Source organism: Vibrio sp. FF266, assembly GCF_041439695.1.
In the GTDB taxonomy this organism is placed as follows: Bacteria; Pseudomonadota; Gammaproteobacteria; order Enterobacterales; family Vibrionaceae; genus Vibrio; species Vibrio tasmaniensis_A.
Genome location: NZ_JBGOOO010000015.1, coordinates 57,672 through 110,829 on the forward strand (window position 1 = coordinate 57,672; position 53,158 = coordinate 110,829).

Sequence of the window (53,158 nt, forward strand, 5' to 3'; positions counted from 1 at the left end):
ATACACAGTTTCTTTCAGATACAAAAACGCCAGCTTTAGCAGCTGGCGTTTTTTAAATTCTATATTTTTACATGTTAACGCAGAGATTAACGGTTGATACCGATATCGCGTTGCATGTGACCAGATAGGTCGCTTGAGTAGTAACTACGTGGAGAGTTGTCTACAAAAAGAATATCGAAAATGTGTGCAATCAATCCTTTGAAGTTAACCGAGTAGGTCTTCTTATCCATAGAGTTAGGAACAGCGATAGTATTCATTTGCATTGCTTGAGCCATGATTGCCTCTCTATAAATTTGTTTAAGTGGTTCGTTCTGATGACAAGAATAATAGGTGATTTTTTACACGTTAAAAAATGACTAAATTTGGACTTTCAGATTAGTTTTTCTAATAAAACAAACCATTAACAAGGTGTGAAAATACATATTCACAAATGGTGACTATAAATTCACAATGGCGTTAAAAACATGCATTTAGTACAAATACCCTTCAAATTACAGTGGCCAATGTCACAGGAATTTTACATGAATAAATTTTCCACTTCATCGACCACGTACCGATTATAAACTTTTCGATAAGTTATATTTGTTTCTAATTCACTTGTTCAATGTCTGGCTTCTTCGCATAAATCGACGCTATAACCGCAATCGTCATGGTAGAAATCAGCACCGCCAACGACCAATACGTCGGGATGGCCCATTCGCTATCAACCAGTAGCATTTTTACACCAATGAAGACCATGATGAATGCCAGTGCAGGCTTCAAATAAATGAACTTATCCATCATGCCTTGCAGTACAAAGTACAAAGAACGGAGACCAAGTAACGCAAATACGTTTGCAGCAAGTACTAAGAAAGGTTCTTGTGTTACCGCAAAGATCGCAGGAATAGAATCCAATGCAAACATCACATCCATAACTGCAATCGCACCGATCACCAACATCATTGGAGTGAATGCCCATTTAGCACCCTGTTTAACCATTAATGCAGGGCCATGGAAATCTTCGGTTACCGGCATCACTTTACGAAGTAGCTTTTCAGGCAGTGTATTCACACTCTCCTCTTCGCCCTTGTCTAATGCCAGCTTAATACCTGTACCAATCAAGAACGCAGCGAACACGTAAAGTACCCAGTGGTATTCCGCCAATAGCTGTGCGCCTAGTGCGATCATAATTGCACGAAGTACCAATGCACCAATTACGCCCCAAAGAAGCGCACGTGGTCTTAGATGCTCAGGAACTTGGTATTGAGCAAAGATCATCGCGAAAACAAATAGGTTGTCTACACTGAGTGATTTTTCTAGCAAGTAACCCGTAATGAATGACACGGTTGCTTTTTGCGCTGTGTAGTCACTATTTGGTGCATAAATGTCCCAGAATAAGTAAATAGAACCAGCAAACAAAAATGCAAGTACAAACCAAAAAACGCTCCAGATTGCCGCTTTTTTAATTGTGACGTTCCCACCACGAGTCTGATAGATATCAATAGAGACGAGAATCACTGTTAGCAGGAAAAAACCCGCATAAGTCGTCATGGTTGGCGATGAAAAAAAGGATTCACTATTTGTAGATAATAGAGATTGAGTTGAGTTCATTATTCCTCCGGGCGGAAGAACTTAACAAAGACCTTCCGCAAACAAAACATATCAAGTTCCACGACGGATCTTGATTGTGATTGCGTTGGTCTCGTTGAAGTGAAATATGGGATTTCACCTTTACATACCGGATAGGCTCTTAGCCTAACGAGATGACGACATGTAAACTTGCGCTAACTACTCCCCAAACGCGTGGATAATATTCCCCTATTTGTGTTTCGTCTATTAAAATTTGCACTAGAAATACAAAAAAGGAGCAAATGCTCCTTTCTTATTGATGCCACCCTGTCAAATAGACACTCGAATTGATTCTAAGAATAAATCCGCTAACCAAATTCACGATGGCACTGCGTAGTTACACTGCAAAACGATCAAGTAATAATTCTGCGCAAATTACTATCTTGCGTAAATTACAATCCTGCAGTCGGTATCAAATACACTAACGCGGACCAAACCGATACCCAACCAACCACCGCTACTGCATCTAACCAATCTTTCTTATCCATGCTTATCTCCACAAGAAGTGTGACCTGCAGGAATAAAGCATAAACAATGCCAAATTTATAAACAGCTATAACTAATATTATTAAGTGCAAGCATTGACGCTGGCTATCTAAAACACTCCATGCAATTCAGCGGTTCATTGTGTTTAAGAGATTCTGGGTATTCTTGCAAGAACTCAATAAAACAGTCTGCCATAGAATCGGTCGTCACCACGCCATCACCTATCATATCTAAGACGGCGTTATAGCCCTCTTTTCCTTTCATGGTGTAGGCTGACGACGCGCCTCGGTAAATTCGGTCGCGAGACACAGGCTGCCAACCGGATGTTTCAGAGTGTATTTCTAGATGATGAATCCTATGTCCTAAGGGTGCTTCTTTGTGATAACAAAATCTCAAGTTATGAGTATAAGGAAAGCTACCTGAACCCGTGCCCACAACACCATTATCGAGCGCGTTGTTAATTGCCCCTTCGAGCATGCCTGCGATCGTTTCACCTTTTACTTCATACACACCAATGGGTACGGCAAACGGTAGTAGTTTTCCGGCAATATCGGCAACAGAGACATCGCCGCTATTCAGTGAATTTCTAACACCACCTGCGTTGTGAATGGCAAATTCAACCTGATGCCCTTTTTTGTTCATTAGGTAGTGAAATGATTGAGCAACCAAGGGCGCGAGTTGGCTCGGGCCTTTCTCGTCCGGGATGCGTATGTGGCGCAGTTTTGTATCGGCATGAGCAATAACTTGTTGCTGAAGCTTTCGTACTCGCGGCTGGTATTTATCCGTCAGAATGCTCTGCAGCTCAGGATCTTTCTTACACACTGCAATATTGGGGTGGTTGTTCAAAAACTCACACGCCATATCATGAGCGTCGTCTTGCCCTACTTCACTTAGCTTTGCATCTATAAACAGTCGACGGCCTAACAGCAGTTCGTTTTTACCGTTAAAGTGAGTCACTTTGCCTTCAGCATCGAACTCGATTTCGCAGTGTCCTAGGCTCATGGCGTGGAAACCCGCTTGCACAACATAGGTGTCATCGACTTTCACTCCGTAATCATCATCTTTAACTAAGCCAATATCAGAGAAATCACCTTGTAAGCGATGACTATGACCACCAACAATGACGCCAATACCTGTTACGTTGGCTGCTAATTCTAAATCAGCTTCGTAACCAAGATGGCTAAGTAAGACAATCTTGTTGATACCAGCTTTATGAATCTGCTCAATGGTCGCTTTTGCTGTTTCTAAAGCATTTTCAAATGGTGTATCGATATCTGGATTGGCAATGCCTGCCATCTTGTCGATGCTTAAGCCGAATATTGCAACCTTCTCGCTATCAAACTCTTTCGTTATAAAACAAGCACTTCGCGTTTCAGTCAGATAAGGCTTAACAATTTCGTTGTCCGCTAAGGTATGAGTTTTATTGATATCCTCATTCGATAGATTCCAGTTACCGGCCAACAGTGGGAATTTGATTCTTTTAGCGAAAATCGCAACGGGCTCATTACCCATGTCTAGCTCGTGATTGCCGAGCGTCATGGCATCTATATTAAGGGCGTTCAACAAATCGGCGTTGGCTTTTCCCTTGAATAAAGAAAAGTACAAAGTGCCCTGGAAGCAGTCACCAGCATGCAGGAACAGGGTTCCAACCTTCTGACGCTGGGCATCTTGTTCTATTTGTTTGAAGCGTGTTGAAATTCGAGCAAAGCCACCAGTACTGACATAAGGTTCAATGATGTGGTTGTTCATTTTAAGTGATAGCTGTAACGAGGTTGGTTCAAAGTATGAGTGGGTGTCGTTGATGTGTGCCAACACTATTTTTGTCGGCTTATTCTTTTTAGTCATATTTTCTTCTCTCTTTGTCCCTTCATACTAGGTCGAGAATCATGACAGAATCGTGAATTTTATGAAACTGCACTGCAAAAAAATACTCGAGATAGATCGAAAATCTCATTTTGCACCGTATAAATAAACAACGGGTTTTGTGACAGGTGAGCATACCAGATTTGTGTTTTTCGATTATGATTAAAGATATCTGTTAGCTTTCAAACAATTAGCAGAGCCTTCCGTTAGGAGTAAGCCTATGCAACTAGAAAGAATCGAGATTTCTGGCTTTCGAGGTATTAAGCGCATGTCTCTTGCGTTTGATGAGCTAACCACGCTTATTGGTGAAAATACTTGGGGTAAGTCTTCATTATTGGATGCCCTTTCCGTCGTTCTCCCTTCAGACGGAGTTCCATATCACTTCGAAATGACCGATTTCCATGTCGATTACTCAGTTTCACATCCGCAGTCTCAACACCTTCAAATTGTTCTCGCGTTAAAAGCCAACGATAAAAGTGAGCTAAATGCAGGACGTTATCGCAAACTCAAGCCGGTGTGGGTTCAAGACGAGTTTGGTGTTTTTCGTATCTATTATCGAATCAGTGCCACGTTAGAACAGTATGAAACGACAACACACTATGCATTTTTGGGGTTGGACGGAAACCCTCTCAAGCTTCATCACTCAGAAAAGCTCGCTCAAGAATTAATGACGTTACACCCTGTAATTCGTTTAAGAGATGCAAGACACTTCGATCGCCCTTTCAACGGCAACTCACTTAACCACAATGCTCATCTACCGGGTAATGTTCACACTAACACCGTTCATGCTAGTAACGGGCACGCTAATAATGTGAGTGGAAATGGTAACGGCCAGAGTCAAACAACCAATGGTAATGGCAGCAATGGAAACGGAAATGGGCGTCAGGCAAGGATAGAAAAACGCATCGACAACACCTGCCGTCGCCTTATGGCGATACCCGGACATGTTAATAAAGGTGAAATGCGCAGTAGTCTTGAGTCGATGCAAAGCTTAATAGAACACTACTTCTCATTTAAGAGTGTCTCACGTAAAAATCCGAGAAAACCGCGTGATGGGTTACTTTACTCAGCTGGTGCGAACGACAAGAGCATTCATCAATTGGTCGAAGAGACCAAAAACAAACAAACTCGCTTATTATTCATGGGGTTACTTAATGCCTATTTGCAAGCAAAAGGGCCAAATGACTTAAGAAGATGTGCTCGCCCTCTTTTGATCCTTGAAGATCCAGAAGGTCGATTGCACCCAACGCACTTGGCAAGGGCTTGGAGCTTGATGCAAAAGCTGCCCATGCAAAAAATCCTGACCACCAACAGTGGCGATCTACTTGCTGCTGTGCCGCTTCAATCGATTCGTCGTTTGGTACGTCAGTCAGATAAAACCATAGCCAACCAGCTCAATGTGAACCACTTCAGCAAAGATGAACTTCGTCGAATTGGTTTTCATATTCGTTTTCACCGGTCCGGCGCTCTGTACGCTCGCTGCTGGTTGTTGGTAGAAGGTGAAACCGAAGTCTGGTTGTTTAACGAGTTAGCCAACCAATGTGGGTATAACCTTGCTGCGGAAGGCGTTCAAATTATTGAGTTCGCGCAGTCTGGTCTTAAAGCGCTCATTAAAGTAGCGCAAGAGTTTGGCATCGATTGGCACGTGGTGACTGACGGAGACGCTGCTGGTAAGAAGTATGCGGCGACTGTGCTATCTAAACTCGGTAATGATCAAGAACGACATCGCCTCACAGAACTGCCTGATAGAGACATAGAGCACTACTTGTACATGAATGGGTTTGAGAACTTTTTCAGAGACATGGTTAAGATTCCTTATGATCACCCTATTCCAGCGAAAAAAGTTGTGGCGAAAGTTCTAAAGAAACACGCAAAACCAGACCTGGCTTTAGCGATCGTGTCTCATTGTGAGAATCAAGGACAAGACTGTATTCCATTGTTGTTGAGATGGACTTTGAAACGCGTGATCACCATGGCAAACGGAAATACCTAGCTTCTTGCTTATCTGATAAGTGCTATTAGTTCTTCTGTTGATAATTTCTTGAATTGATTAAGAAACCAAAAAAGGCACACCAAGTGGTGTGCCTGTATAAATCGATATACAAATTAATTGGGGGTTATCTTGCAAGAGTTCACAGTGACTAAACTAAGGTTAGGTTAACGAATTAAGGCTAGGTTAACGAATTAAGCCTTCGCTTGCTTAGCGTGTGGTTCAACCGCTTCCGAAGATTGAGTCGATTTTTCGTGAAGCCAAAGCCCCGTTGCTTTCATCAAGTATCCAAAGACACCACCAAGCAGTAAAGATGGCACGACAAGTTGCCAATCGCCGCCTGCTGCAAACGTCGCGCAGCAACCAATAAAGGTCCCTGGGATATAACCTAGCCACGCTTGTTTGGCTTGAATACACATAAAGAAAGCGACAATAGCGGTAATCATATAGCCTAAAATCTCTAACCCTGCGAAGGTCGAGCTTTCGATAATCACCATTGCCCAGAATACGCCAGTCATGTTGGTCAATAAGCTACCTGCTAGTCCTTTAACGCCGCCTGTTGGCGAAGCAAAATAACTGGTGCAACCTAAGAAACCGGCCCATGACAGCAAGCCGAAAGAGATAGCTATCCATCCCCATAGACCTGACAAAATACCTGTTGTTAATGAAATCGCGACTAATGTACTCATACTATTTCTAAAGCCTAATTACGAAATTCATCGCACCGGATTTAGCCTCACTTAAAATCAAGTAAGCATATTATGGGAAGAACGCCTTCTTTTAGCCGATCATGATCACATTAATAATGTACGTTAATGTGCATTTATCACCAGATAGAGACCGGAATCGCTTATTCAACACATTAGGTTATAAGGGGCTGTTAACCTTTCGAGCTTTATTTTGCAGCTCTTGTGGGAAATTTATACAAGGCAGAGGCTTTGATGTGTAGTTAGCCTACATGAAAAGGCGATAACGCAGTAGAAATGAACCACAAGGACTGCCCGAAGGGTTCGGTTAAAATCGCTTTATGCTTTGTTGAAGAATATTTGCTTAAAATGACTAGGCTACATACTCTTCGCCGCGCCTAAAACGATTTTACCTCGAACAAAACTTAACCACGAAAGGTCAACAGCCCCTAGCCTTTATCAAATTACCGTTATAGAACTGACGGTTTGCCTTTCATCATGCGCTTGCCTTCTCGCTTAATACATTCAGCAAGTGGGTTTTCTGCCATATCCGCACGCCAAATAAACGAAAGCGTACGTTCCATTTCAAGCTCAGGAACATTCAAAGTAACGAGCTGGCCAGATTCAACAAACTGCTCGACATCGAGATAAGGTAAACACGTTAAATATGGGCCGTTTGCTACCAAACTTCTTAAAACAGGAACGTGTTCATATTCTCGCCAAACATCAAGATCACCAATTAAATGATGAATAGAGCTATCAAAAACTTTGCGAGTACCTGAACCATGTTCACGCAATACCCACTTCGCTTGTTCTAGTTGCGCCAAACTGACACGTTCACGCTTTGCAAATGGGTGATGAGCCGATGCAACCACCGTTAAATGGTCGGTACACCACACTTCTTGATGAACTCGGTTATCGTCACAGCGACCTTCGATAACGCCAAGGTCATATTGGTAATCTAATACGCCATCTATAACCGCATCGGTACTTTGTACACCAAGCGAGATTCGCATCTCAGGAAAGTCGTTATCAATAATACTGATGAGGTCTGGAACCAGGTGTTCTGCCGGGGTTTGGCTCGCACCGAGTTTGAGCTCTCCACTCAATAAATGCTGCTCGTAAAAGCCCATTTCAATTTGCTGTGCATCTTGCAGTAAACGCTTCGCTTTTGGCCTAAGCCACATGCCCCAATGAGTGAGCGCCATTTGCTTGCCCTGCCTTTCAAACAAAGGCCTGCCGAGCATTTTTTCCAACTGTGCAAGAGACATACTTGTCGCCGACTGAGTCAATGCAAGCCTATCAGCTGCCTGACTTACGCTTCCCGAATCTGCTACCGCGTCAAAGACGGCGAGTTGCTTTAATGAATAACGCAAAATCTATCCTTAATTCTTTTAATAACTTATGTCCTGCTGCTCGTTTTTTGTTAAGCCGATGAGCAATCAATTTCATTCTACGCCTAACCAAATCTATATCAATATTTTTGATGTGGTTTCTAAAAATTATCAATTTTACCTCTACCCCCCAACACCCTAATCTGGAATGGCAGGACACAACGAGCCCTGCAAAACATTACTGATTAACCATTACGGATTAACCAAGTCATTAACACTAGGAATTACACATGACGGATTGTTCAAGGGGGGGATATGGCAACCAGCACTTCTGAAAATCAGCAACTGTTCTCGCCAACAGAAATGATGGCGGAAGCCGAGAAATTTGCATTAAGCAAAGCAAATAAAACCAGCAGCATGACATTGAGTTTGGCAATCATGGCTGGCGCATTCATCGGGCTTGCTTTTTTATTCTACATCACGGTGACCACAGGTAGCGCTGATGCAGGATGGGGATTAAGTCGCTTAGCCGGTGGGCTTGCATTCAGCATGGGGTTAATCCTGATTGTGATTTGTGGTGGCGAGCTGTTTACCAGTTCGGTGTTATCAAGCATTTCATGGGCTAATAAGCAGATAACCTTCACCAAGATGCTGTCTATCTGGGGCAAGGTATATGTAGGCAACTTTATCGGTGCCATGTTCCTACTGGCTTTGGTAAGTGCAGCAGGCTTATATCAACTGGATGGCGGGCAATGGGGCTTAAACGCTCTAAACATTGCTCAACACAAGCTACACCACAGCCCTGTTCAAGCTTTCGCTTTGGGTGTGCTTTGTAACTTACTAGTGTGTTTAGCAATTTGGTTAACGTTCAGCTCAGCTAACGCCATGACTAAAGCAATGATGACCGTATTACCCGTTGCAATGTTTGTTAGCTCAGGCTTTGAACACTGTGTGGCGAATATGTTCATGGTTCCATTAGGCATCACAATTCAAGCATTCGCACCAGAGAGTTTTTGGATGCAAATTGGCGCAACATCAGCCCAGTATGCAGACCTGAACATCATGAAATTTGTCACTGCAAACTTAATACCAGTGACATTCGGCAACATTGTAGGTGGTGCGGTATTGGTCGGCTTAGCCAATTGGAGTATCTACCGTCGCCCGCAGCTTAAAGCGGCAAAAATTACAGCAATAACTCAAACAACAGAAATTACGTCAGTTAAGGAAACCACTATGAGCACTACAACTACTATCAAGCAAATCATGAACACTCAACCAATTACACTGAGCGTAGAAATGCCTACTTCAGTGGCGATTGATTCACTTTTAGATGCTCAACTTGTTAGCGCTCCTGTTTGCGATGTTGAAGGCCGCCTAGTAGGTATCCTCTCTGTTCACGACGTAATGGTTGACCTTTGGTGCCAAGACTACATTCCGACTAAAGGTCAGAAAGTGGTAGACCTAATGAGCCGTGACGTAGTGGCTATTGATGCAAACGACAAACTGGTCGATGTTGCTGAGTTCCTATGTATCGATAAAGAGCAACTGTACCCGACAACAAGCATGGGCTATGCCACTCGCCTGACCTCTCTTTCTTTAGAAGAGCGTGCAAAAGCGATGAAAGTAAGCCAACCACATATGCTTCCAGTGCTAGAAAATGGCGTAATGGTCGGTGTGATGACTCGTACTGAAGTTATGCAAGCACTACGTCCAATCTATGGCGACCGCCTAAACGTGGTTCCAAAGGCTGAACTAGAAACGGCTTAACTAGCGACTGTTTACAAAGCAAGCGTTTCATTAGAAACAAAGTAACGAATCGTAGGCTGAACTATTAGGGATTAGTCGTTCAGCTAGATAACTCAGTCATTGCAACGTTGACTGGCAGAGGTAAATGGTGGCTTAAGACGCAGTAAAAGGTTTGACACAAAACAGACCTAAACGCGTGGCCATTTACCTCAATAAAAAAGGCGCAAAGTGAAAACTTTGCGCCTTTCTCTATATTCTAGCTGCTTTGCTACTTTCCATATTACTATATAACTGGCTAACAGCCGCCCTATCTCGTATCGACTAGGTTTTTGATCTTTCTAAATATGTTGATAGCGATTATTGATAGCTAGATTACTTCTTTACACCTTCAACATGCAGATCCATGTCTACATAGCTTGAAGCGCCCATTACTGGGATATTGAAGTCAGCAAGCTCTAGACGAGTTGTACCAACGAAACCAGCACGCTCACCACCCCATGGGTCTTGACCAGCACCGATGAATTCAGCTTCGATAACGATAGGCTTAGTTACACCGTGAAGTTTAAGGTCACCCATAACTTCAAGTTTGCCGTCGCCTTTATCAACCACTTTTGTGCTGTTGAATGTCGCATCAGAAAACTTACCAGCATTGATGAAATCACCGCTACGGATGTGCTTATCACGCTCTGCGTGGTTTGAGTCAAGGCTAGTTGTATCAACCGTTACGTTGATTTTAGACGCTTCAACGTTGCTCTCATCAAATGAGAAGTCACCTGAGAATGTGTTAAAACGACCTTGGATAAAGCTGTAACCTAGGTGGCTAACTTTGAAGTTAACTGAAGCATGCGCACCTTTTGTATCAATCACGTAATCAGCGGCGTTCGCAGCGAAAGGCATTGCCATAGCAAATGCTAATCCTGTAGCGATAATTGACTTTTTCATTTTGAAGCTCCTATCATTTTTCGTAGCGTATCGTCTTTGTCGATAACGTGGTGTTTTATCGCTGCTAAGGCGTGCACTGATGCCATAATGATCAGTACCCATGCAGCATAGTAGTGAACCGTTCCTGCGAGATCAGATTGGTTTGCAAATAGTTCACCCATACTTGGTACAGTGAACCAATTGAATACCTCGATCCCACGGCCATCTGATGTCGAAATCAAATAACCTGAAATAAATAAAACCGCTAAGTTAATGTACATAAATCCATGAGCGCTCTTCGCCGCTACAACTTCATAGCTTTTACCTTCCACATTAGGTGACGCGGTAACCAGCTTCCAAAGCAAGCGGATAATGGTAACGGCAGCCAAAAGAATGCCTACCGAACGGTGGTAGTCTGGTGCTGTTTTGTACCACTCACTGTAGTAAGAAAGATCAACCATCCATAGGCCTACATCAAATAGGCCAAATATTGCGAGTGCTGAGATCCAATGCATTGCTCTTGCTAAAGGATTGTAATTTTTGACGTTGTTGTTCATGCATCTCTTCCGAATGTTACGTGTCGTGTAGTTTTGAAAAGCGTACCCTACACCAAGTTTGCGTAACATATTATTTACCAAGTTTTACATTAGTTACATCATTTCAAATTAAACGAGTTATTCAAAAATTTTGAACAAGTTGCTTTATGGACAAATTTCTTTGTCGAACAATCGCTTGCTGAGTTATATCTCAACGATTTGTTCAATTTCATAGAGCTCATCTGATATGTCTAACATCTTACGTTCCATCACTTTTTGAGCGTCTTCTATCCCCTTGTTGTAATACACGGCTCCAAACTTTTTACTGATGAAGTCGACTAAGAATTCAGTGTCGAACTGACCAAGCTCTACATCGAGCTCATCTTGTAGATACTTTTGAAGTGTATGAGTGAGTTCGGATTTTTGCTTTGAATCTAATTGAATGGTCATGGGTGTTTCCAAATAAAGAGTATGTAGAACAATTGTGATTAGCCGACTAAGCTATAATTTCGTTAGCTCACTGCAACTCTGCCAATCAGTTCAAGTTTTCTAACTAGCTATAATTCCTCATAATTTAGTTTACAGACCAGTAGAGTGCCAGTGCTATCCATAAAATCGCTCAGTAATGGTTAATTTTGATAGAGGGATCAAGAACTCGCACTTTGACAATAGGTAATGGCGCCGAAATTACCGTACTATTGCCCATCAATAAGATAGCAACCGTGTATAAGAGGCTTCATTGTTATTAGATCTGGTGATTAAAAGCGTCAATCAGTTTCAAGACGATTGCTTGAAACTTTGTGAGCGTCATTACCCTACCGTACACAATCAAGGGATCAGTGAACATCACATAGGCAAAGCGTTTGCGAGACGAATGGAGCACACTTTCGTTAGCTTCAATCATGCAAGCAACGTAAGCCCACTAGAAATGCTCTCTTCTGGTGAAACGCCACGACACTTCCGAATCTCTTCTGAAATTGGTACCGTTTGGATGATTAGCCACCATATGGTGAGCGCAGGAAAGACTTGTCGTAAAAAGTTGATGCTGGACATTCATAACTGGCAGCAAGAGTACGGATTTGCCATTCAACCCAATGACCTATTGATTATTGTCTCCGACCATTGGATAAGTCGAAGCAAAAACAGTGGTGAACTCTTGCATTGGTGGATGGGGGAACTCCCAGACCAGATTAGCGACTACAGCCTACAAGGTATCACGCTAAGAGAGAGTGATACTCAATTCGCAGATGATTTAAATAGTAACTTCAAAATCAGTCCGTGTTTTATCCGATTCGCTCACCCGCTAAAACGCTCTGGAAATCAACAACTAGTTCGTAAATACCTGCAACTTTATGCGGTAATACAATGGCAGTAAAATACAAGCCAATTTTCAATTTGATATATAATGTAAATAATTATACCTACACTATTATTTTATAAAATAACGCCTATATTCCACTCATTTATTATCCGGATTCTCCAGTTTACTAATTAATAACTTAACAACCTCAATATTAATTTTGAGAGACAGACATCATTTTTATGTAACCACAAAGATCTATTTATTTTATTATTTTGATACTCCCCCAGAATGCAAGCCTTTAACCATATTTATTTCAGGTGTATACGTGTTAAGGCTTTATATTGATAGGGTTGATATGATATAGGTTACTCAGACATCAAATTCACTGAACCTATTAAACAAGCTAAGCAATATATACCCTTAATACATAATGACCTTTATCATCCTGATTTTTCGCTGACTTTAATTATTTAGATGTTACCGTGACAAATTAATTTTTATTAATTGACAATTTATCAACACCTGTCAATATTATGACAACTGTGACGTATATTCTCGTCACTGAATAAACACCTTTTATTAGCGATTATGATTTTATCAGACAGAAGTGAATTTATTAGTTGTATATCTGTGGATGCCGATATGCAGTTTATTGCGAAATACCAAGACTTAACACTTACAAGTGTCTACCAACCTATATTTGATTCTTCTTTGACTCAGATAGGTGTAGAGGCTTTGGTTCGTATTTCCAATTGTAAAGGTGATGTCGTTCGCCCAGATCACTTCTTCCATTCAGACGAAACCTCATACACAGACAAAATCAACGTAGAGAGGCTGAGCCGAGCAATTCACATCCGTAACTTCGCACAATCGACGGTCCGTCACTTAAACCTTTTTTTGAACGTTCTTCCAAACGTTGGTGAGTTGTTTGCATCAGAAAAAGTAAAAGACACTCTGTTAGCTAAACGTCTTCACGAGCTTAACTTATCGTGCGAACAAATCGTCATGGAGTTGGTCGAACTTAATGTAGAAAGTGAAGAGCGTTTAAAAAACGCGGCCCACTCACTTGCAGATAATGGTTTTCAAATCGCGGTTGATGACTTTGGAGCACAGGCGTCAACAGAGCAACGTGTTCGTCATATCACTCCTCATATCATCAAAATCGATCGCTCTGTGATGTTGGATTTTGAAAACGGTGATACTCAAAAAATGGAGTTAGTAGTTAAGCTTGCCAATCAAATCAGTGCAAAGACGGTCATCGAAGGGATAGAAACCCAACAGCAACTGACTGCGATGCAAAGTTTAGGCTTCGATATGTATCAAGGCTATCACTTAGCCATGCCAAAGCCGATTGAGTTGGATATCCGCCTAGCAATCTAGAATCTAGCCCCTATTCTCTATTATACCGGAAGCCGCTTTACCATTGGCTAACCACTTTTGTAATACCTATCTTTTAAAACGATCCTTGTTAAGGCACGCATTGCTATCGCAACGTCCTCTTAGTTCGGACCTATCTTCGTCTTGTTTTATTAAATCATATCCGTAAAAAAGCCCAATCAAAATTGACTGGGCTGGCTTAAAAGAATCTGTTTTATATCAATCCCTAATAACCCGCAGTGGACGGTTTGATTCTATATAGAATGGCGAACATCACTGGTACTACTATTAGCGTTAGTACTGTAGCAAAGCCTAAGCCTGCCATGATGGTAATCGCCATCGAGCCGAAAAATGCATCGAATACCAAGGGAATCATGCCCAAGATAGTCGTTAGTGCTGCCATAGATACCGGTCGTACACGACTGATCGCGCTGTCGACAACCGCTAAATATGGGTCTTTGCCTGTTTGTAGCTCACTGTTGATCTGGTCAAGCAGTACGATACCGTTCTTCAAAATCATGCCACTTAAGCTCAGTAAGCCTAGGAAAGCCGTGAAACTGAATGGCATATTGGTACCTAACAGACCAATCGAAACACCAATGATAGAGAGTGGCACCGTAAACCAAATTACAAGTGGCTTACGAACCGAGTTGAACAGAAGCATAGTGATGATAAACATCAACAAATAACCCATTGGCAGTGAACCAAATAGAGATTCTTGTGCATCTTTTGAACTCTCGTACTCACCGCCCCAACTGATGCTGTAACCTTCTGGTAGAGCCAATGCTTCTACTTGTGGTTTTACGCGAGCAAACAAGCTAGCTGGTGTTTCATCACCCAATACATCGTGATCAGCCAGAACCGTTAACGTACGCTTTCTGTCACGACGTTGAATCAGTGGCTCAGACCATTGAAGCTCAACCCCATCGATCACTTGTTCTACAGGAATGTAGGTTTGCAGTGATGGGCTCCAGATCTTCACATTGTTCAGTGATTCAAAGTCAAAACGCTCTTCTTCAGGCAGGCGTGCCACGATAGGTAACATGTGCGTACCATCGCGCAGTAAACCGATGTTGTAGCCACCAAACGCCATCTGTAGTGTCTCAGACAGATCCGTCTTTGAAATGCCAAGGCGACGTGCCTTTGATTCGTTAAACAGTGGCACGAGCTCTTTGGTGCGTTCACGCCAGTCGTGACGCACATTTCGAGAACCAGGATCCGCCAACAAGATATCTTCTACCTCAACAGCTATGCTGCGAAGGATCTGCGGGTCTGCACCGCTAATGCGAGCTTCGATTTTTGACGCTGGCGACGGGCCAAACTCAATCAATTTAAATTGGAACGTAGGTTGTTCAAATTTATTGGCCAAGTCCTTGTCTAGCCCTTCTAGGACTTTAAACATGGTGTCTCGGTCAGTCGTTCGTACCTGCAGTTGACTGTACGCTTCGTAATTTTTCTCGGGTTGGTATGTCAGCGCAAAACGTTGCATGCCTTGGCCAACTGTTGTAGTTACAAACTCAACGTCATCTTGCTGGCGAATGTAGCTTTCAACTTTTTCTGTCTGCTTAATCGTTTCACGTACATCGGTACCTTCCGGCATCCACATATCGACGTAAAACATGGGCGTATTTGATGGCGGGAAGAACTGCTGCTTCACCATACCAAAACCAACCACAGAAACTGCTAATAGCGCGACCATACTTACTACGGTAAGCCACCTAAATCGAAGTGCTACTTTCAGACACGCGCCGAATACAACGAACAGAATACCTTTGTATGGGTCTTCGTTCTCATCGACCTTGTCTTCTTCTTTCAGCATCATTTCTGCAAGGAACGGAGTCAGCGTTAGCGCTGTAACCCAGCTCAAGAACAATGAAAAACACAAAACCCAGAACAGTGAGCCCATGAATTCACCTGTCGCGTCTTTCGACAAACCGATTGGTGCAAAGGCCGTGATAGCAATAATGGTCGCACCCAATAGTGGCCATTGTGTTTGTGTCACGATGTCTTTCGCTGCTTGAAGCTTGGTTTTGCCTTTCTTCAAGCCAACCAAAATACCTTCAACGACAACAATCGCATTATCCACCAGCATACCGAGAGCGATGATAAGTGCACCCAGTGAGATACGGTGCAGTTCGACATCGTTGTAATCCATCAGGATGAAGGTTCCAAATACCGTCAATAGAAGCACTAGACCGATGATCAAACCACTGCGTAAACCCATTGCAAAAAGCAGTACGATGATAACAATAGCAACGGCTTCTACTAGGCTGATTAAAAAGTCAGCCACTGATTTGTCTACTTCTTGCGCTTGGTTGTAGAAGTAGTTCAGCTCTACACCGGCAGGCTTAATGCTTTCTAAACGATCCAGTTCGGCATCTAACGCGTTACCAATTTCGACGACGTTTACGCCTGAAGAGAACGCAATACCTAGGTTGATCGCTGGTTTGCCATTGTAAGTTAATACGTTACCTGGCTTTTCTTGGATACCGCGAGTCACGTCAGCGACATCTTTCAAGCGAATGAGGTTGCCCGTATCACGACCATGAATGATCAGGTTTTCTAACTCTTCAACCGTGCTCAAAGTGCCGTTAGGCTTGATCGTTAGGCTTTGACCATTCAGCATCACCTCTCCAGCCGAAACCACACTGTTTTGTTGTGATAGCAGTGAAGTAACCATCGACATATCTAGATTCAGCGCGGCTAAACGCTCAAGTGACATCTCAACAAACAATTGCTCTTGTTGGTCACCCGCAATACTCACTTTGCCAACACCGTCAACCAATTCGATTTCACGCGTTAGGTAATCTGCGTACTGTTTTAGCTCGACATAATCGTAACCATCACCGGTCAGCATGATCATCACACCAAATACGTCACCAAAATCATCAATAATCTGAACTGAATTAACACCAATGGGCAGTGTTGGCTGTAGATCGTTGATTTTACGACGCATTTCATCCCAAATTTGGGGCAACTCGTCTGGACCGTAGTCCATCTTCATGCTGACCATAATTTGAGACATACCATTCGACGACGTTGAAGTGATCTTGTCGATATAAGGCAGTTGTCGTATCTCTTTTTCAAGTGGATACGTTAACTCTTCTTCAACTTCCATAGACGTAGCGCCAGGGTAAGTTGAAATAATCATTGCATCTTTAATGGTAAAAGCTGGGTCTTCTAAACGGGATAGGTTGCCAAAAGACGACACACCGCCAATGGCCAAAATGACTAGAAACAGCCAGCTGATTACTTTGTTTTTAATTGAATATTCTGCGATGTTCATTCTGCTTTTCCTGACAATTCGATTCCGTCACGGAGTTTTCTTAGATTCGAGTTTACGAGTCGATCACCTTGCTCAACACCATGAGCGATTAATGCGCCTTGGCCACTGATTTTGTCGACTTCTACTTCGCTTTTGAATGCTTGTCCGTCTTCCATTTTCCACACATAGAACTGATTAGCTTCAGAGCCCGCTTCTAGCGTTGTCATTGGTAACTGGTAACCTTGAACATCACTCAGACCCGCTTTCGCCATATCCACATTGACCGTAACGCTCGTGCCCGGCAGAATTTCACTTTCAGGCTGCTGCATCTGCATCCAAAACTCGTAGGTACGTGATTGTGGGTGCAATTCGCTAGTGTGCTCTAGATACGTCAGAGGATATTCCCCCGAGTGACCTCCAAAAGTTGCTTGTGGGCGGTAACTGCTCGAACGCATGTCTGGGCTGATCGACGCCAAAATAGAATCTGACACTTGAATTCGCACATACACCTTATCGTTCTGGTACACACTCAGGAGTGTTTCTCCAGGAGTCGTGTTTTCGAATCGTTGCTTATCGACGGTTGAAACTGTTCCTGAGAATGGCGCTAAAAGCTCTGTGTAACTTAACTTGCGTTTTGCTGCCGCCAAATTCGCCGATGCTAGTTTGTAGTTAGCCGTCAGTTGGTCGTGTTCTGATTGCGATAACATCTTGCTGCCAAACATCTCCGTACCACGGGCCAACTGTTTGCTCGCCAGTTTGAATTGAGATTTAGCATCAGTTAGATCTTGAAGGTACGTTGCGTTATCTAAGGTGGCTAATAACTGCCCTTTTTCGACTTTGTCACCGGCTTCCACCAATACTTGTTGAATTTCGCCTGCAAGCTTAAATGCCAACGGTGTAAGTTCTGCAGGCATCACCTGTCCATTAAAACTTCTGAACTGATCAGTCAGCGGCGCGCCAACGTCAAAGGTAGAAACCAATAAAGGCGGTTGTTCACGGTGTACAGCTTCATTGTTACAGGCTTGAAGTAACAAAACCGACGCGACAACAACTGATAATTTTAAAAGGTTCATTAAATACCCCCCTCACGAAGCCAAGCTTTTACCTGCTGTCCGTCAGATAACACATCCACACCGGCTTCAACGATAAGATCACCAGAAGAAAGACCTTCTATAACTTTACCTTGCTCATCAAGCAGGACTTGTACTTTAGAAATCGATCGAGAGTCTGGGTTATAGCGCCATAGCTCGCCATGGTCAGCTTGTTTGGTTAGCCAAGCTGAATCAACAATGCCAATACCGTAGTCTGACTTACTCTTCTGAACTTCAACTTGCGCTGTCATTCCAGAAAGTAGATTGATGCCTACCGGCTTGTCGATAGATACAACCGCTTGGTAGCTGTTGGTGTCTTCATCTGGTTGTGTAGAGATCTCTTTAAAACGCGTTGGGATACGAATACCGCGGTGGCTATCCATTACAACCCACATGTTTTAGCTCGTTAGGTCTTGAATAGAACGGTCTTCAAGCTTAGATACCGGAATAGAGAACGTCACATCCATTTCACTGTGATTCAAAATATTAAGAACTGGCTGCTTTTCAGCAATTAACTGATATTGCTTACCAAACACCATCGATACCACGCCATCGAATGGAGCAACTAATGTGGTGTAACCAAGGTTTGTTTTTGCTTGTTCCAACTCAACGTCAGCGGCAGTAAAGGTGTTGACGGCTTGATCGTAGTAATCGGTACTGGCTAACTTTTTCGAATACAGCTCAGAAGCTTGCTTGTATTGGCTGTTCGCCAAGTCAAATTTAGCTTGAGCTGCATCAACGGCAATACGGTAATCCGTCGCGTCTAATACGGCTAGCACCTGACCTTTCTTAACTTCTTGTCCCATACGAACATCGAAAGCTTCGATATCGCCACCCACTTGAAATGAAAGCGCAGCACGGTCGGTTGCATCCACTTTTGCGATAAAACTATCAAGCTCGATATCTGCCTGCAGAGGAATCTCAAATAACTTTACAGGCTTGATTACCTGCTCATTTCCCTCTGACTGAACTTTGTTACATCCAGTTAGAGAGCCTGCGAGCAATAGTGCGGCAATAACCGCGCCCGTACGCTTGGTCGGTATCGCTTTGATAGACAAATTGGATTGCATGATGCTTCTCCATTTAATTATTATGATTTATTACACAGGTGGGCAGTATATTTATTATTAAAGAATTCTCAAGCTTTACTTTCCACCTGTGCAGTATTTTTTATTTCAAGGAAAACAGTGTAGAATGTGGTAATCAGGTAAATGTAGAAATGAAGATGACTGAAAAGAAACAAGGCAGAAGAAGCGCGAAAGACGCTGAAGAGACGAGATTTTTGATCATGGGTGTAGCTGCGGATATGTTCTGTGAGCATGGTTATGACAGTGTTTCTCTTCGTAACATCAGTGAGAAAGCAGGCGTATCTCATAGCCTTATTCGCCACCATTTTGGTAGCAAAGAGAAAATCTGGCATGCTATAAGTGATTGTTTACATGATTATTTTCAGTCATACATTGCTAAAATCGTAGAAGAATTACCAAAAGGCGTCGCGCCAAACATTACTATCTATTTATTCAGTATGCGCCTCTTTAGCAACATGATTCACTCACGCAAACCGATGCAACTTATCACCGACTCTGTTCGCCAAAAAGACAACTTGGTCGATTACTTTATCGACAATGTTGGTGATATCGAAAAACAAATCAATATGTTGGCAGATGAATATAATGATGCGAATCCAGATAATTTGATCAACATTTACGAAATTAAATGGCAAATGATCATGTATGCGCACGGAGCGGTATGTCTTACTCCTTTCATGGAAAGCACATGGAATGAAGGCGCCATGCAATCGACCCCTGAAGAAGCATTGTTAAATCATTGGCAATTGTTCAACAAGCAAATGATCAGTACGTTCAATATCAGTGATGAATGGGTATTGAATACAAGTTCGATTGAAGAGCTTATTTATGAAGTCCCTTGTGTGTGGAAATGTGAACATTAGCAAAACAAACACTAAAATCGCGGCTTCAAGTTTCATGCTTAGTGCTTAGTGCTTAGTGCTTAGTGCTTAGTGCTTAAAATGAAAACGAAAACGAAAATGCCCCGCTACTGATAACAGTAGCGGGGCATTTTTATGTCTGAGTGAGTCTGCTTATGTTTTAAACGATTCAACCAGTAGCAGGTTTAGCGACGTGCTTTACCGCGGTTTTGGTGAATCTTAAGCTTCGCTTTCATCTTACGTTTTTCTGATGAACGACTTTTACTGCGACCACCTCGATCGGGGGCTAGATCTTTTTCTAGGCTTGGTTCAAAGCCCTCTAACCACTCTTGAGGCAAGCGCGTATCCAGCAATCGTTCAATATCACCCAGTAGGTAAGCTTCATCCTGGCTCATCAAAGAGATCGCTAAACCACTGTTGCCAGCACGGCCAGTACGACCAATACGGTGAACGTAGTCTTCCGCTTTAAATGGCATATCGTAATTCACAACTTGTTCTAGCTGCTGGATATCAATACCTCGAGCTGCCACGTCGGTTGCAATTAACGCACGTACTTTGCCTGACTTGAAATCGTCTAATGCTTTTTGGCGCGCACCTTGGCTCTTATCACCATTGATTGATGCCGCTTTAATGCCATCTAGCTTAAGCTCTTTAACTAGAGCATCGGTACCCTGCTTAGTCTTAGTAAACACCAACACTTGTTGCCAGTTCTTTGAGCCAATCAAATAAGCCAATAATTCACTCTTGCGCGATTTATCAACGGGATAAACCATCTGGGTAACGGTGTCAGCGGTACTGTTTTTTGGCGTCACTTGAATTTCGCTTGGCGACTGCATCATTCGATGTGCCAGAGCTTTAATTTTGTTATCAAACGTTGCAGAGAAGAACAGAGTCTGTCGCACCTCATTCATACGAGAAAGAATGCGTTTGATATCAGGCATGAAACCCATGTCTAGCATGCGGTCTGCTTCATCCAGTACCAACACTTCAGTGTGGCTCAACATGATGTTCTTAGTGAACATATGGTCGATAAGACGGCCCGGAGTCGCGACAAGAATATCAGCTCCCCCGCGTAGGTTTTCAGTTTGAACCTTCATACTAACGCCGCCGTAAGCCACCACGACTTTGATGTCGGTGCCCTTTGCGTAGCTGGTTACGTTATCGAAAACCTGTTGCGCTAGTTCACGTGTTGGTACCAACACAAGCGCACGAACTAGCTTCGGGTTTGGAATAACGTTGTCTTTTGTCTCGATTAATCTTTGGATAATTGGTAAACCAAATGCGGCCGTTTTACCTGTACCCGTTTGAGCACCAGCCAATACATCTTTGCCTTCTAATACCAATGGAATCGCTTGCTCTTGAACACTGGTAGGAGCCGTAAAGTTAAGCTCTGATAGCGTAGCAAGAAGATGCTCAGATAATCCTAGTTGGTTAAAAGATTTTGTAGATTCAGACATAGTATGATGCTCAAAGATTAAATAGGCGCGGATTGTAGCAAACCTGCATTACGCTGTTTACCTTTCCTTTTGATTTTTCTTCATTTGAAGCGAATTAAACTGCTTCGCTTCTTCTAAAACACTAGGATAAAGCTCATAAAAGTGACACTGCAACGTGTTGTAGTGATACTCTAGGTCGTGATAGCAAGATTTAAGCATCCCAAGCTTTGGCCGTCTCAAAGCCATGCGTTGCAATACCACCTCAATGGAAGACATGTCTTGATAACTTAGCAACCAACGTTGTTCTGCCATTTTCTGGTGAACAGTAATGAAGTGCTCAGGCCAATGAGGCTCTTGGTGTTCAAAGATCTGTTGATGGCTGTCTACGCAAAAGCGCTCAAGTGATTGCGTTGAGAACTGAGCCCAATGATTGGCTAAGCAGTGATCCCAAAATACATCGAGTGCGATAGGTGCAAAGCGTCGTGTTTGGTGTGAGAAAAGCGATTTTGCAGAACGAGACACATCATGAAGATCAGTATAGCTATCAACGAATCGATGAAGTCTTATTCCGTCTGAAAGTGAGTTTGAATAGTATTTACTAGGGTCGCCTTTAACGAAGTCACCTAACAGATTACCCGCTAAGTTACTTTTACAATGCTTGGCGATGTGGAGGTGTGCGAGAAAGTTCATTGAACCTCATTAAAGTATCGAGAACTAAGTAACATGGTAAACGTACTCGTTTATCTTCGCGAACTTTAATGAGGATAATTTTGTTATGACGTGTGAGCTAATGAGATTTGCTCAGTTTAAGAATTGTTTAATTTGAGAACGTTGAACTACAGAAACCTTTAGCTCAGTAAAACCTAATTAAAGATTTTAAAAACTTAGTTCGAAGACTTGAAAAGCTCTTCTGCTAATTGTTTAACCGTCTGTTCATAGTCAGATAAATCGATACCAATTTCCATAGCATCTAACAACTCTAGACTTTCGTCATTATAAGATTGGTCACTCATAGTGCCCCCTCTATTCCTTGGTGTGGACATGTTGTCCGATTAACTAGTGCACCATCTTGGACTTATATTATGTCACTTTGATGAACGCACTCTACTCTACCCATTCCATATTTATAGCTTGAAGCTACTCGCGATCATTAGCGCTTGTTTACGCTAAAGGGGCATACGCGAACGACATATGTACTGCCACCTTACACCAATTACAACAAATTACCCTATAAATTTTGAAGCAAATCACACTCAAACGTTTGCTTAAGCATTTTTAATTCCTTACGCACCAATCGCTGTACATATTTATATACAGTGGATATTTTTAATTACATTAAACATTGCATTTGGAATTAAACTCAATCAAGATACTTGAAAATCGAGATATTCTTTGGGTTTATTCTCTTAGACCAGAAGAAATACAACGAAAACCCACCCTAACGTAAAGAATTATATACAATGAATAAATCAAAGGTTTTTGGTAGTACTTTGATCATTGCAGGCACAACCATTGGTGCCGGCATGCTCGCTCTTCCACTCGCATCTGCAGGAATTGGCTTTTCAACCTCACTATTTCTAATGCTTGGCTTATGGGCTCTAATGGCCTTCACCGCATTATTAATGGTAGAGCTTCATCAATTCGCTGAATCGGACGCAACTCTACACACGTTAGCTCACACGATTTTGGGAACGAAAGGAAAGTGGATCGCAAGCTTCGCCGTGATGTTTCTTTTCTACGCTTTGTGTGCCGCATACATTGCAGGTGGCGGAGCGCAGTTTAACCAACGTATCTCGGATATTGCAGGCATTGAACTCAATGGCCAAGTCACTACACTCCTATTTACACTGTTAGTTGCGGGAGTTGTTACGATTGGTACACACAGTGTTGATAAAGTTAACCGCGTTTTATTCGGACTTAAACTGATTGCGATGGTACTGGTACTCAGCTTCCTAGCACCAAACATCAGCTCTCAATACCTAATGAGCATGCCTTTTCAGCAAGGCCTGATTGTTGCTGCGATACCGGTTGTGTTTACCTCTTTTGGTTTCCACGGCAGCATCCCTTCAATTGTTCGATACCTGGATGGTGACGTTCGCTCTTTACGTAAGGTCATGATTATTGGCTCTGCACTGCCTTTGGTCATCTATGTTTTCTGGCAGAGTGTTACGTTGGGTGTGGTTAGCCAAGAGCAATTATTGTCTGATACTAGCTTGGGTGCGCTTCTAGTCTCACTATCGCAAACTGTTCATCAATCCAACCTGAGCGTGATCGTCGGTGTGTTCGCGGACCTTGCACTTCTTACTTCTTTTATTGGCGTAAGCTTGGGCTTATTTGAATTCATGGGTGATTCTCTAAGCAAGAAACTAGGCAATGCCAAACGCGTTAAAACGGCCGCTATCACTTTTTTACCACCATTAGGTTTTGCCTTGTTCTACCCACAAGGTTTTATCATGGCTTTGGGTTACGCTGCCATTGCACTTTCAGTGCTCGCAATTCTGCTGCCGACAGTGATGGTATACAAAGTTCGTTACACAGATTTATTAGTAAAACCTCACGCTACAGAATCAACTTACCAAGTGTTAGGTGGAAGCAAAGCGCTGTTTTTAGCGGGTAGCGTTGGCGTGTTTATCATTGCAATTCAAATCCTTATTTCAGTAGGGTTATTACCATCATTAGGCTAATAAACCCATCGAGAGTAAAAATACTTGATTGATGTCTCATGAACGATATGTTGCTATCATGAATTTTCATAATTAATCGATCGGAATCACATTTTTATTGAGGTCGGTTATTTAGAGTCCACGGTAAAGGATTTACCGTGGAGTTTTTATGAAAGAAGTACAATTTAGAACGATAGACAAACTGTTTATTAAAATGTCGATTAACGACAAGTTTTGGGTCATTTTCTTGATCTTTTTCGCCGCTGTAGCAAGCCTCGCTGGCTTCAACTATGTCAACAAGGTAGAACAAATTGACGCAAGTGCAAAACAGCAGGTTGAGTTTCAATTGCAAGGCATTTTATCAGCGTCAGATTCCCCAGCTTCGGTTCGTTCTGTTAGCCAACAAACACGCCTTCAAGAAACCACTATTTCAAACACGGGTTCGGTGACTGCTACGGCACTGGCACAAGATGGCAACTACTACTCTCTTACCGTTTCAACTACTGATACACAGAACCAAAAGCAGCAAGCTCTGTACACATTATTACTCAGTCTTTTATGGTGTTTGCCTTTTGGTCTTTTCTGTTACTGGGTTGCAACCTTCCTAGGAGGCGCACTTTGGGTTCTTTACTCAACCACTCAAAAGATTGGTGATGGTGATTTAACATCTCGCCTTGGCTTCCATCCAGGCCGAGATGAGTTTGGTACGATTGGTTGCGCCCTTGACCGTTCAATGGATACGCTAAGTGAACTAGTCAATAACGTAAACCAAAACGCAGCGACACTGAGTGAAACGTCAGCTTCTTTCGAAAAAGAGATGAAGCGCAGTGAAACACAGATTATGAGCCAGAATTCATCTCTAGACTCTGTTGCAACTGCAATGGACCAAATGACGGCATCAGCGAATGAAGTATCTAATATCTCTGCGCGCTCTACAGAGCAAGCAGAGCAAGATGCTCAACAAATCAATGATAGCCATGCTATGGTTCAGCAAGCAATCTCAGAGATAACCACCCTTTCTTCTTTGATTGAGCAAACCTCGTCTTCTGTTACGAGCTTGAATGTAAATACAAGCCAAATCAACGAAGTCATCACCACGATCAACGCAATTTCAGAGCAAACCAACTTACTTGCGCTAAATGCCGCGATTGAAGCAGCTCGTGCGGGTGAACAAGGTCGTGGTTTCGCCGTTGTTGCTGATGAAGTGAGAACGCTTGCTAGCAGAACTCAATCCGCTACAGTTGAGATCCAAACGATGATTGAACGCTTACAGCAAGAGAGTCAAAATATTGCTAAGATCACGGTGCAAACGGTTGATCAAGCGCAAACCAGTAGCCAACTCATTTCACATATCGGTGATGACGTAAACTCGATTGCAGATTCCGCACAAGCGCTAATGGACATGAGTCTGCAAATAGCAACGTCAGCTGATGAACAAAGCAACGTAGCGAATACCATCGCTGCTGAGCTTAACGATATACGAGGCCAATCAGACGTAATCAAAGATGTCGCTCAAAACTCTTCAAAGGGCGTATCTAAGCTGACTGAAGCATCGGTTTCTCTGTCTCAAACTTTGGCAAGATACCGCACTTAGATTTGAGTGATCATTTAGGCTGACCAAGTTAAATTCAGCGAAACTAAAAAGGACTCATCATGAGTCCTTTTTTATCGACGCCCGTTTATAGCAGCGTCCGTTAATAGCAACTTTCACTAATAACAACTTCCGTTAATAACAGCTTCCCTTAATAACAACAGGAAACACATGGTCTTTAACGATGAGATTATCATTACCATGAAGCAAGTCGCAAAGGCGAGATTATCAAGTGTCAAAACTGTCTAATATTCGAGCTTAGGGGTAATCTAATTAAACGGGTCTTTTTTCGCTTACCCTCTTGCTGCAGGTGACACATAATGAATAAAACAGATGCACCATACACCGACGACATCACATGCCCTTTATGCCAACATGACGAATATCTACTTTCAGAAAGTGGAGAGAAGTTCACTTGTGCTGCATGTGGTTTCCACACAACACAATTAAGCAAAGTAGTCAGCCTTCAATTAGGCTTTACCCCACCAAAGCTCCAGAGTGCGGTATACCACCACTTGAGCAGCGCTTGCCATTAATCCAAATCGATATTTCTTCCAAACTGTAAATATCCTGAGCCGCTAGCTCTGCTATGTCGGCTTCGGTATTATCACTCAATGAACCTTCAAACGTTGGTCGCAATCTAAAAGATTGAATACCCGCACGAACCCCTGCTTCAATGCCTTTCACCGTGTCATCAACATAAATACATTCGTTTGGTAAAAAGCCCATATTCATTGCGGTATACATGATCAGGTCGGGCTCCGGTTTCCAGCTATTGGCATCAAAAGCTGAAAATACTTTGCCTTTGAAGTCGTCGAGCATTCCTGTCATTGCCAATGAGGATTCAACTCGATATTTAGGCGCATTGGAAGCGATACAAAACTCAATGTCTTGTTGCTTGAGGAATTCAATAAGCTCAATAGCACCATCCATCGGCTTTAAATGGCGTTGGAACAAGGCTTCTAATTCAGTGCGATAAAGCGGCTCGAGTGTATCGATGGAGATAGATAGCCCTAAACGTGCTTGCGTATCCATTAAGATGTCAGCTAGCTTCCCACCTTGAAAGTGCACATAGCAGTCATTAACGCTTAACTTAGCCCCAAAGCCAGAAAACACATTCACTAAGGCTTGGCAACACAGCTTCTCGCTATCGATGAGTGTTCCATCACAATCGAAAATTACACATTTAGTTTGTTCTAACCGCATAGCTCTCTCACTCGCATTGAATTCAAGTTTTATCCTATAGTGTTCTTTCAATACGCGTGATGATTAAGGTAACACTTTACCTATTGCCCCTTATTTCTCTACGCGAAATATGCAGTGGATCACTTTATGCTTAACCATAAGCAACAGCACTCATTAAATTAATATACTTTGAGCGTCACCAATCACGACTTTATTTGCCAATAAACCGTTAATTCACGGCCAATTCTTCAATAACAATAGGTTTATCCGTTAATTCAATGCGACATTCAGCGGTGATGGTATCTGGATACGAATCACGGATAGCAACAAACTCGGGTAAGTGGCTCAGTAGTAACTGAGTAAGCTCAGGGTCGAACTGACAGCCGCATTCTCTCTCGAACAAATCGATAACCATCTCTAATGGCCACGGCTCTTTGTAACAACGGGCACTGAGTAGTGCATCAAACACATCCGCGACGGCCGTAATACGGGCAAACAAGTGAATTTCGTCACCCACTTTGCCATTAGGATATCCAGCCCCATCCCAACGTTCATGATGCTCGTTGGCAATGATAGCAGCCAGATTGGTAATATCACCGGCTCCACTCTTCAGTAAGTTATAGCCTGCCGTTGTGTGAAGCTTCATCACTTCCCACTCTTGCTCGGTCAATTTACCTGGTTTATCCAAGATTGATTCTGGGACTGAAATCTTACCCACATCATGCATCGGACTGATGATCTCTATCATCTCGACCTCGCGATGGCTCAAGCCACGATACTTAGCAAGCAACGCAGACAACTTGGCGACACGTTTAACGTGATTACCGGTTTCGCCAGAGCGAGTTTCAATCGCCTCTCCGAGAACATGAATCATATCTTTTTGAATATTCAGTGTTTGTTTCTGGAGTTTTAAGATTCGTTTGCTCTTTTTAGCCAGTTCTTTCTTTTGGCGTAGAGTGACAAATTGCATCAAAATAATCAGGCTCAAACCTGCAATGACCATCGACAATCCCAATAGCAACTGAAAGTTTTTACGAATAAAGGATGAAGGCTCATTAATGAATACAGCCTCATCAGGTAGCGCACTCTCACGGATACCGAAATTTGTCATCGCTGGATAATTGAAAACAAAACGTTTGTTCTCACCTGGAGTTAAAGGTTCGTCGAAACCAAGAGGTAGGTACTTATCGAGCGCCTTAACCGTCTCTTCACCCATGCTTTGAGAGTGATTCACATAGCCACCAAGTACATCTCCCGAAATATAGAACTGCCACAAAGCAAACACTGGAGCAGCACTTGCTTTAGACAAAGTATCCGAAACCTCTTGATAAGTATGATACACGCCTCGATTCAATTCGGTATTGTAATGACTGAGCAAAACCGCGTCATCAGCAGAGATACCTTCCAAAAACTGACGGGTACGCACTAACGATAAATCGCGTATTTCAACCAATGTGATATTAGGGAACTCAGTCATCACGCGATTCATCTCTTTGCGAATTAACTCAGAAGTGACACTGTAATCATTGATGAAATACAGTATTTTTAGGTTAGGTCTTAACTTCGAAATTAGATCAATATTGACGTCTATCTGATCGTTCTCATAAAGCACGGTTGCTCTATCAGACACCGAATACATGTCGGTACTGAAATCGTTAATACCGGCAGCAACGACAGGTGTGGAGCGATCGATCAAACTAGGCAGAGATTCAAGGAAGTTAGCCGCGTTGTCGTCAGTCGCGATTACACCATCAAACTTATAATCTGCATATTTGGTACGTAAGTAGTTTGCGATAGAATCGTAGTACTCAGGGCTATGGACGCGCTTTGAATCCAAATACTCGATTGAGAGTTTAACTTCGGCTTGAGATTGGCTGAACGCACTGTCTATCCCTTTTTGGAAGTCAGCGGTCCACTGATAAGAAGGTTCGTATGAGTGTAAAACTAGGATGCGTTTGATATCCCAGTCATTAGCAAAACTGAGTGAAGAATAAGCGCTAACACACAATACAGCGATTGAGAACAATAGCTTGTACATACAATACCCTTTAAATAAGACGGGGTATTTTACTTAGATTAACGCTTTCTCAAAGAACCTTTAGTTCTCGACCCACACTTTATCGCGAGAAGCATGATCTTGTGCCCAAAAATCAAGGATCTGCTTAGCAAAAGCGTTGATACTTTGACCACTTCCAACCACAACGTCTGAGATTAGCAGAGAATCCTCCGCTTCTGTAACGATAGCGCTCGCTGCTACATCACCATTTTGAGTCCCTATGTATAAGACATGTTCGTCAGATAACATAATCTGACTCAAAAACTCTAACATGTACGCCCTTTCGGTTTCATCTTGGTAAGCGCTGGCTTGGTTAAGTGAAAAAAGTACGGTCAGTTTATGGAAGTCGACTTTATGCAGTTCATCAATTTGGGAAGGTGTTTGATCTTGGGTGAGGAGTTGGTATGTCTTGGACGGGAGTTTGCTTTGATAAAGTTCTCGGCCTAGCAGGCTCTCTTTTGCGGGGTAGGCAATATCGAGTTGACTAAACAGCCATTGGTTTTTCTTCTGTACAATTTCAGGTATTTCGTTATTCATTCTTTTAGTACCTACGGTTAGTATCCCCAAATGTCACAGCTATTTGGAAGACATATATTCGACTGAGGTGCCGAGCTACAAGCACAGAGCATACAGAGCATGACCAAGGCCAACAAGTACTTTAAATGCTTCATATTTTCCATTATCCAACAACATCCTTTAAGAACTTAACGAAAAGCTCTACACTCGTATTCAAGCTTTCAATATCCTTATAGTAAACAGAACTCTATAAATAAAAAGGACTTCTTATGAAAAAAGCCTTAATAGCAGCGGGTATCATCACAATGTTGGCTGGCTGTTCGGACAACGAGGTTGGCGACGTCTCTCTTGGATTCTTCACAATGAAGGATATCAAAATGTCTTCTTTAGATGATGATAAAATCGCAGGTGTGACTTGTCATATCGCTTCAATCGAAGCAAACCTTAGCCTTTCCGATCCAAGCGATAGCTCTATTTCTTGTCGTCAAACCGGTGAAATTACATCAGAAATGATTGCTAAAATAGACAAAAGCAAATCTGGTGAAGTGGTGTTCAAACAATCAAAAAGTATCTTCTTTAAAACAATGAAGGTTCGTCGTATCTACGATGCAGAGAATCAATCGCTGCTTTACTTGTCATACACCACCAAAGAAACAGAAGGCAGTTTCAAGCATAGCCTTTCAACCGTTCCCCTATGGGGTACTGAGGCTTACGTTGATCCAGCAACACTCCTCCCAGCGGAATAGGCTCACGTAAATGCCCTCAAGCGAAAAGTAAAACGAGTCACCTGTACAGACATCGTACAGGTGATTCTAAATGTAATAAAAATGAAAGAATCAGAAACAAAATGTGATATCATTCGGCAAAATTTTTTCACTGTATTTTTCATATGAAGTTTCCTGGACAGCGTAAATCTAAACACTACTTTCCAACTCACGCACGTGATCCGTTGGTCAACCAAATGCAACAAACGCCTAAGCTTCACCGCGCAACAATTGTCGGTGTTGGTCAAACGATTGTTGATATCGAAGCCCGTGTTGATAACGCGTTCCTTGAAAAATATGAGCTGAGTAAAGGTCACTCACTGGTATTGGAAGAGAGTAAAGCAGATGCGCTGTACGAAGAGTTAGTTGAGCGCGGTTTGATCACGCATCAATACCCTGGCGATACTATCGGCAACACACTGCACAACTATTCCGTACTTGCAGACAGTAAATCTGTATTGCTCGGCGTTATGTCTAAGAAGATTGAAGTTGGCTCATTTGGTTATCGTTACCTTTGCCGCACTTCTTCTCGTATGAATCTAAATCACCTTCAAACGGTTGATGGTCCTATTGGTCGTTGCTACACGCTTATTTCTGAAGATGGTGAACGTACGTTTGCAATCAACGAAGGCCACATGAACCAACTGCTTCCTGAAAGCGTTCCTGAAAAAGTGTTCGAGAAAGCATCAGCATTGGTTGTGTCGTCATACCTAATGCGCGGCAAACCTGAAGATCCGATGCCAAAAGCGGTACAAAAAGCGATTGAATACGCGAAAGCGCACAATGTGCCAGTTGTACTAACACTTGGTACTAAGTACGTGATCGAAGGTAATGCGGAATGGTGGCAAGAATATCTGAAAGAAAACGTAACCATCGTCGCGATGAACGAAGACGAAGGTGAAGCGTTAACGGGTGAAAAAGATCCGCTTCTAGCTGCTAACAAAGCACTTGAGTGGGTTGACCTCGTTCTCTGTACTGCAGGCCCTATCGGTTTATACATGGCTGGCTACACTGACGAGCCTGCGAAACGCGAAACCACTCTGCCATTATTACCGGGTAACATTCCTGAGTTCAATAAATTCGAGTTCAGCCGTGCTATGCGTAAGCAAGACTGTCAAGATCCGGTAAAAGTATACTCTCACATTGGCCCTTATCTTGGTGGCCCGCGCGAAATTAAAAACACCAATGGTGCTGGTGATGGTGCACTTTCTGCACTTTTACACGACATGGCAGCAAACAGCTACCACCACGTGAATGTACCAAACTCAGAAAAGCACGAGCACTCGTGTCTAACGTATTCTTCTCTGTCTCAAATTTGTAAGTACTCAAACCGTGTAAGCTATGAAGTGTTGACTCAGCACTCTCCTCGCCTTTCTCGTGCACTACCTGAACGCGAAGATAGCTTAGAAGAAACATACTGGGATCGTTAAGCGACTCTATTAGGTAGTTAACTCTTAGAGGTTAACGCCAAGTTGGATTACCCATTCCTTGAAGGGCTGCTATATGCAGCCCTTTTTGTATTCAACACCAATATAACGGCAGCTGAAGGTAATCAGATCGAATATTTTTCTCGTTTAAGATTTGATCTCGCGCAATGACTCTTTAGATCTGTTATCTTCCAGCACATAATTGATGTGGTTTGCCTTTACTTGGCAAATTTATACAGTACTATCGCCACGCAAACGTTTACGTACCACCTTTCGGTTCTGATATAAGGATCAAATATGCTGTCTGATATTGATATTTGTCGCTCTACTCCCCTTAAAAACATCAGTGAAGTTGCCAAGCAAGCTGGCCTGCACCACAACGAACATCAGCCATTAGGGCAATACAAATCTAAAGTGTCTCTCACATCACTTGAACGCCTCGCTAGCCAACAAGATGGTAAATTAGTCGTGGTTACGGCCATCACACCGACGCCTCTTGGTGAGGGCAAAACCGTCACCACTATCGGACTAGCACAAGGTCTAGCAAAGATTAACCAATCCGCTATGGCCTGCATTCGCCAACCTTCAATGGGCCCGGTATTTGGTGTAAAAGGTGGTGCAGCCGGCGGTGGCTATTCACAAGTTGCCCCAATGGAGCAATTGAACCTTCACCTGACTGGCGACATTCATGCCGTAACAGTCGCTCATAACCTCGCATCTGCCGCTATTGACGCTCGTTTGTATCATGAGCAACGTGAAGGGTTAGAAGCCTTTGAGGCTCGCTCAGGCTTAAAAGCTCTGGATATCGACCCACGCAGAATCGTGTGGCGACGTGTACTTGACCACAATGACCGCGCACTGCGTATGATCACGGTTGGCAAGAACGAAGCAGACAAAACAATTAATGGCTTTGAGCGCGAGGATGGCTTTGACATCTCAGCCGCTTCAGAGCTGATGGCTATTCTTGCTCTCACTGATGACCTCCAAGATTTAAGAAAGCGTATCGGACGAGTGGTACTCGCATACAACAACCAAGGCTTGCCATTAACTGCAGATGACTTCAACGTAGCAGGTGCTATGACAGTCACAATGAAAGACTCCATAGAGCCAACATTGATGCAAACCCTTGAAGGGGTTCCTACCCTAATCCACGCGGGGCCATTCGCTAACATCGCACACGGTAACTCTTCTATTATTGCCGATAAGGTTGCGTTAAAGCTAAGTGACTTTGTCGTGACGGAAGGTGGCTTCGGCTCAGATATGGGTTTTGAGAAAGCATGTAACATCAAAGTGAAAGCATCGAAAAAAAATCCAGATTGTGCTGTTATTGTCGCAACATTACGTGGTCTAAAAGCCAACTCAGGTTTATACGATTTGAGACCAGGAACTCCGCTACCAGATTCAATCTTTAATGATGACCAAGACGCGCTTATTGCAGGGTTTGAGAACCTTAAATGGCACATCAACAGCGTTAAGCAATACCAAGTGCCTACCGTTGTTGCGATCAATCGATTTCCACAAGATTCAGCTCAAGAGCTCGATGCTTTGAAACAGATGATCACCGACTTCAACCCAAGCGTTAGTGTTGAAGTAAGCGAAGCATTTGGTCAGGGTGGCGAAGGGGCGACTAAATTGGCTCACGCCGTAGTAAAAGCTTGCCAAAAACAGAGTGAATTTAAGCCGTTGTATCACTCAAAGCAAAGCCTAGAAGAAAAACTGATGGCCGTCGCTGAAGTTGGCTATGGCGCAGCAAGTATCTCGCTATCTCCACTGGCTAAAAAACAACTGGCCGAATTCAAACTGCATGGCTATAACGACCTATCGGTTTGTTTAGCAAAAACACCACTATCGATCTCGACAGAAGCACACGTAAAAGGTGCACCATCTCAGTTTGACGTACCCGTTAGGGAGCTAAAACTGTGTGCTGGTGCTGGCTTTATTTACGCGCTGTGCGGCAATGTAATGACCATGCCAGGCCTACCGGATAAACCGGCTTTTATGTCGTTGGACATTGATAGCAAAGGAAACATCGTTGGCTTAAGTTAATTACGACCAGACATAGGCTAAAAATCCGCTTTATCTAGAATAACCTGTCCGTACTACGCTCCCCATTATATTTGCGGACAGGTCTCGTTTCTGATACCTAATTGCTCAATTAACACCCCAAGTGCAATAAATTTCATTAAAAACGAAATAATATGCACATCTGATTATAAGTTTTGGGTCAAGATCACATTAATAGGCCTACAAAATATATAGTATTGCGCTGATTTTTCGAGGACAGTGATGAATACGAGTATAAAAAAACTGATCAGCCAATTTCTATGTACCTTGTTTGTCCTAGGATTAGTCCCTGCTCTCTATATAAACTCTGAATTTGAACGGGTTGAAGCCCAGTATGCGCTAAACATCAAACAGTCTAATCAAAACCAAATCGAATACAGCTTCCATCAACTCGCTGTTATTGTTGAGCAAATATCAAACGCGGTTCCCTCTATTGCCGCCTCACAGACCCTACTTCGTTCCATTTCCGAGCCTTCAGTTACTAACAAACAAGCACTGCAGGATCTGTGGGTTGTATTGGCACACGGGCAACAATACTACTCTCAACTGCGTTTCCTAGATCTAGACGCTAATGAAGTATTCCGCGTCAACTATAAAGATGGCCACGCAAGTGTCACTCCAGACCACGAGTTACAAAACAAATCCTCTCGTGATTACTACAAAAAGCTACAAGAATTAGAGATTGGAGAAGTTAAAGCTACAGGCATTGATCTAGAAGTTGAAAATGGAGAGTTAGTTCGCCCCTTTTCGCCGACACTTCGCATTATGACGCCTGTCACTGTAGGGGAGCACATTATTGGCTATTTCATTGCTAACCTAAATATGCGCGAGATCTATGATCGCTTACATTACCAGATAGGTACATCAGCGACAGTTCCGGTCATCCTTAATAATACTGGTCATGTCATCATGGGTCCCGACCCTGAGGATTCATTTGGGCATGTGATTGAATCACGTTCAGACAAGACGTATGCAAAACTAGCCCCAGGCCTGTGGCAGAATATTCAAAGCGGCACCTCATCCAGCTATTTTGATGGTAAAAACTGGTATTTTCACTCTGACATCAGCCCTAAGATTAAGCAGTTTGAAGGACCAATTTATATGGTTCTTCATATTGAAGAACATCAATTTAACACTCAGTTTCAACAAGAAAATCACGCCATAGTCGTTCAGATAATCATACTCTCGATATTGATTTCAATGATATCTGCAGGTTTCGTACTGTGGAACAGAAATCATAAAAAGAACAGTATCGAAAGCCAACTCGCCAAAGCGGCAATGAACGGTATGTCTGCCCTATTAATCACAGACAAAAATAACCGAATCATAAAAGTAAACCAAGAGTTCACCCGTGTCAGTGGCTACGAGTTAGAAGATGTAAAAGGTAAACAGCCTTCATTGTTTAACGCTGGCCGATATAATGAAGAGTTCTACATTAAAATGTGGAGCGTCATTAAAGAGACAGGGATGTGGGAAGGCGAAGTGGTGAACCGACGAAAGGATGGCACCTTCATCACGGAAATTCTTCGAATACAAACCATCAAAGACTCAAAAGATGTGATTCAATTTTATGTTGCATCATTTGTTGATATCAGCAAACGCAAAGAGCTCGAGAATAAATTGAGAAACCTTAGCGAAAAAGATGCACTATCTGGCTGTTGGAATAGACGAAAGTTCGACCTGGAGCTTCGTGACGAGTGTTCTCGCGTTAGTCGTTACCCTACTCGCGAGCAATCTTGCTTAGCCATATTGGATATTGACCATTTCAAACGCATTAACGATAGATTTGGACATGATTATGGCGATAAAGCCATACAAACCGTAGCACAGGTACTGCAACGTGAATGCCGAGATACCGATTTCGTGGCTCGTATTGGGGGAGAAGAGTTTGGGGTTATCTTGCCTCACACGACACCACAAGAAGCCGACTATGTGCTTAATAGGCTGAGAATCGCGATCAGTATCGAGTTCGACAACGTCGTTACAATAAGTGGCGGAATAACCAACCTAACAGGTGAACCTGCACTCAATTATAAGTGCGCCGATTTAGCTCTTTACGAAGCAAAAGCAGTAGGTAGAAACAGTGTATGTTTGTTCCTTGATAGCGAAATTGCATAGTGGGAGCCTGCATCGCACCACCGCCCCGCTAACTTATTCATTTCACTCTAGAGTCGTTCACTCAACAATCAACTTGGTGCGGGGTAGAACTCCAGCGTATTCCCTTCGACTACCAGAATGCAATCCATATTCGCAGCATGGGCTGCCTGCTTACCAAGGTGAGTATCTTCAAACACAACACACTGCTTTGGCTGTAAACCCATACCAAAACAAGCAGCTAAGAAAGTATCAGGGTTTGGTTTATGATTCTTCACATCTGTCGCTGTCACTAAGATATCCAACTTACTCAAGATATCCGTTTTATCTAACAGTTGTTCTGCGCTCTTGCGTTGACTGCCCGTTCCAACCGCAATCTTCTTGTCACCGAGATGGTCTATCAAAAGAGAATACGTACAAGGGATAATATCTCCTTTGTCTTCAATAGCTGCAAACGAAGCCATTTTAAACGTAGAAACCGCTTGTGGGTCGAGCGATAAACCGTACTTACTATTTACCTCACCAGCGATCTTATAACTCGGCATTCCACCTAAGCTATGCAGCCAAGACGCTTCGAAATAAAAGCCGAACTCTTCCGCCGTTTGTTGCCATGCTTTCACATGTGCTGGCATTGTATCGATCAACGTACCGTCCATATCAAAGATTAATCCTTCATACGCCGTTAAATCAATTTTCATCACTACTACCACTCTTTAAGAAAGTTACTGATACCATACCCAATATTCAGTATCATGACCCCATATTACTGTTCAAAATGGATGTTTATGTTACAAATATCTAACTCTGTTTCAATTCAAGACTGGGAACTCCAGCTAACCGCGATCAGAGCTCAAGGAGCCGGAGGTCAAAACGTCAATAAAGTATCGAGTGCGATACATTTACGTTTTGACATAAAGCACTCAACCCTACCCGATTTCTATAAAGAAAAACTCCTGGCACATAAAGATGGTCGTATCACTAAAGATGGTGTGATTATCATTAAAGCTCAACAGTACAGAACTCAGGAGCAAAACCGAGACGATGCTTTGGTACGTTTGAAAGAGCTGATCTTAGAAGCAACAAAAGTTCAAAAAGTGAGACGAGCAACCAAGCCAACACGCGGCTCTCAAAAAAGACGTTTAGAAAGTAAAAAGCAAAGAAGCACCACCAAACAACTTCGCGGAAGAGTAGACTAATTGTTTCATGTCCGTAGTGAGCACCTCACCATGAAACAATCATTTTAGCTCTAACTAGCTGGACAAAAGACGATACCTGACATTATTTATTCGTAGACAATTTATTCGAAGACTGGTTCTTTGAGGCTACATATTCGCAATACTATTGATTAGAAAGTGTCTATTAGAACAAAACGCTACTTCTGTTTTTTGACCGACAAAATCAGTTTAATCAACAGCATTCGCTCTTCACTGGTTAACAAACGACTAGCAGCAGCTACATCTTCCGCTGCTGCTTCAGACGCTCCTACAACGTCGAGTACGACATCCAAGTCCGTAACTTTCAAGGTTCTCGTGATCGAACGATACTGAGACATTTTGATATCAGCCTCTCCCCGCTCAATTCGTTGATAGGTTTTCAAGCTCATCCCTGCGCTAGCCGCTAATTTTTCTTGAGACCAATTGCCTAGCTTCCTACGCTCAATCAGCGCAATGACTATAGGTTCTTGTGACATAAGCACCTCCAGAATAGACAGTTATGACCTAATTTCAGCAAGAAGCAGACCATATTGACTTAGAACAGTTTACATAAGTGATTAAAGGCATATTATTCGGCCGATAAAAACGTTACGTTTCATGGACTTTCATACTTACAACGGCGTTAACTCACGGGCAGATAAGTTTGAATTATCAAGAGCTAGGAAATAAGAAAAATTGCAAATTGCGAATAATGATAGCGTGAAATTGGAAATTGCGAATCTCTATAAATTGGCATTTCCTTGCATACAACAGGCTTTAGAATCAGAAGATACCCGTAATGAAATTGTTGCGGTACAGCAGAGATTACTGACTTACAAAGAAGTGCTGTTACACGGAAATATGCTGGAAGATAAAGAATTAAAACAGGCCTTTTCTGCATTGAACCAAAGCGAGAAAGGTGTTGTACAAGGTGGTATTCAAAATATCAACGATGCCATAAAGCAAATGGATGAAATTGTCGAAAGGTATAGCAGGAAGGCGAAAATCAATAAGCAGGCATATCGACAAGTTTGAAGCGATAGTACACCGAAATAACCAAGTCGACGCTGATGCTTTTTAGCGTCGACTTAATCTAAGACTTCTTTCATTAATGCTTAAATGAACAACCTGTCGAGGTATAGCCCTCAATCATGCTGATGAACGTCTACTTAACTTTAAATAGATTGTCTTCTTAAAATAAGTAAACCAAGCGCGAATATCGACAAGAACCCCAAAGAACCGCCGCTACTAGAGCCTGAGTTGGTGCCTGAATTAGACCCGCCCGATAGGCTTATCTTCGGCATTGACGTTTCATTTAACAAAGCAGAAGATGAATCAACGGTTTCACCATCGCTCACTCGTACGAGAACACGAGAACTCGGTGTACTTCTAACTTCAAAAGTTGCGTTTTCAGTGCCTGAAACAACTCGATCTATCCATCCTGCATAATCATAAACTTCCGTAAAAACAGACGTGTATTTTTCAGTAAGGCTTCCACATGTAGCTGGCCCGTAACTCGTAATGCCTATTTGCTGATAGCTAACCCCATCCCACCAATAGACAGGACCGCCTGAATCACCATTACAGGTCGAGTTTTTGTATCCATTGAACTGCGCTCCATCAAAACAAAGCTGTTTGTCTGTTGAATTACAGCTATTTGTAGCATCGAAGGTTAAATTCGCTTGATTTACTACATTGGTAGCAGTTCTAGAAACAGTTTTGCCTTGGTCATCAGTTATATGACTCGTCAAGCCTCGGCCAACTGCCTTAAACGTATCTTGACCACGATTCAATGCATAGACATTGTCGAATGTAGAGTTAATTGAAGAAGAGTAGTCTCGTACATTTAAGGCTGTTTTGAGTTTCAAGATAGCAATATCGTTTGGTAATACTTTCCCGTTGATGGGATCAAGATTATTACTATAGTCACTTGGATAATATATCTTTTCGACTCGTGCTGATTGGTATCCACCGTTGTTATATTTTGTTTGATCTGCCATTCCTGGAACAACCCAAGTATTAAGCATCCACGCGTAACTTTCATACACACAATGGGCAGCGGTAAGCACGAATTGTGCATCTATAATGGTTCCACCACAGTAGTTAGAAAATTTTGAACCATCATGAAAGTACAGGCTAGTAAACGTTGGATAAGTATTAGTTAGTTCTGCATCTGTTGTGGGGCTACCATTGATAATATAAGGTGAAACACCGACATTAGGAGCACTTTCGACCGAGTTTTCCGTCGCCATAACACTTGATGTGTAAATCAATGGAGCTAACAGCCCTAAAACGGCTTTACGAACCGGACTCATTGTATGGTTAACATTCATAGATAACTCCTTGTAACCCCTACTACTTATTTACAAAAATGATGAATCGTCACCATAACACGTACCACTAATATTATAGTAAGCAATTTTAATGATATAGCCATATGTCTCGTTTTAAAAAACGAACTTTCAGGTATCTGGGCTTGTAGCGATATAGAAAGTTATACGCTCTTAAAATTAGATACGTTTATAAAAATAGATACGTTCATAAAAAGGGAGACAGGCTTAAACAAAAAAGCCTACCATTGAACTTCTCTATACAGAGAATCAAACAGTAGGCTTTGTTTAGCTTAATAGTTGCTCTTAAAAGAGATTAGCCACGGTAGTAACGTTGAGGTACGAATGGCATTTTTTCTACTGTCATTGGTAGCTTCTTACCACGAACTTCAGCGAATACTTCAGTGCCAATTACTGCTAGATCAGTGCGTACATATGCCATAGAAACAGGTTTGCCTGCATTAGGCCCCGCTGTACCGCTTGTTACAACACCAATCTTGTTGTCTTCAGCATCGAACAGCTCAGCGCCTTCACGTACTGGCGCTTTAGTTTGACCAACAAGACCAACACGCTTACGTTGAACATCTTTGGTTGCGATTTGCTCAAGGATGATATCAGCGCCAGGGAAACCGCCTGCACGTTCACCGTCTGTACGACGCACTTTTTGAATGCCCCATAGAAGGCTGGCTTCTACTGGCGTTGTCGTTGTATCTAGATCGTGACCATATAGACATAGACCACACTCAAGACGAAGTGAGTCACGAGCACCAAGGCCAATCCACTCAACTTCCGCTTCTGATGTTAGCTTGCGTGCCAGTGCTTCAGCGTGATCGTTAGGAACAGAGATCTCGTAGCCATCTTCCCCCGTGTAACCACTGCGGCTCACGATGCATTCAACGCCATCGATATCGACTTTTTGAACGTCCATGAACAACATGTCTGCAACGCTAGGTTGGAAACGAGCAAGAACTTCAGACGCTTTAGGGCCTTGAAGGGCTAATAGAGCGCGGTCATCAATCACTTCCATTTCGACGTCAGCTGGAAGGTGCGCCGTTAGATGGTCGATATCTTGTGTCTTACAAGCTGCATTCACAACAACAAATAGGTGGTCGCCTAAATTAGCAACCATCAGGTCATCCATAATGCCGCCCTGCTCGTTAGTAAAGAACGCATAACGCTGTTTACCAGAAGGAAGGTCGATAATATCTACAGGAACCAACGATTCTAAGACAGCAGCTGCGTTTACACCATGTAGACGAAGTTGCCCCATGTGAGAAACATCAAAAAGACCAGCAGCATCACGAGTATGTAAATGCTCTTTCTTTACACCAAGTGGGTACTGGACGGGCATATCGTAGCCAGCGAAAGGAACCATCTTTGCACCCTCTTCAACGTGAAGTGCATGCAGTGGTGTTGTTAGTAGGTCTTGATTAGCGTGTTCTTGAGTCATTTTATTCTCCATGAAGCGTTGCAGGCTGTCCAAAATCGAGTCTGCCGCTTATATCTCTATTTAGAGTCGCCTCTAACGATACTGGTTAACGTTAGAAACAGTAGATAGTAAAAAGTGATGTCCTTTATATAGGCTTATATCGTTGGCTCTATAAATTATGAATAACTGTACAGAACCCATACAACTCACTTTCTAAGAATTCACTTCAGTAAACTTCAATCAACATGAGTAAACCATGTTCACTATAATAAACAAGCCTGCGTCAGTTTTACACCCTTAACAATAGTCAAACAGCTCAAAATGTGACATTTAACAATTTAAAAACAATTGTTCGGTACATGCAAAAACGCGATATTGATGATTTTCGCATCAATATCGCGTCTATTAGCTAACGTTCAAAACAAAAGCAAACGTTTGCATCCACTATAAGAAATTCAAAACTTGTTAGCTTATTTTGCTGTGACCTACAGTTATTTTGCAGTCACCCACAGAATGAGTGCATCTTCAGCACTAGTTGAAATCAGCATATGACCCATATTCGCATCGTAATACATGCTATCGCCTTCACTCATTGGCACGGGTTCGTAGAATTCTGAGTAGAACATCACATCACCCGATATGATCATTAAGAACTCTTCACCATCGTGGCGCACCCAATCGTTATACTCTTCAAAAGTACGAGCTCTCACTCGACTCTTAAACGGCATCATCTTCTTATTAGAGAGCTCTGTGGCAAGCAATTCGTGTTCATAAGTGGGTGTTGGGTGTGGTTTACCTTGGCCTACTTTGGTTAAATCACGACGTCCTGTAGCGACTTTTTTTCTTGGTGGTTCAAAGAGTTGCGGCATATTTATCTGCAACCCCATAGCCAATTTCTGCATCGCTTGAAAGGTCGGAGAGATCTGTTCATTCTCTATTTTACTGAGCGTAGAACGCGCCAAGCCTGTTCTTTGGCTTGCTTCTTCTAGCGTGATCCCAAGCTTACCGCGGATGTCTTTAATGCGCTGGCCAAGCCTAAGTGGTTCAATATTCTGGTCTAACGTTTCCTTCGCCAACGTTAGAGATGGGTACTCATCATAAATGTCTTCTGACATAGGTCCCTCACTAATTTTTTACTTCCTGTCTATTAATTTCATTGTTGCATAAAGCGCTTTGTTGATTAAAGAGCACACAGAGAAATAAAGCGTGCTCCCCGTAGCAAAACAAGAAAATCTGTTTCCTATTGGAAATTTTTGTTGAAAATTGATTTTAACGGAGCTATGTTATCGACTTGTTAGATGAAGAGATGCTACTTCGGCTTGCCGCAAATGATAGATTTAACATTTGTAAGAGCTGTTTTTTACCCGATTTTTTGGGAACCAATTCGTGCTGCATTGACCCTACAACGATCGCTTAGACGCTGTAAGAGTATATTTAATACGCAATCAACGTATGTCTGTACCTATATAGCGCAAACGATACCGATGCAGAAATCAACGTAAGACCTAATGGACTATAAAAACAATCACCATTAGCTTAATGAAAGGTCTCGACAATGAACGCTTACCAAAACCACAGCTTAGACAGTTTTTTCTCTACGAACCTATCAGGCACTGACGACGCCGTATTTGCTGGAATCCAAGCAGAGAACACTCGTCAAAACGAACAAATCGAACTTATTGCTTCTGAGAACATCGTTTCTAAAGCAGTAATGCAAGCTCAAGGCACTTGCCTAACCAACAAATACGCAGAAGGCTATCCAGGCCGTCGCTACTACGGTGGTTGTGAGCACGTAGATACCGTTGAAGCTATCGCAATTGAACGTGCTAAACAGCTGTTCAAATGTGAGTACGTAAACGTGCAGCCTCACTCTGGCGCTCAAGCAAACGGTGCAGTAAAACTTGCCCTACTTCAACCCGGCGACACAATCCTTGGTATGTCTTTAGATGCTGGTGGTCACCTCACACACGGTGCACGTCCTGCAATGTCTGGTAAGTGGTTCAACGCAGTTCAATATGGCGTAGACCGCGACACACTTGAAATCGATTACGAAGCAGTTCGCGCATTAGCTGTCGAAAGCCAACCTAAAATGATTATTGCAGGTGGTAGTGCTATCCCACGCGTTATTGATTTCGCTAAGTTCCGCGAAATTGCTGACGAAGTTGGCGCTATCCTAATGGTCGATATGGCACACATCGCGGGTCTTATCGCGACAGGTGCTCACCCTAGCCCACTACCACACGCACACGTTGTTACCACAACAACGCACAAAACACTTCGTGGCCCACGCGGCGGCATGATTCTTACGAACCACGAAGACATCAACAAAAAGATCAACTCTGCAGTGTTCCCTGGCCTTCAAGGCGGCCCACTAATGCACGTTATCGCGGCTAAAGCAGTGGCGTTTGGCGAAGCACTTGGCCCTGAATTTAATACTTATATTGATTCAGTGATCGACAACGCAAAAGTTCTTGCTGAAGTGTTGCAAACTCGCGGTTGTGACATTGTGACTGGCGGTACAGACACACATCTAATGTTGGTTGACCTTCGCCCTAAAGGCTTGAAAGGTAACGTAACTGAAGAAGCATTAGAGCGTGCAGGGATCACATGTAACAAAAATGGCATACCATTCGATACAGAGAAGCCTATGATTACTTCTGGTATCCGTTTAGGCACGCCAGCTGGAACCAGTCGTGGTTTTGGCACTGAAGAATTCAAACTTATCGGTGAATGGATCGGCGATGTACTTGATGGCTTAGTTGAAAGCCCTGAAGGCAATGCTGAAGTTGAGCAACGTGTTCGCAAGCAAGTTAAAGAGCTTTGCAAGCGCTTCCCTCTTTACCGTTAAACCAATTTTAAGATTTAAATTAAAACCTCATAAATTTTTGGAGAATAAGCAATGGACAATACACTAAAGTTTGCAGACAGCCACGAGTGGGTAAAAGACAACGGTGACGGTACTGTAACTATTGGTATTTCTGAGCACGCTCAAGAGCTACTAGGTGACGTTGTGTTTGTTGACCTGCCAGACACTGAAGACGAAATTGAAGCTGGCGAAAGCTTCTCTCTGGTTGAATCAGTGAAAGCAGCTTCTGATATCTACGCACCAATCTCTGGCGAAATTGTAGAAATCAACGAAGAATTAGAAGATAGCCCAGAGCTAATCAACGAAGAACCTTATGAAGGCGGTTGGATTGTTAAAGTGAAGATGTCTGATGCGTCTGAACTAAACAACCTTAAAGATGCGGAAGAATACCTAAGCTCTGTAGAAGAAGACTAATAGGTAACCTCATTACGATAAAGCTGCTCTTTGGAGCAGCTTAATTTTAGGGGCTAGCTCACGGCTCCAGAGAGAAAGTAGAACATATCATGACTGAATTACTTCAAAGCCAATTACTGAAAGACTTGGGTACGCAAAACGAGTTTGTTGCTCGTCATAACGGCCCTAATAAAGCAGACCAGCAAAAAATGCTTGAAGCGATCAACGCGACTAGCCTAGACGCACTGATCGACGAAACGGTTCCTGCACAAATCCGTCTTGAAAAACCAATGACACTTGCTGCGCCACTGAGCGAGATGGACATGCTGACCTCTCTTAAAGAGATCGCTAACCTAAACCAAGTGAAACGTACTTTCATTGGCCAAGGCTACTACAACACATTCACTCCAAACGTTATTCTACGTAACGTTTTAGAGAACCCCGGCTGGTACACAGCTTACACACCATACCAACCAGAGATTTCTCAAGGTCGTCTTGAAGCTCTACTCAATTACCAACAAATGGTAATGGACTTAACTGGTATGGAAATCGCGAACGCGTCTCTTCTTGATGAAGCGACAGCGGCTGGCGAAGCCATGACACTGTGTAAGCGTGCTGGTAAAAGCAAGAGCAAAGTATTCTTCGTTGCCGACGATGTTCATCCTCAAACACTAGAAGTTGTTAAGACTCGTGCTGAGTACATCGGCTTTGAAGTCATGGTTGGTGCTCTTGAAACACTTCCAGAGCAAGACGTATTTGGTGCGCTCCTCCAATACCCTGGTACAACAGGCGAAGTTCGCGACCTAACAGACATCATTGCGAAAGCTCAAGCTAACAAGACTCTTGTAACCGTTGCAACAGACCTTCTTGCTTCTGCACTACTTAAGCCTGTTGGTGAAATGGGCGCAGACGTAGCAATTGGTTCAGCGCAACGTTTCGGCGTTCCTATGGGATACGGCGGTCCACACGCTGCATTCATGGCAACACGTGAAAAGCATAAGCGTACAATGCCCGGTCGTGTAATTGGTGTATCTATCGATACGCACGGTAACCAAGCACTACGTATGGCAATGCAAACTCGTGAGCAACACATCCGCCGCGAAAAAGCGACATCGAATATCTGTACAGCTCAAGCACTTCTAGCAAACATGGCGTCTTTCTACGCGGTTTACCACGGTGCAGAAGGCCTACGTACAATTGCTCGTCGTACACACCACATGACAGCTATCCTAGCGGCTGGCCTGACTAAAGCGGGTTACGAGCTAACGAACAACAGCTTCTTTGATACCATCACGCTGAACACAGAAGACAAGACAGATGCACTGTACGCGAAAGCGCAAGCAGCAGACATCAACCTTCGCCGACTTGTTGGTAAGATTGGTATCAGCCTAGATGAAACAACAACAATCGACGACGTGAACGCACTGTTCGCAATCTTCGACGTGAAAGAAGACGTTCAAGTACTATCTTCTGACATTGCATCAAACGAGTTTGCAGCAATTCCAGAAAACTGCCGTCGTGAATCAGAGTTCCTAACTCACCCAGTATTCAATACGCACCACAGCGAAACGCAAATGATGCGTTACCTAAAACAGCTTGAGAACAAAGACTTCTCACTAACGCACGGCATGATCCCACTGGGCAGCTGTACGATGAAGCTGAACGCTGCTGCTGAGATGATCCCAGTAACATGGCCTGAGTTTGGTTCTATTCACCCATTCGCACCTCTTGATCAAGCAGCAGGTTACACAGCGCTAGCGAAAGATCTTAAAGAGAAGCTTTGTGAAATTACCGGTTACGACGATTTCTCACTACAGCCTAACTCTGGTGCATCTGGCGAATACGCAGGTCTAATCGCGATTCAACGCTACCACGCAAGCCGCGGTGAAGCTCACCGTAACGTTTGTCTGATTCCAAGCTCTGCGCACGGTACTAACCCTGCAACAGCATCAATGGTGTCAATGAAGGTTGTGGTTGTTAAGTGTGATGAAGATGGCAACATCGACATGACAGACCTAGCAGCGAAAATCGAGAAGCACAAAGAAAACCTATCAAGCATCATGATCACTTACCCTTCTACGCACGGCGTATACGAAGAGCAAGTGAAAGAAGTGTGTGAACAAGTACACGCAGCGGGCGGTCAGGTTTACCTAGACGGCGCGAACATGAACGCTCAAGTAGGTCTAACTTCACCTGGCTTCATCGGTTCAGACGTATCTCACTTGAACCTACACAAAACATTCTGTATCCCACACGGTGGTGGCGGTCCGGGTATGGGTCCTATCGGCGTTAAATCGCACCTAGCACCTTTCCTACCCGGTCACATCGAAAACGGTGTACAAGGTTCTGACTACGCGGTATCAGCAGCAGATTTAGGCAGTGCTTCAATTCTACCTATCTCTTGGGCTTACATCGCAATGATGGGCGAACCTGGTCTAACAGACGCGACTAAAGTAGCGATTCTGAACGCGAACTACGTGATGGAAAAACTACGTCCTCACTACCCTGTTCTTTACCGTGGCACTAACGGCCGCGTAGCGCACGAATGTATTATCGATATTCGTCCACTTAAAGAAGACACAGGCATCAGCGAAGAAGATATCGCTAAGCGTCTAATGGACTTCGGTTTCCACGCGCCTACGATGTCTTTCCCAGTAGCAGGCACACTAATGGTAGAACCAACTGAATCTGAAGATTTAGAAGAGCTAGACCGTTTCTGTGAAGCGATGATCGCAATCCGTCACGAAATGGCAGCAGTGAAAGCGGGTGAATGGCCACTAGACAACAACCCTCTAGTGAACGCACCGCACACGCAAGTTGACCTTTCAGGCGCAGAATGGGGGCGCCCTTACTCTCGCGAACTGGCTTGCTTCCCATCGAAAGCAACGAAGAACTCGAAGTACTGGCCAACAGTTAACCGTGTAGACAACGTATACGGCGACCGTAACCTAATCTGTTCTTGCCCAAGTATCGACAACTACGAAGACTAATTTTTGTAGATTTTAGATAAACAAAAGCGAACCACTTGGTTCGCTTTTTTATTTTTGTTGTTATTTGGCTGCTAGTGCAATTTACTTAATAAAGTGACTTCGGACTTGTTTAACACTCGGGATTTAACGTTGGCTAGGCAACGCTCAATCATTATTTGTTATACGCATATTGGATTAGTTTCGTGATAATTTAGACTTGGTTAGTAATATGAATTGTTCAGGGTCTATGTACCCTTTAAATATTGGAGGTTCTGTTGTGTATCCCCCCATCCAACGATCGGGACCAGTTTCGGGGTATTCCATACGTGACCCCATTCTTATTGAAAAATGTATATGGGCATTTACACCAATGCCAAAATCCTCTGAAGGGTCAGCTATATAACCAAGCAAATCCCCTTTTTTAATTGCCCCTTTTGAGACTAACCAGCTTTTTAATGACAGATGACCGTACAATGAATAAAGGTTTTCTTTTGGGTGATCAATAATCACAACGCCAGGGTAACCGTTCATATAACCAGAATAACTTACAACACCATCAGCAATAGCGTATACAGGCTCTCCAACTTCAGCAAAATAGTCTATAGCAGCATGATATAAATGAGGAAATCGAGAAGCAGTATTAAATGAGGCAAAACCCTGTAATTCTGAACGTGAATCCAGAGGAAATCTATATGGCTCTTTTAAATTTTCAGCAATCCCCTCTAATATCGGACGGACAAGATTAAGTTCTTCATCAACCAGCCGCTGTTTCGTGTCCGTGAGTACTTTTGAACCTAAAAATACTAAAGGCAAAATAGTAAGGGTAATGATTACAATAACTTTCTTTGATATTTCCATCGATTTCCCTTCCATTGACATCGAAGCGTATACGCTGCATTAAGGTGTGAGCGGCGCTTAGCTATACTTTGAGCAAAGCGAAAACGCCAAGCGTTGCGAATCACTCTCAAATGCTTGTTATACATCTGTGCGTTAAAAATCACAGCGCTTTTCAATTGATGGTATGTGTTTACTTCTAGACCTTCTATCAAGAACCAAATACTTACCATGGTTAATAAGGACTTCATATTGAATGTTCTTGCGGCCGCCACCAAGGTGTTTTTCTGGCCAACTCGGCCAAGACTTATATACGCGACCTGTGAACTTAAGCACTTCCCTATCAGCAAGTGGCTCCATATAAGAGCTAAAATCACGGTCTACAACAAAACCCAAAATTTCATTATCCAGCAAGAAGTCGTCACCCGCATTCTTTCCAATAATTTTCCATACCTGAGGCTCACTTGTTCCAAAATAATCGGTTGCCAATATAGAGAACGATTGAAAGCAGCCATTTTGTATTTCTTGTTTTCGGCTACAACTGTAAATCAAGAGAGTTATACATCCTAAAACACAAATCCATTTGTAAATCATATATCTATCAATCATTGGTTAGCGATGTATGACGCCCGCTTATGTGGTGAGCAACGCAATGCGGTGTACGGCAACTAGCATCGCGTTAAGCAGTGGTAAACGTTGACCACCAAACCTAAACAATCGTGCCGTAAACACTAAATTCAAAGCAATCCGAAAATGCCAAGCGTTGGGAATCCGTCTTAAACGTCGTTTTGTTAAAACTACGCTTTCCTAATTGGTTGACATATAAACCACAAAAAACAACACGCAAACGTTAATCCTGCGGCATTTAACTCGTTAAGTCCGAATTGATTGACGAAAAGGGAACTACCCGAAGCTGCAACAAAAAAGGTAGCATAATAATAGGCCTTGAAGAGCTTCAACTCATGACAACACTTTTTGCATTTTATTAGTTTGCCAGGGATGAATTTAAACTTATCCCTTACAGTCAAGGGCTCTGCGCAGTTTGGGCACTTGAACATATCCACTCCTAATTGGCATTGTCAATGCCAATAGGCTAATAGCAACTAGTTTACTATGCAAAACAGTAAGAATTTACTTCGAGGGAGTTCAAAAATGCCACGTAGCTATTTTTCCTAATTATGTCGCCTTTTAGCGTATGGAAGAACGACTCCACCTCCGCATTATCAGTGCAATGACCTGGAGGATTCATACTTGGGACAATTCCATTTTTTGATAATAAAGCTTGAACTTCATGTGCTCGATATTCAGAGCCTCTGTCGGTATGAAATAATAACCGCTCTTGTGGTTTTCGATTTCTAATTGCCATTCTCAACTAACTCATCGTTAGCTGTGTACTCTTCTTACTGCCAAGCGACCAACCGACGATTTTACGCGAGTAAAGGTCGATAACGACCGCTAAATACATCCAACGTTTACCTTGCTTTATATACGTGAGATCTCCAGACCATTGTTGATTAACTGCCGTTGGTTTTGGTGTGTCTTTTTTAATATTCTTAATCGATTGATAAAACCGATGTAGCTTGGCCATCCTTAGGTAAATCCGATAACTTCGCGCTCGTAGTCCTTGCTCTCTCATGATCCGAGCCACACGCTTGCGGTTGACCAAAACTCCTTGGCGCCTAAGCTCTGCATGAACCCTTGGACTACCTGAGAAAACACTTAAATTATTCGCTTCTTCAAAGCCTGCTCTTCTTGAGCATAGCGACTTGGCTCTCTACCAAGCCATGCGTAGTAACCCGACTTAGAAACAGATAGAACCCGGCACATCAATACTATGGAATAACGTGTTTTGTAATGGGCTATGAATCGGAATTTTGTCGATTTTCTTGGGCAACGAATCGTTGCCACTTTTTTAGCAAGTCATTCTCGAGCTTAAGTTGTTCGTTCTGACGTTCAAGCTCTGCAATCCGACTAGACTCAGTTTTCTGGCTCGGGATCTGAGTCCTTTTCTTACGTTTATCTTCCATAATAACCCCTTCTCTATAGTCCTTTCGCCATTTAGAAAGCATATAAGGGTGGATATCTAATGATAGCGCCACGCTTTTAACTGTAGCTCCTTCTCGAAGCGAAAGTCGGACAGCAGTTACCTTAAATTCCGTAAGATATTGTTGAGTTTTTTTACCTGATTTATAAGCTGGCATAAACACCTCCAATTACAATTGAAGGTGTCCATTAGATCGGGTCAACTACAGAATCCCTCTTAAATTGCTTGTTGAACGAAGCCGCTGCGCGGCAGAGTAAAGCGAGTGCAAGCCATACTCTTGTAACACCATCACCCTGATGGTCGTTGACAGGAGTAACTTATGAATCCCACCGACTTAAAACGCTACAACGCCCTTTATGAACAACACCTTACCAACCTAAAGCTGCAAGGTAAACGACCCGCAACCATTGATGCCTATTCTCGTGCAGTTCGTCGGATCACCGCTCATTTCGATCGCGTTCCTGACACATTAACCACGGCCGATCTCAAACAGTTCTTTGCGTCTCTTATCCAAACCCACTCGTGGAGCACCATTAAACTCGATCGTAATGGCTTGCAGTTTTTCTATCTCTACACACTGGGTAAACAGTGGAAGTGGCTCAATATCGTCAAGCCGCCACAAGTGAAACGACTGCCTGACATACTCACACCGCAACAAATCAGCTCGCTGATTAACCACACGCGACAAGCCCGTTATCAAGTGTTCTTCTTAACTCTTTACAGCATGGGATTACGCCTTGGTGAAGGACTCAACCTTACGGTTCACGATATCGACAGCCAAACGATGCGGGTTCACATACGCGAAGGAAAAGGCGGCAAAGACCGAATGGTGCCGCTTCCTCTGCGAACGCTTAAGGCACTCCGCACACACTGGCTCAGCCACAAGCACCCTCGCTTACTGTTTCCCGGGCTTGGAAAAGGTAACGACGCACCGATGGACAGAGGCGGTATTCAAAAAACCATGAAGCTTGTGCTCAAAGAGTGTGACATCCAAAAACACGCCAGCCCCCACTCTCTCAGACACTGCTTTGCAACGCACTTGCTTGAGCAAGGGCTTGACCTGCGTTCACTGCAAACGCTGCTGGGTCACGCAAGCCTTAATACCACAGCCCGTTACACCCGAATGACTGCGCTAAAACAACGCGATGCTGCGATGGCCATCAACCATTTAACTGACGCTCTAGACTTAACGGGGAGCATTACATGAGTACCTTTATTGAACTGCTTCGCCAACACCACTCTACGCTTAAGCGTCACTATCATGCGCAGCTCAATGGCGATATGCATCGGGCCATTGCGGCGATGCTCCGTTGCAAAACAGAGCAACAAGGTCGGTCACAGTGGTTTTGCAGCCACTGCCATCACGACGACCGATTACCGCTTTCTTGTGGTCACCGACACTGCCCTCAATGCCAACAACGCACCACTTCTGACTGGCTACAGCGTCAGCAACAAAAGCGGTTACCTGTTCACTATTTCATGGTGACCTTCACTTTGCCGTATCAACTAAGAGTCTTAGCAAGACATCAACCTAGAGCGACATATAACGGTATGTTTAAGGTGGCATCGGGGGTTTTAAAGGATTTTGCGAAAAGACAGATGCAAGGCGAGTTGGGCTTTACCGCTGTGCTGCATACCCACAGCCGACAGCGAAACTTGCACCCACACCTGCACATTATTGTGGCGGCAGGCCAATACGACCCATCAAGACAAACGTGGCACAAAGGCAACAAACGTTACCTTTTTAACGCATTTGCTTTAGCCAAAGTCTGGCGAGCAAGAATGCTAGAAGCCATTAATCAGCACCCAACGTTGTGGCTGCCGAGTGGCATTCCCAAACAATGGGTGGTCGATTGTAGGCAGGTTGGTTATGGTCAGGCTGCACTGAGCTATTTAGCTCGCTATCTCTATCGTGGTGTGTTGCCTGATGAAGACATCATCCATATCACCGATGATACGGTCACGTTCCGCTATAAAGAGAGCCAAACCAATACATGGCGAACGCGCACTTTGCCCATCCTTAAGTTCTTGCTGCTCATTTTGCAGCACGTGCTCCCCAAAGGGTTACAGCGAGTAAGAGACTACGGATTTTTACGTGGTCAAGCACACGCCTTAAGAGTTCGTATTCAGCTGTTGCTGTTGAACCTACTCTATATGATGCCGCCAGTGACAGCACCGATAAGGAGCAAAGCGATACGAGTATGCCCTTGCTGTGCACATGAAATGGCATGTGTTGGAGTAAGCCGACCCATGTAGCCGAAAGGCATTGGATAATAAGGAGAATGGCATTGACGAAAACAGAGGAGATGTGACAACGAAAGAAACGAAAAACAGCTAACTGGTTGATAAGATTGCTATCGCAACCTTATCTTGACCTCGCTCGCCTTGAGAAAAGCCTCAAAGCGATGTGCCCTTCAAGTTCAATCGTACAATTTACTTAATAAAGTGGCTTCGGGCTTGTTCAACACTTGGGATTTAGTGTTGGCTACGCAACACCTTAATCCTTATTAGTTAGGTTTCTATAAATCTACCAATCGTTGCGGATCCAAGTACCTTTAACCTCAAAGCACTTATGCTCTGGAACTGGGTTCACCACTACGTTGTCGATACCTATTTTCTTAAGCAAGTTTTCTCTTGCGTTTTTTACTTTCTCCAACCGCTCCGGACATTCTTTTACCTGAGTTATAGTGCTATGTAGTTCAATCTCTATCTCAGTTACATCAGGATATTTAAGAGCCACTTCTTGCGCTAAACATCTTAAGAAAGGCTCTCCCATGCCTTTATATTTTACCTCTAGTTGTTCATCTAGCACTGATGCAAAATGTTTAATAAAGAATGTTTGACCTTGTTTTTCATATTGTGCTAAATCAATTACATGATTACCTTTGTAATAAGCTTTACAAACACCTGAAAAGTTAAATTTACTATTATCTGAATTTAACAATATCCAATCAGCTTCTTTCTTCTCTTTCTTTTTAAAAATACCAAACATTTACTCTATCCTCGAAAACCTAACAGCTCTTAGACAGAAAAATTCTGCATTTAAATGTAGAATTTTTCTATCTAGTATCTTGATGAAGTTTGATCCGCACCAGAAGTTTTGGACACTGAGTTAAGTGAGTACAATCACTAACGAGGTGAACAATGACA

At 43.0% G+C, this 53,158-nt stretch carries 42 protein-coding genes and 2 pseudogenes; 18 read left to right on the top strand and 26 right to left on the bottom strand.

Annotated features, from left to right (window positions below; translation table 11 throughout):
- Nucleotides 1-86 precede the first annotated feature (86 nt).
- The 3 genes from ACED59_RS13105 to ACED59_RS13115 form a co-directional block, all read right to left on the bottom strand.
- Nucleotides 87-275, bottom strand: a complete 189-nt coding sequence (locus tag ACED59_RS13105) for a hypothetical protein (RefSeq protein ID WP_009845310.1) — start codon at nucleotides 273-275, stop codon at nucleotides 87-89.
- 313 nt (nucleotides 276-588) lie between these two features.
- Nucleotides 589-1,590: a TerC/Alx family metal homeostasis membrane protein gene (locus tag ACED59_RS13110; RefSeq protein WP_029223947.1), complete on the bottom strand. Its 1,002-nt coding sequence runs from the start codon at nucleotides 1,588-1,590 to the stop codon at nucleotides 589-591.
- 609 nt (nucleotides 1,591-2,199) lie between these two features.
- A complete protein-coding gene (locus ACED59_RS13115; protein ID WP_371704995.1) occupies nucleotides 2,200-3,939 on the bottom strand; it encodes a bifunctional UDP-sugar hydrolase/5'-nucleotidase in 1,740 nt (579 codons plus the stop codon).
- A gap of 238 nt (nucleotides 3,940-4,177) precedes the next feature.
- Between ACED59_RS13115 and ACED59_RS13120 the strand changes: the two genes are divergently transcribed.
- Complete coding sequence (locus ACED59_RS13120; RefSeq protein ID WP_009845306.1) at nucleotides 4,178-5,950, top strand: ATP-dependent endonuclease; 1,773 nt, start codon at nucleotides 4,178-4,180, stop codon at nucleotides 5,948-5,950.
- 191 nt (nucleotides 5,951-6,141) lie between these two features.
- On the opposite strand, the gene ACED59_RS13125 is transcribed toward ACED59_RS13120, so the two are convergent.
- Together ACED59_RS13125 and ACED59_RS13130 are read right to left on the bottom strand one after the other, a co-directional pair.
- Nucleotides 6,142-6,636 carry a DUF1097 domain-containing protein gene (locus ACED59_RS13125; RefSeq protein ID WP_009845305.1) on the bottom strand — a complete coding sequence of 165 codons (495 nt, stop codon included), beginning with the start codon at nucleotides 6,634-6,636 and terminating at the stop codon, nucleotides 6,142-6,144.
- Between the two features lie 467 nt (nucleotides 6,637-7,103).
- On the bottom strand, nucleotides 7,104-8,009 hold the full coding sequence (locus ACED59_RS13130) for a LysR substrate-binding domain-containing protein (protein WP_009845304.1): 906 nt from the start codon (nucleotides 8,007-8,009) through the stop codon (nucleotides 7,104-7,106).
- Nucleotides 8,010-8,282: 273 nt separating this feature from the next.
- Here ACED59_RS13130 and focA point away from each other — a divergent pair, with 273 nt between their 5' ends.
- Entirely contained in the window at nucleotides 8,283-9,734 is a 1,452-nt protein-coding gene (gene focA, locus ACED59_RS13135) for a formate transporter FocA (RefSeq protein ID WP_017097943.1), read from the top strand.
- Nucleotides 9,735-10,085: 351 nt separating this feature from the next.
- On the opposite strand, the gene ACED59_RS13140 is transcribed toward focA, so the two are convergent.
- From ACED59_RS13140 to ACED59_RS13150, 3 genes are all read right to left on the bottom strand, one after another.
- Complete coding sequence (locus tag ACED59_RS13140) at nucleotides 10,086-10,655, bottom strand: YceI family protein (protein WP_029222775.1); 570 nt, start codon at nucleotides 10,653-10,655, stop codon at nucleotides 10,086-10,088.
- The gene (locus ACED59_RS13145; protein ID WP_371704996.1) at nucleotides 10,652-11,191 is read right to left on the bottom strand and encodes a cytochrome b; all 540 of its coding nucleotides are present in this window, start codon (nucleotides 11,189-11,191) and stop codon (nucleotides 10,652-10,654) included. Before ACED59_RS13145 ends, ACED59_RS13140 begins: the two co-directional genes overlap by 4 nt.
- A 183-nt stretch (nucleotides 11,192-11,374) precedes the next feature.
- Nucleotides 11,375-11,620, bottom strand: coding sequence for a DUF2164 domain-containing protein (locus tag ACED59_RS13150; protein ID WP_017059821.1), 246 nt, complete (start codon nucleotides 11,618-11,620; stop codon nucleotides 11,375-11,377).
- Between the two features lie 289 nt (nucleotides 11,621-11,909).
- Here ACED59_RS13150 and ACED59_RS13155 point away from each other — a divergent pair, with 289 nt between their 5' ends.
- Together ACED59_RS13155 and ACED59_RS13160 are read left to right on the top strand one after the other, a co-directional pair.
- Nucleotides 11,910-12,545, top strand: a complete 636-nt coding sequence (locus ACED59_RS13155; protein WP_009845296.1) for a hypothetical protein — start codon at nucleotides 11,910-11,912, stop codon at nucleotides 12,543-12,545.
- Between the two features lie 570 nt (nucleotides 12,546-13,115).
- Nucleotides 13,116-13,853 carry an EAL domain-containing protein gene (locus ACED59_RS13160; RefSeq protein ID WP_050546544.1) on the top strand — a complete coding sequence of 246 codons (738 nt, stop codon included), beginning with the start codon at nucleotides 13,116-13,118 and terminating at the stop codon, nucleotides 13,851-13,853.
- A 223-nt stretch (nucleotides 13,854-14,076) separates the two neighbouring features.
- On the opposite strand, the gene ACED59_RS13165 is transcribed toward ACED59_RS13160, so the two are convergent.
- From ACED59_RS13165 to ACED59_RS13175, 3 genes and pseudogenes are all read right to left on the bottom strand, one after another.
- On the bottom strand, nucleotides 14,077-17,136 hold the full coding sequence (locus tag ACED59_RS13165) for an efflux RND transporter permease subunit (protein ID WP_017097947.1): 3,060 nt from the start codon (nucleotides 17,134-17,136) through the stop codon (nucleotides 14,077-14,079).
- Nucleotides 17,133-18,188, bottom strand: a complete 1,056-nt coding sequence (locus ACED59_RS13170; RefSeq protein WP_017097948.1) for an efflux RND transporter periplasmic adaptor subunit — start codon at nucleotides 18,186-18,188, stop codon at nucleotides 17,133-17,135. Before ACED59_RS13170 ends, ACED59_RS13165 begins: the two co-directional genes overlap by 4 nt.
- A pseudogene (locus tag ACED59_RS13175) lies at nucleotides 18,188-19,276 on the bottom strand (efflux RND transporter periplasmic adaptor subunit). The gene ACED59_RS13170 and the pseudogene ACED59_RS13175 overlap by 1 nt, the downstream one beginning before the upstream one ends.
- Nucleotides 19,277-19,425: 149 nt before the next feature.
- Here ACED59_RS13175 and ACED59_RS13180 point away from each other — a divergent pair.
- The gene (locus ACED59_RS13180; RefSeq protein ID WP_017097950.1) at nucleotides 19,426-20,157 is read left to right on the top strand and encodes a TetR/AcrR family transcriptional regulator; all 732 of its coding nucleotides are present in this window, start codon (nucleotides 19,426-19,428) and stop codon (nucleotides 20,155-20,157) included.
- Between the two features lie 182 nt (nucleotides 20,158-20,339).
- Here ACED59_RS13180 and ACED59_RS13185 read toward each other — a convergent pair whose 3' ends face one another.
- The 3 genes from ACED59_RS13185 to ACED59_RS13195 form a co-directional block, all read right to left on the bottom strand.
- A complete protein-coding gene (locus ACED59_RS13185) occupies nucleotides 20,340-21,611 on the bottom strand; it encodes a DEAD/DEAH box helicase (RefSeq protein ID WP_012600681.1) in 1,272 nt (423 codons plus the stop codon).
- A gap of 57 nt (nucleotides 21,612-21,668) precedes the next feature.
- On the bottom strand, nucleotides 21,669-22,280 hold the full coding sequence (locus ACED59_RS13190) for an ACP phosphodiesterase (RefSeq protein ID WP_017097951.1): 612 nt from the start codon (nucleotides 22,278-22,280) through the stop codon (nucleotides 21,669-21,671).
- 194 nt (nucleotides 22,281-22,474) lie between these two features.
- Nucleotides 22,475-22,603, bottom strand: a complete 129-nt coding sequence (locus tag ACED59_RS13195) for a hypothetical protein (protein WP_017059831.1) — start codon at nucleotides 22,601-22,603, stop codon at nucleotides 22,475-22,477.
- Nucleotides 22,604-23,050: 447 nt separating this feature from the next.
- On the opposite strand from ACED59_RS13195, the gene ACED59_RS13200 reads away from it, so the two are divergent.
- Both ACED59_RS13200 and ACED59_RS13205 read left to right on the top strand, forming a co-directional pair.
- Nucleotides 23,051-24,274 carry an aromatic amino acid transport family protein gene (locus tag ACED59_RS13200; protein WP_017097952.1) on the top strand — a complete coding sequence of 408 codons (1,224 nt, stop codon included), beginning with the start codon at nucleotides 23,051-23,053 and terminating at the stop codon, nucleotides 24,272-24,274.
- A gap of 148 nt (nucleotides 24,275-24,422) precedes the next feature.
- Entirely contained in the window at nucleotides 24,423-25,847 is a 1,425-nt protein-coding gene (locus tag ACED59_RS13205; RefSeq protein ID WP_017097953.1) for a methyl-accepting chemotaxis protein, read from the top strand.
- A 474-nt stretch (nucleotides 25,848-26,321) separates the two neighbouring features.
- On the opposite strand, the gene ACED59_RS13210 is transcribed toward ACED59_RS13205, so the two are convergent.
- The 3 genes from ACED59_RS13210 to ACED59_RS13220 all read right to left on the bottom strand — a co-directional run bounded on the left by ACED59_RS13210 (nucleotide 26,322) and on the right by ACED59_RS13220 (nucleotide 29,622).
- Entirely contained in the window at nucleotides 26,322-27,050 is a 729-nt protein-coding gene (locus tag ACED59_RS13210) for an HAD-IA family hydrolase (protein ID WP_029222776.1), read from the bottom strand.
- Between the two features lie 208 nt (nucleotides 27,051-27,258).
- The gene (locus ACED59_RS13215; protein WP_017097955.1) at nucleotides 27,259-29,067 is read right to left on the bottom strand and encodes an HD domain-containing phosphohydrolase; all 1,809 of its coding nucleotides are present in this window, start codon (nucleotides 29,065-29,067) and stop codon (nucleotides 27,259-27,261) included.
- A gap of 60 nt (nucleotides 29,068-29,127) precedes the next feature.
- The gene (locus ACED59_RS13220; protein WP_029222777.1) at nucleotides 29,128-29,622 is read right to left on the bottom strand and encodes a hypothetical protein; all 495 of its coding nucleotides are present in this window, start codon (nucleotides 29,620-29,622) and stop codon (nucleotides 29,128-29,130) included.
- A 248-nt stretch (nucleotides 29,623-29,870) separates the two neighbouring features.
- On the opposite strand from ACED59_RS13220, the gene ACED59_RS13225 reads away from it, so the two are divergent.
- From ACED59_RS13225 to ACED59_RS13240, 4 genes are all read left to right on the top strand, one after another.
- Nucleotides 29,871-30,347 carry a CreA family protein gene (locus ACED59_RS13225; RefSeq protein WP_017097956.1) on the top strand — a complete coding sequence of 159 codons (477 nt, stop codon included), beginning with the start codon at nucleotides 29,871-29,873 and terminating at the stop codon, nucleotides 30,345-30,347.
- Nucleotides 30,348-30,490: 143 nt separating this feature from the next.
- Nucleotides 30,491-31,795, top strand: a complete 1,305-nt coding sequence (locus ACED59_RS13230) for an inosine/guanosine kinase (protein WP_017097957.1) — start codon at nucleotides 30,491-30,493, stop codon at nucleotides 31,793-31,795.
- 294 nt (nucleotides 31,796-32,089) lie between these two features.
- Entirely contained in the window at nucleotides 32,090-33,838 is a 1,749-nt protein-coding gene (locus ACED59_RS13235; protein ID WP_017097958.1) for a formate--tetrahydrofolate ligase, read from the top strand.
- Between the two features lie 240 nt (nucleotides 33,839-34,078).
- Nucleotides 34,079-35,974, top strand: coding sequence for a diguanylate cyclase (locus ACED59_RS13240; RefSeq protein ID WP_371704997.1), 1,896 nt, complete (start codon nucleotides 34,079-34,081; stop codon nucleotides 35,972-35,974).
- 68 nt (nucleotides 35,975-36,042) lie between these two features.
- On the opposite strand, the gene ACED59_RS13245 is transcribed toward ACED59_RS13240, so the two are convergent.
- A complete protein-coding gene (locus ACED59_RS13245) occupies nucleotides 36,043-36,648 on the bottom strand; it encodes a beta-phosphoglucomutase family hydrolase (RefSeq protein ID WP_009845180.1) in 606 nt (201 codons plus the stop codon).
- Nucleotides 36,649-36,735: 87 nt separating this feature from the next.
- On the opposite strand from ACED59_RS13245, the gene arfB reads away from it, so the two are divergent.
- Nucleotides 36,736-37,146: an alternative ribosome rescue aminoacyl-tRNA hydrolase ArfB gene (gene arfB, locus ACED59_RS13250; protein ID WP_012600691.1), complete on the top strand. Its 411-nt coding sequence runs from the start codon at nucleotides 36,736-36,738 to the stop codon at nucleotides 37,144-37,146.
- A 176-nt stretch (nucleotides 37,147-37,322) separates the two neighbouring features.
- On the opposite strand, the gene ACED59_RS13255 is transcribed toward arfB, so the two are convergent.
- Nucleotides 37,323-37,640: a helix-turn-helix domain-containing protein gene (locus ACED59_RS13255; protein WP_009845174.1), complete on the bottom strand. Its 318-nt coding sequence runs from the start codon at nucleotides 37,638-37,640 to the stop codon at nucleotides 37,323-37,325.
- A 199-nt stretch (nucleotides 37,641-37,839) separates the two neighbouring features.
- Between ACED59_RS13255 and ACED59_RS13260 the strand changes: the two genes are divergently transcribed.
- Nucleotides 37,840-38,178, top strand: a complete 339-nt coding sequence (locus ACED59_RS13260; protein WP_009845170.1) for a hypothetical protein — start codon at nucleotides 37,840-37,842, stop codon at nucleotides 38,176-38,178.
- A 140-nt stretch (nucleotides 38,179-38,318) separates the two neighbouring features.
- On the opposite strand, the gene ACED59_RS13265 is transcribed toward ACED59_RS13260, so the two are convergent.
- The 3 genes from ACED59_RS13265 to ACED59_RS13275 form a co-directional block, all read right to left on the bottom strand.
- A complete protein-coding gene (locus ACED59_RS13265) occupies nucleotides 38,319-39,476 on the bottom strand; it encodes a trypsin-like serine protease (RefSeq protein WP_017097961.1) in 1,158 nt (385 codons plus the stop codon).
- A gap of 313 nt (nucleotides 39,477-39,789) precedes the next feature.
- The gene (gene gcvT, locus ACED59_RS13270) at nucleotides 39,790-40,923 is read right to left on the bottom strand and encodes a glycine cleavage system aminomethyltransferase GcvT (RefSeq protein ID WP_029223950.1); all 1,134 of its coding nucleotides are present in this window, start codon (nucleotides 40,921-40,923) and stop codon (nucleotides 39,790-39,792) included.
- Between the two features lie 470 nt (nucleotides 40,924-41,393).
- Entirely contained in the window at nucleotides 41,394-42,017 is a 624-nt protein-coding gene (locus ACED59_RS13275) for a helix-turn-helix domain-containing protein (RefSeq protein ID WP_017097963.1), read from the bottom strand.
- Nucleotides 42,018-42,457: 440 nt separating this feature from the next.
- Between ACED59_RS13275 and ACED59_RS13280 the strand changes: the two genes are divergently transcribed.
- The 3 genes from ACED59_RS13280 (at nucleotide 42,458) to gcvP (ending at nucleotide 47,151) form a co-directional block, all read left to right on the top strand.
- Nucleotides 42,458-43,750: a serine hydroxymethyltransferase gene (locus ACED59_RS13280; protein ID WP_017097964.1), complete on the top strand. Its 1,293-nt coding sequence runs from the start codon at nucleotides 42,458-42,460 to the stop codon at nucleotides 43,748-43,750.
- A 51-nt stretch (nucleotides 43,751-43,801) separates the two neighbouring features.
- Nucleotides 43,802-44,182: a glycine cleavage system protein GcvH gene (gene gcvH / locus ACED59_RS13285; RefSeq protein ID WP_009845137.1), complete on the top strand. Its 381-nt coding sequence runs from the start codon at nucleotides 43,802-43,804 to the stop codon at nucleotides 44,180-44,182.
- 89 nt (nucleotides 44,183-44,271) lie between these two features.
- On the top strand, nucleotides 44,272-47,151 hold the full coding sequence (gene gcvP, locus ACED59_RS13290; RefSeq protein ID WP_017097965.1) for an aminomethyl-transferring glycine dehydrogenase: 2,880 nt from the start codon (nucleotides 44,272-44,274) through the stop codon (nucleotides 47,149-47,151).
- Nucleotides 47,152-47,325: 174 nt separating this feature from the next.
- Here gcvP and ACED59_RS13295 read toward each other — a convergent pair whose 3' ends face one another.
- From ACED59_RS13295 to ACED59_RS13305, 3 genes and pseudogenes are all read right to left on the bottom strand, one after another.
- Nucleotides 47,326-47,988 (bottom strand): M23 family metallopeptidase, encoded by a 663-nt coding sequence (locus ACED59_RS13295; protein ID WP_029223951.1) that lies wholly within the window; start codon nucleotides 47,986-47,988, stop codon nucleotides 47,326-47,328.
- 132 nt (nucleotides 47,989-48,120) lie between these two features.
- On the bottom strand, nucleotides 48,121-48,558 hold the full coding sequence (locus ACED59_RS13300) for a hypothetical protein (protein ID WP_017097967.1): 438 nt from the start codon (nucleotides 48,556-48,558) through the stop codon (nucleotides 48,121-48,123).
- Between the two features lie 565 nt (nucleotides 48,559-49,123).
- A pseudogene (locus ACED59_RS13305) lies at nucleotides 49,124-50,165 on the bottom strand (IS3 family transposase); the annotation flags it as partial.
- A gap of 162 nt (nucleotides 50,166-50,327) precedes the next feature.
- On the opposite strand from ACED59_RS13305, the gene ACED59_RS13310 reads away from it, so the two are divergent.
- Nucleotides 50,328-51,215 carry a site-specific integrase gene (locus ACED59_RS13310; protein WP_017096699.1) on the top strand — a complete coding sequence of 296 codons (888 nt, stop codon included), beginning with the start codon at nucleotides 50,328-50,330 and terminating at the stop codon, nucleotides 51,213-51,215.
- Complete coding sequence (locus ACED59_RS13315; protein ID WP_371705196.1) at nucleotides 51,212-52,264, top strand: transposase; 1,053 nt, start codon at nucleotides 51,212-51,214, stop codon at nucleotides 52,262-52,264. Before ACED59_RS13310 ends, ACED59_RS13315 begins: the two co-directional genes overlap by 4 nt.
- Nucleotides 52,265-52,535: 271 nt before the next feature.
- Here the strand turns inward: ACED59_RS13315 and ACED59_RS13320 are convergent, their stop codons facing one another.
- The gene (locus ACED59_RS13320; RefSeq protein WP_017097348.1) at nucleotides 52,536-53,000 is read right to left on the bottom strand and encodes a hypothetical protein; all 465 of its coding nucleotides are present in this window, start codon (nucleotides 52,998-53,000) and stop codon (nucleotides 52,536-52,538) included.
- Nucleotides 53,001-53,158 lie beyond the last annotated feature (158 nt).

Excerpts from the sequence above, each read along its gene's own strand:
- ACED59_RS13160 (WP_050546544.1), top strand. The coding sequence starts at position 13,116 with ATGCAGTTTATTGCGAAATACCAAGACTTAACACTTACAAGTGTCTAC.
- ACED59_RS13315 (WP_371705196.1), top strand. The coding sequence starts at position 51,212 with ATGAGTACCTTTATTGAACTGCTTCGCCAACACCACTCTACGCTTAAG.
- ACED59_RS13300 (WP_017097967.1), bottom strand. The coding sequence starts at position 48,558 with ATGATTTACAAATGGATTTGTGTTTTAGGATGTATAACTCTCTTGATT.
- focA (WP_017097943.1), top strand. The coding sequence starts at position 8,283 with ATGGCAACCAGCACTTCTGAAAATCAGCAACTGTTCTCGCCAACAGAA.
- ACED59_RS13280 (WP_017097964.1), top strand. The coding sequence starts at position 42,458 with ATGAACGCTTACCAAAACCACAGCTTAGACAGTTTTTTCTCTACGAAC.
- ACED59_RS13145 (WP_371704996.1), bottom strand. The coding sequence starts at position 11,191 with ATGAACAACAACGTCAAAAATTACAATCCTTTAGCAAGAGCAATGCAT.
- ACED59_RS13180 (WP_017097950.1), top strand. The coding sequence starts at position 19,426 with ATGAAGATGACTGAAAAGAAACAAGGCAGAAGAAGCGCGAAAGACGCT.
- ACED59_RS13310 (WP_017096699.1), top strand. The coding sequence starts at position 50,328 with ATGAATCCCACCGACTTAAAACGCTACAACGCCCTTTATGAACAACAC.
- ACED59_RS13165 (WP_017097947.1), bottom strand. The coding sequence starts at position 17,136 with ATGAACATCGCAGAATATTCAATTAAAAACAAAGTAATCAGCTGGCTG.
- ACED59_RS13275 (WP_017097963.1), bottom strand. The coding sequence starts at position 42,017 with ATGTCAGAAGACATTTATGATGAGTACCCATCTCTAACGTTGGCGAAG.
- ACED59_RS13105 (WP_009845310.1), bottom strand. The coding sequence starts at position 275 with ATGGCTCAAGCAATGCAAATGAATACTATCGCTGTTCCTAACTCTATG.
- ACED59_RS13140 (WP_029222775.1), bottom strand. The coding sequence starts at position 10,655 with ATGAAAAAGTCAATTATCGCTACAGGATTAGCATTTGCTATGGCAATG.
- gcvT (WP_029223950.1), bottom strand. The coding sequence starts at position 40,923 with ATGACTCAAGAACACGCTAATCAAGACCTACTAACAACACCACTGCAT.
- ACED59_RS13225 (WP_017097956.1), top strand. The coding sequence starts at position 29,871 with ATGAAAAAAGCCTTAATAGCAGCGGGTATCATCACAATGTTGGCTGGC.
- arfB (WP_012600691.1), top strand. The coding sequence starts at position 36,736 with ATGTTACAAATATCTAACTCTGTTTCAATTCAAGACTGGGAACTCCAG.
- ACED59_RS13295 (WP_029223951.1), bottom strand. The coding sequence starts at position 47,988 with ATGGAAATATCAAAGAAAGTTATTGTAATCATTACCCTTACTATTTTG.
- ACED59_RS13190 (WP_017097951.1), bottom strand. The coding sequence starts at position 22,280 with ATGAACTTTCTCGCACACCTCCACATCGCCAAGCATTGTAAAAGTAAC.
- ACED59_RS13120 (WP_009845306.1), top strand. The coding sequence starts at position 4,178 with ATGCAACTAGAAAGAATCGAGATTTCTGGCTTTCGAGGTATTAAGCGC.
- ACED59_RS13235 (WP_017097958.1), top strand. The coding sequence starts at position 32,090 with ATGCTGTCTGATATTGATATTTGTCGCTCTACTCCCCTTAAAAACATC.
- gcvH (WP_009845137.1), top strand. The coding sequence starts at position 43,802 with ATGGACAATACACTAAAGTTTGCAGACAGCCACGAGTGGGTAAAAGAC.
- ACED59_RS13320 (WP_017097348.1), bottom strand. The coding sequence starts at position 53,000 with ATGTTTGGTATTTTTAAAAAGAAAGAGAAGAAAGAAGCTGATTGGATA.
- ACED59_RS13265 (WP_017097961.1), bottom strand. The coding sequence starts at position 39,476 with ATGAATGTTAACCATACAATGAGTCCGGTTCGTAAAGCCGTTTTAGGG.
- ACED59_RS13200 (WP_017097952.1), top strand. The coding sequence starts at position 23,051 with ATGAATAAATCAAAGGTTTTTGGTAGTACTTTGATCATTGCAGGCACA.
- ACED59_RS13245 (WP_009845180.1), bottom strand. The coding sequence starts at position 36,648 with ATGAAAATTGATTTAACGGCGTATGAAGGATTAATCTTTGATATGGAC.
- ACED59_RS13255 (WP_009845174.1), bottom strand. The coding sequence starts at position 37,640 with ATGTCACAAGAACCTATAGTCATTGCGCTGATTGAGCGTAGGAAGCTA.
- ACED59_RS13240 (WP_371704997.1), top strand. The coding sequence starts at position 34,079 with ATGAATACGAGTATAAAAAAACTGATCAGCCAATTTCTATGTACCTTG.
- ACED59_RS13125 (WP_009845305.1), bottom strand. The coding sequence starts at position 6,636 with ATGAGTACATTAGTCGCGATTTCATTAACAACAGGTATTTTGTCAGGT.
- ACED59_RS13205 (WP_017097953.1), top strand. The coding sequence starts at position 24,423 with ATGAAAGAAGTACAATTTAGAACGATAGACAAACTGTTTATTAAAATG.
- ACED59_RS13195 (WP_017059831.1), bottom strand. The coding sequence starts at position 22,603 with ATGAGTGACCAATCTTATAATGACGAAAGTCTAGAGTTGTTAGATGCT.
- ACED59_RS13150 (WP_017059821.1), bottom strand. The coding sequence starts at position 11,620 with ATGACCATTCAATTAGATTCAAAGCAAAAATCCGAACTCACTCATACA.
- ACED59_RS13230 (WP_017097957.1), top strand. The coding sequence starts at position 30,491 with ATGAAGTTTCCTGGACAGCGTAAATCTAAACACTACTTTCCAACTCAC.
- gcvP (WP_017097965.1), top strand. The coding sequence starts at position 44,272 with ATGACTGAATTACTTCAAAGCCAATTACTGAAAGACTTGGGTACGCAA.
- ACED59_RS13170 (WP_017097948.1), bottom strand. The coding sequence starts at position 18,188 with ATGAACCTTTTAAAATTATCAGTTGTTGTCGCGTCGGTTTTGTTACTT.
- ACED59_RS13220 (WP_029222777.1), bottom strand. The coding sequence starts at position 29,622 with ATGAATAACGAAATACCTGAAATTGTACAGAAGAAAAACCAATGGCTG.
- ACED59_RS13115 (WP_371704995.1), bottom strand. The coding sequence starts at position 3,939 with ATGACTAAAAAGAATAAGCCGACAAAAATAGTGTTGGCACACATCAAC.
- ACED59_RS13210 (WP_029222776.1), bottom strand. The coding sequence starts at position 27,050 with ATGCGGTTAGAACAAACTAAATGTGTAATTTTCGATTGTGATGGAACA.
- ACED59_RS13110 (WP_029223947.1), bottom strand. The coding sequence starts at position 1,590 with ATGAACTCAACTCAATCTCTATTATCTACAAATAGTGAATCCTTTTTT.
- ACED59_RS13215 (WP_017097955.1), bottom strand. The coding sequence starts at position 29,067 with ATGTACAAGCTATTGTTCTCAATCGCTGTATTGTGTGTTAGCGCTTAT.
- ACED59_RS13185 (WP_012600681.1), bottom strand. The coding sequence starts at position 21,611 with ATGTCTGAATCTACAAAATCTTTTAACCAACTAGGATTATCTGAGCAT.